At 62.7% G+C, this 57,671-nt stretch carries 49 protein-coding genes (1 of these 49 only partly in view); 18 read left to right on the forward strand and 31 right to left on the reverse strand.

What is annotated here, in order from left to right; translation table 11 throughout:
* The 3 genes from bcsA to C8J33_RS27085 all read right to left on the reverse strand — a co-directional run.
* A protein-coding gene (gene bcsA / locus C8J33_RS17990) for a UDP-forming cellulose synthase catalytic subunit (RefSeq protein ID WP_110801518.1) crosses the window boundary here: on the reverse strand, positions 1-1,679 show its 5' portion. Its footprint begins 517 nt before the window's first position; the window shows 1,679 of its 2,196 coding nt (coding positions 1-1,679); it begins with the start codon at positions 1,677-1,679; its stop codon lies beyond the left edge, outside the window.
* Between the two features lie 46 nt (positions 1,680-1,725).
* Positions 1,726-2,841, reverse strand: coding sequence for a cellulose biosynthesis protein BcsN (bcsN, locus tag C8J33_RS17995; protein WP_165910642.1), 1,116 nt, complete (start codon positions 2,839-2,841; stop codon positions 1,726-1,728).
* Positions 2,842-3,400: 559 nt separating this feature from the next.
* Positions 3,401-3,553 (reverse strand): hypothetical protein, encoded by a 153-nt coding sequence (locus tag C8J33_RS27085; RefSeq protein WP_165910640.1) that lies wholly within the window; start codon positions 3,551-3,553, stop codon positions 3,401-3,403.
* Between the two features lie 201 nt (positions 3,554-3,754).
* Between C8J33_RS27085 and C8J33_RS18000 the strand changes: the two genes are divergently transcribed.
* On the forward strand, positions 3,755-5,413 hold the full coding sequence (locus C8J33_RS18000; RefSeq protein WP_132664999.1) for a calcium-binding protein: 1,659 nt from the start codon (positions 3,755-3,757) through the stop codon (positions 5,411-5,413).
* 20 nt (positions 5,414-5,433) lie between these two features.
* Here the strand turns inward: C8J33_RS18000 and C8J33_RS18005 are convergent, their stop codons facing one another.
* Positions 5,434-6,483: an ornithine cyclodeaminase gene (locus C8J33_RS18005; RefSeq protein ID WP_110801521.1), complete on the reverse strand. Its 1,050-nt coding sequence runs from the start codon at positions 6,481-6,483 to the stop codon at positions 5,434-5,436.
* 123 nt (positions 6,484-6,606) lie between these two features.
* Entirely contained in the window at positions 6,607-7,413 is an 807-nt protein-coding gene (locus C8J33_RS18010; protein WP_110801522.1) for an AraC family transcriptional regulator, read from the reverse strand.
* 112 nt (positions 7,414-7,525) lie between these two features.
* Here C8J33_RS18010 and C8J33_RS18015 point away from each other — a divergent pair, with 112 nt between their 5' ends.
* Positions 7,526-8,731 (forward strand): MFS transporter, encoded by a 1,206-nt coding sequence (locus C8J33_RS18015; RefSeq protein WP_110801523.1) that lies wholly within the window; start codon positions 7,526-7,528, stop codon positions 8,729-8,731.
* Positions 8,732-8,747: 16 nt separating this feature from the next.
* On the opposite strand, the gene C8J33_RS18020 is transcribed toward C8J33_RS18015, so the two are convergent.
* The 9 genes from C8J33_RS18020 to C8J33_RS18060 all read right to left on the reverse strand — a co-directional run bounded on the left by C8J33_RS18020 (position 8,748) and on the right by C8J33_RS18060 (position 18,793).
* Positions 8,748-10,208 carry an aldo/keto reductase gene (locus tag C8J33_RS18020; protein ID WP_110801524.1) on the reverse strand — a complete coding sequence of 487 codons (1,461 nt, stop codon included), beginning with the start codon at positions 10,206-10,208 and terminating at the stop codon, positions 8,748-8,750.
* Complete coding sequence (locus tag C8J33_RS18025; protein WP_110801525.1) at positions 10,192-11,181, reverse strand: branched-chain amino acid ABC transporter permease; 990 nt, start codon at positions 11,179-11,181, stop codon at positions 10,192-10,194. The genes C8J33_RS18020 and C8J33_RS18025 overlap by 17 nt, the downstream gene beginning before the upstream one ends.
* Positions 11,178-12,089 carry a branched-chain amino acid ABC transporter permease gene (locus C8J33_RS18030; protein WP_110801526.1) on the reverse strand — a complete coding sequence of 304 codons (912 nt, stop codon included), beginning with the start codon at positions 12,087-12,089 and terminating at the stop codon, positions 11,178-11,180. Before C8J33_RS18030 ends, C8J33_RS18025 begins: the two co-directional genes overlap by 4 nt.
* Positions 12,086-12,850, reverse strand: a complete 765-nt coding sequence (locus C8J33_RS18035; RefSeq protein ID WP_110801527.1) for an ABC transporter ATP-binding protein — start codon at positions 12,848-12,850, stop codon at positions 12,086-12,088. The genes C8J33_RS18030 and C8J33_RS18035 overlap by 4 nt, the downstream gene beginning before the upstream one ends.
* Positions 12,847-13,647: an ABC transporter ATP-binding protein gene (locus C8J33_RS18040; RefSeq protein ID WP_245420131.1), complete on the reverse strand. Its 801-nt coding sequence runs from the start codon at positions 13,645-13,647 to the stop codon at positions 12,847-12,849. Before C8J33_RS18040 ends, C8J33_RS18035 begins: the two co-directional genes overlap by 4 nt.
* 249 nt (positions 13,648-13,896) lie before the next feature.
* A complete protein-coding gene (locus tag C8J33_RS18045) occupies positions 13,897-14,379 on the reverse strand; it encodes a chemotaxis protein CheW (RefSeq protein ID WP_110801528.1) in 483 nt (160 codons plus the stop codon).
* Complete coding sequence (locus C8J33_RS18050; RefSeq protein ID WP_110801529.1) at positions 14,364-16,313, reverse strand: methyl-accepting chemotaxis protein; 1,950 nt, start codon at positions 16,311-16,313, stop codon at positions 14,364-14,366. Before C8J33_RS18050 ends, C8J33_RS18045 begins: the two co-directional genes overlap by 16 nt.
* 405 nt (positions 16,314-16,718) lie before the next feature.
* Positions 16,719-18,116: a DUF4360 domain-containing protein gene (locus tag C8J33_RS18055; protein WP_132665000.1), complete on the reverse strand. Its 1,398-nt coding sequence runs from the start codon at positions 18,114-18,116 to the stop codon at positions 16,719-16,721.
* Positions 18,117-18,202: 86 nt separating this feature from the next.
* Positions 18,203-18,793, reverse strand: a complete 591-nt coding sequence (locus C8J33_RS18060; RefSeq protein ID WP_110729340.1) for a DUF4360 domain-containing protein — start codon at positions 18,791-18,793, stop codon at positions 18,203-18,205.
* A 253-nt stretch (positions 18,794-19,046) separates the two neighbouring features.
* Between C8J33_RS18060 and C8J33_RS18065 the strand changes: the two genes are divergently transcribed.
* Positions 19,047-19,280: a hypothetical protein gene (locus C8J33_RS18065; RefSeq protein ID WP_132665001.1), complete on the forward strand. Its 234-nt coding sequence runs from the start codon at positions 19,047-19,049 to the stop codon at positions 19,278-19,280.
* Between the two features lie 160 nt (positions 19,281-19,440).
* A complete protein-coding gene (locus C8J33_RS18070; RefSeq protein ID WP_132665002.1) occupies positions 19,441-20,340 on the forward strand; it encodes a bestrophin family protein in 900 nt (299 codons plus the stop codon).
* 9 nt (positions 20,341-20,349) lie between these two features.
* On the opposite strand, the gene C8J33_RS18075 is transcribed toward C8J33_RS18070, so the two are convergent.
* A complete protein-coding gene (locus C8J33_RS18075) occupies positions 20,350-21,390 on the reverse strand; it encodes a phosphatidylglycerol lysyltransferase domain-containing protein (protein WP_110801532.1) in 1,041 nt (346 codons plus the stop codon).
* A gap of 150 nt (positions 21,391-21,540) precedes the next feature.
* Between C8J33_RS18075 and C8J33_RS18080 the strand changes: the two genes are divergently transcribed.
* Positions 21,541-22,653, forward strand: coding sequence for a flavin-containing monooxygenase (locus C8J33_RS18080; protein ID WP_132665003.1), 1,113 nt, complete (start codon positions 21,541-21,543; stop codon positions 22,651-22,653).
* Positions 22,654-23,182: 529 nt separating this feature from the next.
* Entirely contained in the window at positions 23,183-25,483 is a 2,301-nt protein-coding gene (locus tag C8J33_RS18085) for an FdhF/YdeP family oxidoreductase (protein WP_110801534.1), read from the forward strand.
* Between the two features lie 98 nt (positions 25,484-25,581).
* On the opposite strand, the gene C8J33_RS18090 is transcribed toward C8J33_RS18085, so the two are convergent.
* Entirely contained in the window at positions 25,582-25,875 is a 294-nt protein-coding gene (locus C8J33_RS18090; protein ID WP_422038566.1) for a hypothetical protein, read from the reverse strand.
* A 545-nt stretch (positions 25,876-26,420) separates the two neighbouring features.
* Between C8J33_RS18090 and C8J33_RS18095 the strand changes: the two genes are divergently transcribed.
* On the forward strand, positions 26,421-28,496 hold the full coding sequence (locus C8J33_RS18095) for a methyl-accepting chemotaxis protein (RefSeq protein ID WP_245420146.1): 2,076 nt from the start codon (positions 26,421-26,423) through the stop codon (positions 28,494-28,496).
* A gap of 71 nt (positions 28,497-28,567) precedes the next feature.
* On the opposite strand, the gene bluB is transcribed toward C8J33_RS18095, so the two are convergent.
* The 6 genes from bluB to C8J33_RS18125 form a co-directional block, all read right to left on the reverse strand.
* On the reverse strand, positions 28,568-29,209 hold the full coding sequence (bluB, locus tag C8J33_RS18100; protein WP_207901502.1) for a 5,6-dimethylbenzimidazole synthase: 642 nt from the start codon (positions 29,207-29,209) through the stop codon (positions 28,568-28,570).
* 120 nt (positions 29,210-29,329) lie between these two features.
* Positions 29,330-30,130, reverse strand: coding sequence for an ABC transporter ATP-binding protein (locus tag C8J33_RS18105; protein ID WP_110801538.1), 801 nt, complete (start codon positions 30,128-30,130; stop codon positions 29,330-29,332).
* A complete protein-coding gene (locus C8J33_RS18110; protein ID WP_245420133.1) occupies positions 30,127-31,209 on the reverse strand; it encodes a FecCD family ABC transporter permease in 1,083 nt (360 codons plus the stop codon). The genes C8J33_RS18105 and C8J33_RS18110 overlap by 4 nt, the downstream gene beginning before the upstream one ends.
* Positions 31,210-31,317: 108 nt before the next feature.
* The gene (locus tag C8J33_RS18115) at positions 31,318-32,472 is read right to left on the reverse strand and encodes an ABC transporter substrate-binding protein (protein ID WP_165910638.1); all 1,155 of its coding nucleotides are present in this window, start codon (positions 32,470-32,472) and stop codon (positions 31,318-31,320) included.
* Between the two features lie 167 nt (positions 32,473-32,639).
* Positions 32,640-33,401, reverse strand: coding sequence for a membrane-anchored protein (locus tag C8J33_RS18120; RefSeq protein ID WP_110801540.1), 762 nt, complete (start codon positions 33,399-33,401; stop codon positions 32,640-32,642).
* A 37-nt stretch (positions 33,402-33,438) separates the two neighbouring features.
* Positions 33,439-34,284 (reverse strand): 3-deoxy-manno-octulosonate cytidylyltransferase, encoded by an 846-nt coding sequence (locus tag C8J33_RS18125; RefSeq protein WP_110801541.1) that lies wholly within the window; start codon positions 34,282-34,284, stop codon positions 33,439-33,441.
* Between the two features lie 136 nt (positions 34,285-34,420).
* On the opposite strand from C8J33_RS18125, the gene C8J33_RS18130 reads away from it, so the two are divergent.
* Both C8J33_RS18130 and C8J33_RS18135 read left to right on the forward strand, forming a co-directional pair.
* Complete coding sequence (locus C8J33_RS18130; RefSeq protein WP_110801723.1) at positions 34,421-35,374, forward strand: glycosyltransferase family 92 protein; 954 nt, start codon at positions 34,421-34,423, stop codon at positions 35,372-35,374.
* On the forward strand, positions 35,358-36,374 hold the full coding sequence (locus C8J33_RS18135) for a mitochondrial fission ELM1 family protein (protein ID WP_110801542.1): 1,017 nt from the start codon (positions 35,358-35,360) through the stop codon (positions 36,372-36,374). The genes C8J33_RS18130 and C8J33_RS18135 overlap by 17 nt, the downstream gene beginning before the upstream one ends.
* Positions 36,375-36,397: 23 nt before the next feature.
* Here C8J33_RS18135 and C8J33_RS18140 read toward each other — a convergent pair whose 3' ends face one another.
* From C8J33_RS18140 to C8J33_RS18150, 3 genes are all read right to left on the reverse strand, one after another.
* Positions 36,398-37,237, reverse strand: a complete 840-nt coding sequence (locus C8J33_RS18140; RefSeq protein ID WP_110801543.1) for a glycosyl transferase — start codon at positions 37,235-37,237, stop codon at positions 36,398-36,400.
* Positions 37,238-37,420: 183 nt separating this feature from the next.
* Positions 37,421-38,104, reverse strand: coding sequence for a glycosyltransferase (locus C8J33_RS18145; protein ID WP_092938116.1), 684 nt, complete (start codon positions 38,102-38,104; stop codon positions 37,421-37,423).
* A gap of 197 nt (positions 38,105-38,301) precedes the next feature.
* Positions 38,302-39,036, reverse strand: coding sequence for a hypothetical protein (locus tag C8J33_RS18150; RefSeq protein ID WP_110801544.1), 735 nt, complete (start codon positions 39,034-39,036; stop codon positions 38,302-38,304).
* 281 nt (positions 39,037-39,317) lie between these two features.
* Between C8J33_RS18150 and C8J33_RS18155 the strand changes: the two genes are divergently transcribed.
* The gene (locus C8J33_RS18155) at positions 39,318-41,378 is read left to right on the forward strand and encodes an acyltransferase family protein (protein ID WP_245420136.1); all 2,061 of its coding nucleotides are present in this window, start codon (positions 39,318-39,320) and stop codon (positions 41,376-41,378) included.
* 21 nt (positions 41,379-41,399) lie between these two features.
* Here C8J33_RS18155 and C8J33_RS18160 read toward each other — a convergent pair whose 3' ends face one another.
* The gene (locus C8J33_RS18160) at positions 41,400-42,782 is read right to left on the reverse strand and encodes an enoyl ACP reductase FabMG family protein (RefSeq protein ID WP_245420137.1); all 1,383 of its coding nucleotides are present in this window, start codon (positions 42,780-42,782) and stop codon (positions 41,400-41,402) included.
* A 570-nt stretch (positions 42,783-43,352) separates the two neighbouring features.
* Here C8J33_RS18160 and C8J33_RS27090 point away from each other — a divergent pair.
* Entirely contained in the window at positions 43,353-43,589 is a 237-nt protein-coding gene (locus tag C8J33_RS27090) for a hypothetical protein (RefSeq protein ID WP_165910637.1), read from the forward strand.
* Between the two features lie 70 nt (positions 43,590-43,659).
* Positions 43,660-44,988, forward strand: a complete 1,329-nt coding sequence (locus C8J33_RS18165) for a diguanylate cyclase (RefSeq protein WP_165929838.1) — start codon at positions 43,660-43,662, stop codon at positions 44,986-44,988.
* A 42-nt stretch (positions 44,989-45,030) separates the two neighbouring features.
* Here the strand turns inward: C8J33_RS18165 and treS are convergent, their stop codons facing one another.
* The 3 genes from treS to C8J33_RS18180 form a co-directional block, all read right to left on the reverse strand.
* The gene (treS, locus tag C8J33_RS18170; protein WP_110801547.1) at positions 45,031-47,097 is read right to left on the reverse strand and encodes a maltose alpha-D-glucosyltransferase; all 2,067 of its coding nucleotides are present in this window, start codon (positions 47,095-47,097) and stop codon (positions 45,031-45,033) included.
* Between the two features lie 258 nt (positions 47,098-47,355).
* Positions 47,356-47,556 carry a hypothetical protein gene (locus tag C8J33_RS18175; protein WP_092936495.1) on the reverse strand — a complete coding sequence of 67 codons (201 nt, stop codon included), beginning with the start codon at positions 47,554-47,556 and terminating at the stop codon, positions 47,356-47,358.
* A gap of 135 nt (positions 47,557-47,691) precedes the next feature.
* Positions 47,692-48,555, reverse strand: a complete 864-nt coding sequence (locus C8J33_RS18180; protein ID WP_110801548.1) for an alpha/beta fold hydrolase — start codon at positions 48,553-48,555, stop codon at positions 47,692-47,694.
* A gap of 294 nt (positions 48,556-48,849) precedes the next feature.
* Between C8J33_RS18180 and C8J33_RS18185 the strand changes: the two genes are divergently transcribed.
* Positions 48,850-49,749 carry a helix-turn-helix domain-containing protein gene (locus C8J33_RS18185; protein WP_110801724.1) on the forward strand — a complete coding sequence of 300 codons (900 nt, stop codon included), beginning with the start codon at positions 48,850-48,852 and terminating at the stop codon, positions 49,747-49,749.
* A gap of 48 nt (positions 49,750-49,797) precedes the next feature.
* On the opposite strand, the gene C8J33_RS18190 is transcribed toward C8J33_RS18185, so the two are convergent.
* The gene (locus C8J33_RS18190; protein WP_165929839.1) at positions 49,798-51,930 is read right to left on the reverse strand and encodes a TonB-dependent siderophore receptor; all 2,133 of its coding nucleotides are present in this window, start codon (positions 51,928-51,930) and stop codon (positions 49,798-49,800) included.
* 295 nt (positions 51,931-52,225) lie between these two features.
* On the opposite strand from C8J33_RS18190, the gene C8J33_RS18195 reads away from it, so the two are divergent.
* The 5 genes from C8J33_RS18195 to C8J33_RS18215 all read left to right on the forward strand — a co-directional run bounded on the left by C8J33_RS18195 (position 52,226) and on the right by C8J33_RS18215 (position 56,728).
* Positions 52,226-53,218: an iron-siderophore ABC transporter substrate-binding protein gene (locus C8J33_RS18195; protein ID WP_132665004.1), complete on the forward strand. Its 993-nt coding sequence runs from the start codon at positions 52,226-52,228 to the stop codon at positions 53,216-53,218.
* Positions 53,215-54,261 carry a FecCD family ABC transporter permease gene (locus C8J33_RS18200; RefSeq protein WP_110801550.1) on the forward strand — a complete coding sequence of 349 codons (1,047 nt, stop codon included), beginning with the start codon at positions 53,215-53,217 and terminating at the stop codon, positions 54,259-54,261. The genes C8J33_RS18195 and C8J33_RS18200 overlap by 4 nt, the downstream gene beginning before the upstream one ends.
* Positions 54,262-54,263: 2 nt before the next feature.
* Entirely contained in the window at positions 54,264-55,298 is a 1,035-nt protein-coding gene (locus C8J33_RS18205; RefSeq protein WP_281517467.1) for a FecCD family ABC transporter permease, read from the forward strand.
* On the forward strand, positions 55,295-56,110 hold the full coding sequence (locus C8J33_RS18210; protein WP_110801552.1) for an ABC transporter ATP-binding protein: 816 nt from the start codon (positions 55,295-55,297) through the stop codon (positions 56,108-56,110). Before C8J33_RS18205 ends, C8J33_RS18210 begins: the two co-directional genes overlap by 4 nt.
* Before the next feature lie 102 nt (positions 56,111-56,212).
* Positions 56,213-56,728 carry a GAF domain-containing protein gene (locus C8J33_RS18215; protein ID WP_207901501.1) on the forward strand — a complete coding sequence of 172 codons (516 nt, stop codon included), beginning with the start codon at positions 56,213-56,215 and terminating at the stop codon, positions 56,726-56,728.
* A 24-nt stretch (positions 56,729-56,752) separates the two neighbouring features.
* Here the strand turns inward: C8J33_RS18215 and C8J33_RS18220 are convergent, their stop codons facing one another.
* A complete protein-coding gene (locus tag C8J33_RS18220; protein WP_110801553.1) occupies positions 56,753-57,643 on the reverse strand; it encodes a GntR family transcriptional regulator in 891 nt (296 codons plus the stop codon).
* Positions 57,644-57,671 lie beyond the last annotated feature (28 nt).

Consider the following 57,671-nt stretch of genomic DNA (forward strand, 5'->3'; position numbering starts at 1 on the left):
ACGCCCAGCGCGCAGCCGGCGAAGAGGAGGTTCAACAGGTTCCAGCCGGCGACGACCAGCGTCACGTCGGATTTGTAGGGCTCGGCATAGATCTTGTAGAACGACATGACGGTGGCGATGAGCAGCACGCCGAAGATGACGAAGAACGGCCGGCTAATCTCCGAAAGACGGTTGTCGCTGATCGACTCGTCCTTTGCCGTCACCTTGAACGTGGGCTTCGACGGGTTGAAGATGACCGAAATGACGGCGGGCAGCAGGTGCACCGTCTGCACATATTCATAAAGTTCTGAGATCCAAGGCCAGCGGAAGCGGCCGTAGAGATAGTTCTGCATGAGCAGGTTCACGAGCATGTAGGTGGTCGTATAGGCCAGGAACTCGCCGCCGGAGCCGACGAAGATCTCCAGATCGAAGAAGATGTAGAACAGTGGCGCAAACAGGAAGACCGTGCGGGGGAACGGGAACAGCCAGAAGAGCGTCGAGGACATGTAGCAAAGACGTTGCGGCATGCTCAGACCGCGCTTGAACAGCGGCATGCGGAACATGAGGATCTGCATCATGCCCTGCGCCCAGCGGCTGCGCTGGCCGATGAAGCTTGCGAAGGTGGCGGGCTGGAGCCCGGCGATCAGCGGCTTGTCCACATAGACGCTGTTCCAGCCGCGGGCGTGGAGCGCAAGCGCCGTTTCGCAGTCCTCGGTGATGCTGATGCCGCTGAAGCCGTTGGTGTCTTCGAGCGCGCGCCGGTTGAGCACCGCTGCCGAACCGCAGAAGAACGCGGCGTTCCACTTGTCGAGACCGCGCTGGATGATGCCATAGAACATCTCGTTCTCGCTCGGCATCTTGTTGAAGGTTTTCAGGTTGCGCTCGATCGGGTCGGGATTGAGGAAGAAGTGCGGCGTTTGCACGAGGAAGAGGCGCGGATCCTCCTCGAAATACCCCACAGTCTCGCGCAGGAAGTCGCGCGCCGGCGCATGGTCGGCGTCGAAGACGGTGATGAGGTCGCCTTGGGACTGGCGCATGCCATTGTTCAGATTGCCGGCCTTGGCATGTTCGTTGCGGTCGCGCGTGAGATAATTGGCATCGAGGTTGCGGCAGAGTTCCTTCAGCTCCTCGTGGCGGCGCTGGGCGGCTTGCGCGTCCGGAATGCTGGCCGCGTTCCGCTTCTGCAGGGTGCCGCCATCGTCCAGAAGCCAGACGGTCAGCTTTTCCGGCGGGTAGTCCATGTTCTTGGCGGCGGCGAGCGTGTTGGCCAGCATATCCGCGTCTTCGTTGTAGGTCGGAATGAAGACGTCGACGGATGGCGCATAATCCGCCGAGCCCGGGCGGGGCCGGTTCGGGGGAAGCGGCATGGAGACGATGAAGAGGCTGAGCGCCAGCATCGCGACGCTGTACATTTCAGCGAGATACAGCAGGAAGCCGGGAATGAAGTTTTCGAGCTGGTTGACCGGCGGCAGCGTGCTGGTGGTGCGCCAGTAGACATAGCGCAGAACGATGGCCGTGCCGAAGCCGAGCCCGATCAGGCGCCAGTTGCCTTCCGCCTTCAGCACCTTCAGCACGGCAAGCAGCGCCATGCAGAGGAAGGCGGCAACCAGATGCGTCTGGAGGCTGACCGGCAGCGTCGTGATCGCCACGATGACGATCGACATGCAGATCCATGCAATGACGATGAGCGCCTTGACCATGATCCTAGTTTCCTTGTCCCGAATGCAGCTGGATATGGCTCATGGTTTACATGTCTCCCGCACAGGAGCTGGTGGGGGAGATCGTGCAGGGAACGGCCGGAATGATGGGTCGGGCCGGCAACGGGGAAGCGCTCGATACGCGGGTCAGGCCCTGCTGCTGCAACTGGCTCGTCGGTCTCGGTGCCTGCGGGGTTTGTGATCCGGGTGCAGGCGCCGTCGCGGGTGTCGTGGTCGGACCCGGCAGGCGCGAGGGGCCCGGCAGCGTCTGTGGTTCGATATCAGCCCCGGTGGGCTGGCCCGTCCTTGCCAGAGGCGAGCGCGTGACCATGTTCGGCGCGGGGATGGCGACGGCGGGAACGATCGGCCTGACGGTCTCGACGCGCGGGGCCGCAGGTCGCGTGTTCTGGCTCTCGAGGCTCCGAATGGCCGGGCGGACCGGAGCGACAGGTGCGGGTGTCGGGGGCTGAAGCCGGGCGCCGGCGCCTGCAGCATAGATCGGCCGGCCAAGCTGCCCGACCGTGGGGTCGAGAGGCGGAACGTTGCCATAGGGATTCCAACCGACGCTGTCGAAGGCGCCTGTCAGCGTATAATGGTACATCATCGACAGCAGTTCGTCGCGAGACGCACCGGTCTGGCAGAAGCGGACGCGGGTCTGGATTCTGCCGAGATAGTGGAACGTGCGCACGTAATTATCAGGTGCCTTGATTTGCTGCCAACCGTAGAGGCATGCATCGCCGGAACCTGGATTGGTCCCGTAAGCATAGGCGAAAGCGCCGTAATTGTTCTGAACGAAGCTCGGGGAAATGCTCATGCGGATGGTCGGGAACTCCGACCGCATCTCGCCCACAGCCTGGGCCGTTGTCATCAGCCCGGTCGACAGGCGCGACGCGCCGGCGAACGGCGTGGACGCGGGGCCGAAATAGCGCACCTGAATGTAATTCTGGCCGCGACTACGGGCATCGGTGCTCAGGATGATGTCCTGCTGGACGGCGTTGGAGAAGTTGCGCTCGATCACGCTGACGATCGCCGGGCCGCCGGGCGGCGGAAAAGCCAGCGCCTTTTCGGCCGCGACTTCGGTCGGCGCCGAGGTCAGTTTCAGGCCGCCCGTCTGCGTGCAACCGGAAAGTGCCGAGGCGCCCAAGGCCAGAAACGCGCCCTGCATGGCGGTTCTTCCTGCAATTGCGAGAGCTGTATGAAACATGGGCGGCGTGCATCCAGTGATGGAATCAGGGTTCTTCCACCTCATTTCTCGCTCGCATGGTTAACGTACAGTTAATCTTCGCTAACACTTTCCTATTTGTGCGCTGCAGTTGACCGTTTTTGGTGTTTCCGTGGCTTGGCCGATACGTTTCGTGCCGACTGAAGTTTCCAAAAGCACCGCGGAAGCATCCTCCGTCGCGAATCACTGTCGGGATATACGGCAGGATGGCGACGGTTCACCGTGTCTGCTTTATGGATTACGGACACCACCTCGTGAGCCGCTCGGCTTGAGAAATGTCGCCCATGGGCCCATGGGAATGACGATGCGCTACTGCGCGCCTGTGGTCGGCCCGGGATTGTTCGGTGTCGTCGGGCTCTGAGCGGATGGCGTGCCGGCTGTCCCTCCGGCCGGGTCATTCTGCGATGGGCTCATGATCAACCAGCCGATCGCGATCACAGTGACAACAAGGATGGCGATGCTCAGGGCTGTTCGGTTCAACGCCATGTTATCTCTGCCTCTTTTAGCTCTTGCCGGGTGCCAGCATGCTCGCCTTCGGATCGACCCGGCCCGACGCATCCTCGACACGCGTTGAAGCGGCGTAGACGAACAGGATGCAGACGACCGACACGACGACGACCACGATGACGGATTGGTTTCCAGTGCGAACTCTCATACCGCGTAAAGACGTCCGCGAGTCGTAAGTTCCCCTCGACGTCAGCGTTTGGCTAAGAGAGGGTCCTTCGTGCGTTAAGCATGTTGCGTATTTATCGCAGAACCGACGGCATCAGAGGCCAGTCGGGTGTATCGCTAGTCGATTTCCGCATGCTTATCGTGTAAGAGGCAATCAACCCACAGCAGTGATAGCGTGCCGCCCATGGCCATGACGTTCCTTACGAACAACACGAAGACCAGTGTCAGCTTCACCGAAGCCGACACCACGCTGGTGCTCGTCAAAGACGTGACCATTTCGGTTACCGAAAGCGGCATCGTTGCGTCCGGTCTCGCAAAGGAGCGCGCCGTCGTGGTTGATGGGACGATCTCGGCCGGTGTGTCCGGCGTGACGTTCGGCGCGGCCAATGCGGGAGAGCTCAAGGGGTCCGTCGTCGTCTCGGAGACCGGATCGATCGTCGCGGGGGCCTTCGGCATATCGGCGACGGCTGTCGGCATGGATATCGTCAATCGCGGTGGTATTTCCGGCAAGCAGGCCGGCGTCAACGTGATCGGCAGCAAAGCGAATGTCGCCAACGAGGGCACGATTTCGTCGGCGGCCGGCAGCGCTGTCTCTGTGGCGGGTGCCGCGGCCATGGTCGTCAACAACGGCCGGATGGCCGGACAGACGGATGCCGTGAAGCTTTCCGGCGACCGCGTGGCCATGACGAACAACAAGGACATCTCGTCTGCCACTGCCGCCGGCATTGTGATTGACGGAATGGCCTCGACCGTGACCAACAATGGATCGATCGGCGCGCGCGGCAATGGCATCGTGGCAAGCGGTGTCTCAGAGATCATCACCAATAACGGCACGGTCGGCAGCGGCGCCAGCGCTATCGTCGCAAAGGGCAAGAATGCCGTCGTCACGAACTCCGGGGCTCTGCAGGCAAGCGTCGATGGTGTCGCGCTTTCCGGCGCGAACGGCACCGTGACGAACAGCAAGACGATCGCGGTCGGTGGCACGGCTGTCAACGTCACCGCCAGTGGCGTGATCGTCAACAATCTGGGCACGATGAGCGGTGCCATCGGGATCGCCGTCGTCGGTGACGCGGCGCGCGGCGCCAATAGTGGCACGATTTCCGCCTCCAAGGGCAGCGCTGTCGATTTCACCAAGGCGGATCACGCCAGCTTCAACAATAGCGGCGTTCTTTCCGCGGTGTCCGGTCTTGCGTTCAAGGGCGGCGATGGCCAGCAGTCGCTGACGAACGGCGGCACGATCAAGGGCGATGTGCTCCTGGGCGGCGGCAACGACTATTTCGATGGTCGTGGCGGTACCGTCATGGGCAAGGTCGCGGGTGGTGCGGGCCACGACACGTATGTCATCGACAACGCGCGCACTCTGCTGGTCGAAGCCAAGAATGCCGGCAACGATCTCGTCATCTCCAGCGTCAGCTACGCGCTGGCCGACAATTTCGAGTTCCTCACGCTGGGCGGGACGGCGGCGGTGAACGCGACCGGCAATGCGCTGGCGAACCAGATCCACGGCAATGGTGCCGACAACCGGATCGACGGCAAGGCCGGCAACGATATGATCTGGGGCCATGGCGGCGCGGATACGCTGACGGGCGGTGCCGGCATCGACCAGTTCGTGTTCGCCACCGGCGACGGCCGCGACGTCATCACGGATTTTGTCGCCAGCGGCAAAGCCCACGATATTCTCGACCTGACCGGCGTGAAGGCGATCACCAGCTTCAAGGACCTGATGGCGAACCATGCCCGGCAGGTCGGCAACGATGTGATGATCGATGCCACAGGCGGCGACAGCATCCTGCTCAAGGGCGTGAAGCTCGCTCATCTCGACAAGGGCGATTTCTTCTTCTGATCTCCTGTCGCGCTGCCGGCTCAGGCCGCCGCGCGCTGGAGCATGCCGAAGAGATCGCGTGGATCGTCGGGATCTGCGATGATGTCGATCTGCTGGAAGAAATCGGTACCCGCCAGCGCCGCGCGGACATAGCGGAGCGCAGAGAAATCCTCCACCGCAAAGCCGACGCTGTCGAACAGCGTGATCTGCCGCGCATCGCGCCGGCCGGGCGCTTCGCCGCGCACGACCTTCCAAAGCTCCGTCACCGGGTAATCCGGCGCCATCTGCTGAATCTCGCCCTCGATACGAGTCTGCGGCGGATATTCGACGAAGGTATCGGCGCGCAGCAGGATATCCCGGTGCAGCTCGGTCTTTCCCGGACAATCGCCGCCGATCGCGTTGATGTGGACCCCGCTGCCGATCATGTTGTCGGTCAGGATCGTCGCATATTGCTTGTCCGCCGTGCAGGTGGTGATGATGCCAGCGCCTTCGATCGCCTGTTCGGCGCTCTCACAGGCGTGCAGCACGATGCCCGAGCCTGTCAGATTGCGGACGGTCTTCTCGGTCGCGCGGCTGTCGATATCGTAGAGCCGGATCTCCGTGATGCCGAGGACGGCCTTCATCGCCAGCGCCTGAAACTCGGCCTGCGCGCCGTTGCCGATCATGGCCATCACCCGCGTGCCCTCCGGGGCGAGATGCCGTGCGGCCATGGCGGAGGTCGCAGCGGTGCGCAGTGCCGTCAGCAGCGTCATTTCCGTCAGCAGGACGGGATAGCCCGTCGCGACATCGGCCAAGAGCCCGAAGGCGGTCACCGTCTGGAGGCCCGCGGCCATATTCTTCGGGTGTCCGTTCACATATTTGAAGCCGTAGATCTCGCCATCGGAGGTCGGCATCAGCTCGATCACGCCGTCCCGTGAATGCGAGGCGATCCGGGAGGTTTTATCGAAGACCTCCCAGCGTCGGAAGTCGTCCTCGATCGTGTCCGTCAGTTCAAAAAGGACGCGCTCGATGCCCAGATGATGCACGAGGCGCATCATGTTCTCGACGCTGACGAAGGGGATCAGGGCCTTTTCAGATGGCAGGGCGGACATGGGGCGTTTCCTCGTTGCAGAGGACGATGGTAGCAACCGCAAATGCTCACGGAAACGGCAGATGATTGTCATATCTCCCGCCGAACCGAGCAGATTGCCAGCCAGATTGCGCAAACTGCTCGCTCACCGCGAGAGGAGATATTGCCGCGGCGGGCTGCCCATCATTCGGCGGAACATGGTGGTGAAGGCGGCGATGTTCTCGTAGCCCGCATCGAGCGCGACGCTGGTGATCGAGTGCCCGGCGGCAAGCCGCGGCAGCGAGGCGAAAAGGCAGGCCTGCTGGCGCCACGTCACGAAGCTGACGCCGGTCTGGGTGCGGAAGAAGCGCGTGAAACTGCGGCGGCTCATGGCAAGCGTTGCGGCCCAGTCATCGATGCTCGCAACCGCGCGCGGCGCCTCCAGAAAGGCCCGGCAGGCAGCGGCAAGCCGCGGGTCGTTCGGAAAGGGCAGACCGAGCGGGACTTCGGGCAATTGCTGCATCTCGTCCAGCAACAGATCCATGATCAGCTCCCGCCGCCGCGGCTTTGGAAAAGGCGGCGCATCGCGCACCAGTTCGTCCATCAGGTTCGCTGCGAGTGTGGTGACGTTGACCACCTTCGGCCGCTCGACGAATGCCAGCTGCGTATCGACGTAGATCGACAGCATCTCGACCGGGCTCATCGTCTCCGATGCGTGTTCCAGGCCGGCGGGAATGATGAGGCCGTGGCCGGGCGGTATCATCCATCGCCGGTCGCTGGTGCCGACAACGACCACACCGCGGCGCGCGTGCCAGAGCTGCGTCTTTCGATGCGAGTGCATGGGGCTGCGCATGCCGGCCTTGTAGCTCCGGCCGATCGCATAGAGCGGCTCCTGCGCCGCATCGATCCGGTTCAGGCTCTGCCGGTGCTCATCGAGATCGACACCGATGGTCGGAAATTCCGTAAAACGCATTTGGCCCACTCACGAAAGAAGTGGACCAGAGCGCAAAGGCAGGCCAGCGTCAAGGCCTGTAGGAGGAGCGAGCGGGCGCATTGCGCGCCGAAACGGGCAGGAGAGGTCCATCATGGCGAGCGTAACCACACCAGGCGGGGTCCGGGCGGACACCATGGCCTTTTCGATTATCGCGGCGGCCAGCTTCTGCCACATGCTCAACGACATCATGCAGTCGCTGCTCACCTCGCTCTACCCTTTGATCAAGGCGAACTATGCGCTGGATTTCGTCCAGATCGGGCTTCTGACCTTCGCATTCCAGGTGACGGCATCGCTGCTGCAGCCGGTGGTCGGGGTGGTGACGGACCGTTGGCCCATGCCGTTCTCGCTGCCGGCGGCGATGCTCGCCACCTGTGCCGGGCTGTTCACGCTGGCGTTCGCGCATAGTTTCGAGGTGCTGGTCATCGGCGCCTGCCTCATCGGCGTCGGTTCCGCCGTCTTCCATCCGGAAGCCTCGCGCGTTGCCCGGCTCGCCTCCGGCGGGCGGCACGGGCTTGCACAGTCCTTCTTTCAGGTCGGCGGCAACGCCGGAACGGCCATCGGGCCGCTGCTGGCGGCGTTCGTCGTCATCCCGCGCGGGCAGCAGACGCTCGGCTGGTTCTCGATCATCGCGATCGTCGGCTTCATCGTGCTGTCCTTCGTCAGCACATGGTATCTGCGCCACCGCCGCGCGACGGCGGGTCGGCCCATGCTCGATCGTGCCCTGCCGCTGCCGCGCAATCAGGTGCTGTGGACGCTGGCCGTGCTGACGGTGCTCACCGCGACGAAGAACGCCTATCTTGCCAGCCTCTCCAGCTACTTCACCTTCTTCGCGATCGAGAAATTCGGTGTCGGCGTGCAGGATGCGCAGGTCATGCTGTTCCTGTTCCTCGGTGCGTCCGCAGCCGGCGTGTTCTTCGGCGGGCCGATTGGCGATCGGTTCGGCGCCCGCGTCGTCATCTGGTTCTCAATCCTCGGCGTCATCCCCTTCGCGCTGATACTGCCCTATGCCGATCTCTTCTGGACCTCGGCGCTGGTCATCATCATCGGCTTCATCTTCTCCTCCGCATTTTCCGCCATCGTGGTCTTCGCGCAGGAACTGGTGCCGGGCAGGGTAGGGCTGATCGCCGGCATGTTCTTCGGCTTTGCCTTCGGGTTCGGCGGTATCGGCGCAGCCGTCCTCGGTCTCTTTGCCGACCGCTACGGCATCGAGTTCGTCTACCGGCTCTGCTCCTATCTGCCGCTGCTCGGCCTGCTCACGGTGCTGCTGCCGAAACTGCCCGGGCGCAAGCGCGCCTGAGGCTGCTGTCCGCGGTTCAGTCGCAGATGGCCTCCGCCTCGATCTCGACCGCGTAATCGCCGATCAGATCGCCCGCCTCCACCATCGTGTTGGCGGGCAGGACAGTGCCGAACACGCGGCCGTGAGCGCGGGAGACCGGCTCCCACTGGCTGGCGTCGCGCAGATAGACCCGCGTCCGCACCACATCCTCCATTGACCCGCCGAGCGCGGTGATCGATGCGGCGATCTTGTCGAGGATGTAGGTGGCCTGCGCGCCCGCATCGCCCGGCGCGACGCAGCGGTCGGCCGCATGCGTGGCTGTCGTGCCGGAGACGTGAATGCGATCGCCCACGCGGACGGCACGGCTGTAGCCGGCAATGGGCTCCCAGATACTGCCGGAGGAAACACGGCTGCGTCCCGGCCGGCCGGGCACAGGCTCGGCGGTGTAGATCGAGGGAATGGCACTCAGATGGTGGCTGAGATCGCCAGATGCGGTCAGGAACGGCGGTTTGCGATACTCATCGCCGCAATCACCGGGGATGGGCTGCGTGGCGGCGAAAGCCGCATCGAGATCCGCATGGTCCTGCGCATCGAGCGCGAAGCCGAAGACCTTCAGATTGTCGCCGCGATGCTCGTTTTCCCCAAGCCGTGCGCCGATGATGGTGCCGGCAACGGCCGGATGTTCCAGAACCCAGCGGCTGGCGACGTTCGACAGCGACACGCCATGCCGCTTGGCGATCTGCGATGCGGCTTCGAGGATGCCCTGGAATGCGGCCCAGCCGCCGGCTGTGTCGATGAAGCGCTTGTACTTCGAGCGGCTCCAGTCGGGGATCGCATCCGGTTCCGGTTTGCCGAGCCATTTCTCGGACAAAAACCCGCCGCACAGCGTGCCGTAGGCGAGCAGCTTGACGCTGCGCTTTGCGCAGAGATCCGACAGCGCACCTGCGGCCCGGCGATCGACCAGCGAAAAGGAAACCTGATTGGTGGCAATCTCGATGCCATCGGACAGCGCCAGCGCCAGATGGCCTGCGTCGAAATTCGTCAAGCCCAGCGCGCTGATCAGGCCTTCTTCCTTGAGCCGCTGCATCTCGTGCAGGGCATCCAGCCAGGCCGGGTGCTCGAACGTCCACCAGTGGAACTGGAGAAGGTCGATGCGCTCGACGCCGAGCCGGGTCAGCCGCTCTTCGATGCCGCGCCGCACGATATCGCGTGTCATGGGGCCAGGCTCCGGGCACCACTTCGTGAAGGCGACGGGTCGTGGTTCGTTCGGATACCGCGACAGGAGACGGCCGGTGATCAGTTCGGCTGAGCCATAGTGATCGGCCATGTCGAATGTGTCGAAGCCGTTACGGGCATAGTCCTGCAAGGCGTCGGCGCCCTTGTCCGGGTCGATCGTCGTGCCGTCCTTCTCGATATCGGCGACCTGCCAGAGGCCGCAGACAAGACGGCTGATCTCCAGCTCCGGGGTGAGGCGAATACGGTCAAGGCGCTCGGTCATCTGGACGTCTCCCGGGTCTGCGCCCGTGTTTTCCGCGGGGGCCGAGCGCGCTGCGCTCGCCCAGAATGCCGCGGGGCCGAAGAAGAAGGATGGCGCACAGGCCGACGCCGATCGCGACGATCTGTAAGGCTGCGGCGCGCGCCTGCTGTTCCGGGGGTACGAAGGCCGACACGGCTGCGGCCGAGAGAGCCCACAGCCCCCAGACGAGGATGGCCCCGAGAATGGCGCCGCGATTGTTGCCCGAGCCGCCGACGATCAGCATGGCCCAGACCTGAAAGGTCAGAACCGGCAGGTAATTGTCGGGCGCGATGAAGCCGATGAAATGACCCTGCGCTGCGCCGGCAAGCCCCATGATGGCGCCGCCGATGGTGAAGGCCTGCAGTCGGAAGCGGATCGGTCGCTTGCCAAGCGCCTGCGCAGCGGTTTCATCTTCGCGGATCGCCCGGAGCACACGGCCCCAGGGGCTTTTCGCCAGATGTTCGAGGGCGAGATAGAGGACGGCCACGAGGCCCGCCATCAAGGCCAGATTGGCAAGCCCGAAGGCAAGCACATTGCCCGCAAGGTGCGAGAAGGGGCGGGGAATGAAGCCGATACCGAAAGCGCCGCCGGTGAGGCCTTGCAGATTGAGCACGCAGAGCTGCACGCAGACGGCCACGCCGAAGGTCGCGATGGCGAGGTAATCGGATCGCAGCCGTATCGTGAGGGCGCCGACGAGCCATGCGGCAAGGCCGGCCGCCGCCGCACCCCCCAGCCAGCCGACGAGGATCGGCATGTCGAAGCCGCCGAACCGGTCCGGTGTGGGTGGGGTCGTCAGGAGCGCGGAGACATAGGCGCCGATCGCGACGAATGCGGCGATGCCGACATTGAAAAGGCCCGTCTGGCCCCATTGCAGGTTCAGCCCGAGGCACATGACGGCATAGGTCAGTGCCATCGTCAGGAAGAAGGCGGCGTAGGCGAGAAGATCGAGGCTCATGCCGGTCTCCCGAAGAGACCGCGCGGCCGGAAGAGGAGCACCGCCACCAGAATAACGAAGGAGACGGCCGCCCGCCATTCGGCACCAACCAGTTGCACCGCTGCGGCTTCCGACAGGCCGACGATGAGGCCGGCGAGCATGGCGCCGGGCACGCTGCCGATGCCGCCCAGGATGGCGGCGGCAAACAGCGGCAGCAGGAGGTCGTGACCCAGATAGGGGCGAATCTGTACGAGCAGCCCGGTCATGATGCCGGCAAGGCAGGCGAGCCCCGCGCCGAGCATCCACACCACCCGAATGACGCGGCGCACATCGACACCCGCGATCCCGGCGAGCGCCGGATTTTCGCTGACCGCCCGCATGGAGCGACCGATATCCGTTCGCGTCATGAGAAGGTGCACGGCAAGCACGGCGAGAAGGGCGATGCCGAGCGAGAGAAGTTGGTCCGGCGTTGCCCGCAGTCCCGCGCCCATGGGCATGGCGATCTGCAGGGCCTTGGTGAAATAAGCAGGCTTCGACGTGAAGAGGAATTCGAGCAGACTGCGGAGCGCAAGCGATGCGCCGAAACTCGCCATGACGAGGATGATGACGGCACTTCCGCGCGCCCGAAGCCGCCCGAAGAGAACGGCATCCACGGCGAGCGCCAGAAGACCGGTCAGAAGAATGGCGATGATTGCGGCGAGCGGTAGCGACCAGCCGAAGGAGAACGGACCGATCGGCCGCATCAACGAGGTCGAAAGCAGGCCGAGCCCGCCGCTGACGGCGAGAGCGAGATAGGCCCCCCAGGAGAGCAGTTCGCCATGGCCGAAGTTGGCAAAGCGCAGAATGGAATAGGTCAGCGTCACGCCGATGGCGCCGAGGCCGATCATCGCGCCCGCGATGAGGCCGTCCATGAGAAATTGCGGGTTCATGGCGCGGCGACCTCCCCTGCGTGGGATGTGCCGAGGTAGAGGCGGGCGAGCAGAGGATCGCCGAACAGGCCGTCCGCGGGACCCTCATGCCGGATACGCCCTTCGACCAGAACGACCGCACGCCGCGCAATCGCCAATGCCGCCTTCACATTCTGTTCCACCAGCACGATGGTGACGCCATCGGCGTTGATATCCTGCAGCATGGCAAAGACCTCCCCGACGATCTTCGGCGACAGGCCGGCGGAGGGCTCGTCGAGAATGAGAACGGAGGGATCGACGATCAGGGCGCGGGCGACGGCAAGCATCTGGCGCTGTCCGCCGGAAAGCGCACCGGCAAGCCGCGAGGGTTGGCGGGCGAGGTCCGGAAAGCGGCGATAGAGGCCGTCAATTCTGCCGGCACGATCCGGCTTCGGCAGGATGGCTGCGGCGAGTTGCAGGTTCTCGTGGATGGAGAGCGTTGCGAAGATGTTCTCGGTCTGCGGAACGAAGGCGAGGCCGCGCGCGATCTTGCGATGGGAGGGAACGCTGGTGATATCCTGTCCGCCCAGCAGCACCGCCCCGGCATGGATCGGTACGACGCCGGCGATCGCCTTCACCAAGGTGGATTTCCCGGCACCGTTCGGACCGAGTAGCACGAGAAAATCGCCCTTGGGAACGATAAGGTCCACGCCACGGACGATCGGCAGGTCCGGCTCGTAGCCGGCGACGAGCGCATGAATATCGAGCGCCGGACCGACCGGCGAAGCGGGGACGAGGCTCATGCCATTGCTCCGAGATAGGCCTCGATCACGGCGGGATCGCGCGCGACCTCGGCCGGCGTGCCCTCGGCAAGCGGCTTGCCCAGCGCCATGGCGACGACCCGTGAGCAGAGACGCGAAACCATGTCCATGTTGTGCTCGATCAGAAGAATGGAGGTGCCCTCGGCGTTCAGCTGCGTCACGCGCTCGATGATGGTCTCCAGCAGCGCCGGATTGACGCCGGCTGCGGGTTCGTCGAGCAAAATGGCGGTCGGATCCGCCATCAGTATGCGTGCCAGCTCCAGCAGCTTGCGTTGCCCGCCGGAGAGAACCCGCGCCGGCTGATGCTCGAGATCCGATAGGGTGACGAAAGCGAGCAGCGCGCGCGCCTTTTCGATTGCTGCCTTTTCCTGTCGACGGACATGGGCAAAGCGCAGGAAATTGGCGAGCAGCTTCTCGCCATCCTGGCGCTGCGCGCCCGCGAGCACATTCTCAAGCACGGTCATTTCGAGGAAAGGCTTGGGGATCTGGAATGTCCGCCCGATGCCGAGCCCGATCCGCTGCTCCGGCCGGTCCTGCGATGCGTCGCGCCCGCCGATCCGGATTTCGCCCGATGTCGGCTTCAGCGTGCCCGCAATGAGGTTGAAGAGCGTCGTCTTGCCCGCTCCGTTCGGTCCGATCAGCCCCACCATCTCGCCGCGCGCCAGCCGCAGCGACATCCCGTCGACCGCTGTCATCCCGTCGAACCGCTTGACGAGATTGCGCGCATCGATAACGGGACTTTCGGTCGTCGGCGTCGTGGAGGCGATCTGGAATGGCAATCGAAGGGTTCCGAGGCTGCAATGAATTCAGTGGCTTACACGAGGCAAACGGTTTCCGAACAGCCAAGAGTGCTTTCAGAATGCCCAGTTATCCCAACATGCTGATAACACTTAAAAAAATTTGCAGCTAGGTCGCCCGGCACAGGTGTGCCGGGACGTGGGCTTTACCCTGTAGGTGTTGCAGACTTTCGACAGTCGGAGCGGCGTTCCAGCAAAGGGCGCCCTCCTTACAAAAACCGTCTAGCCCGCTTACGCGGCGAGCAGCAATTCCGCTTCGCTTCTGTTGAACATACGATCGAGGTTCAGGAAGCAGATCATGCCGCTTGGCTGGACGATGATGCCATCGGAAAAGGCCGATGCGCCGGACGACGTGATGTCTGGAACCGGCTGGAGCAGGTCCGCGGAAACCATAAGGATATCCGAGACCTGGTCCACGAGAAGCCCCATGACCATGCCGTGCACTTCCGTGACGACGATGGCGCTGCGCTCGGTCGGTTCGGCACCGGACATGCCGAGCTTGAGCGCGAGGTTGATCACGGGAATGACCGTGCCGCGAAGGTTCATGACACCGAGGACTTCCGAGGGAGCCTGGGGAATGGGCGTCACGGGCGCCCATCCGCGAATCTCGCGGATGGTGACGGTCCGGACGCAGAACTCCTGGTCGTGGAGCCGGAAGGCTATAATTTCCAGCATTGCCGAGTTCGCCGCATGGTGCATCAGAATTCCCTCCATCCATCGTTGACTGCTGTGTTTCCGGCCGATGCCCCAGCAGCCTTGCGGGGACGCGCAGCCGGCTGTGCGCTGGCGTATCGTGGCGTGTTTGCGACCTTCATGGTTGCCGCCGCGTGACGCAGCGCCGACGATTGTGTGCCGGTGTCACCGAGAGCGAATTGCCCGATGAGGTGGCGAAGATTGTTGCTTTCACTCGCTAGGGTCACGCCAGCGGCACTGGTTTCCTCGACCATGGCGGCGTTCTGCTGCGTCACCTGATCCATCTGGTTGACGGCGATGTTGACTTCGCTGAGTCCGACGGACTGCTCCCGGGCGGACGTGGCGATGGAGTCCATGTGCTGGTTGATCGTGATGATGTAGCCCTCGATCGTCTGCAGAGCCAAGCCGGTTTCGCTGACCAGCTGAACGCCGTTCTGGACTTCGACGGACGAATTGCGAATAAGCTCCTTGATTTCCTTTGCCGCCTTGGCGGAGCGCTGCGCCAGTTCCCGCACTTCCTGGGCGACAACGGCAAAGCCCTTGCCCGCATCGCCGGCGCGCGCCGCCTCGACACCGGCGTTGAGCGCCAGCAGGTTGGTCTGGAAGGCGATCTCGTCGATGACGCCGATGATGTTGGAGACCTCGTTCGAGGACGCTTCGATCTTCCCCATGGCGTCGACAGCCTGGGCGACCACCTTGCCCGATTGGCTGGCGCTGGAATTGGCCTGCACGGCAACGGCGCGTGCTTCGTCGGCCCGCTTGGAGGAATTCGAGACGTTGGCCGTGATCTGGTCGAGGGCGGCTGCTGTTTCTTCGAGCGAAGCGGCCTGTTGTTCCGTGCGCTTGGACAGGTCGTCGGCACCGCGGCTGATCTCCTGCGAGCCGCCATCGATCGAACCGGCAGCCTGCGCCACGGAGCGAAGCGTCTCGCCCAGCTGGCTCACGGCATTGTTGAGGTCGTGGCGCAGGGCCTCGAAATCGGGTGAAAACGGCTCGTTCAGTTGGAAGGTGAGGTCGCCGGCAGCCAAGCGCTTCAGGCCGCTGGCAAGGCCCGAGGTGGCCTCGTTCAGACGCTGCTGTGCGGCTGCTTCGGCTTCGGCCGTCAGGCGAACGCGGTCGGCTTCGGCCTGCCGACGGACGGCTTCGGCGTCCTGCTCCAGCTGGCGGTTGACGATGGCCGCCTGACGGAAAACCTCGACGGCGCCGGACATCTCGCCGACTTCGTCGGCGCGTCCGCTGCCCGGGATCGCGATGTCGGTTCGTCCCGCTGCAAGATGGCGCATGGCATCGTTCATGCCGCGCACGGGGCGAACGAGACCGATATTCAGAACGATCAGGGCAAGAACGGAGATCAGCAGCATGCCGGCACCGCCGGCGATATTGTTGAAGCGGCCGGACGCCGCCGCCGCTTCGGCGGCCTCGGCGCGAACCTCCAGCAGACCGGCTTCGATCTCGACCATTTCTGCGACGGTCGCACGGATGCCATCCATCGCGGCCTTGCCGCTACCGTTGGTCTCGATGGCGCGCGCCTGGTCGCGTGTCGCCGGGTTTGCCATGAAAGCGAGTTCCGGCTTGGAGACTTTCTCGTGCCAGTCTGCGACGAAAGCTTCCAGCGTATCCAGGCGCTTCTGCTGCGCAGGGTTGTCCGACGTCAAGCTTCGAACGTTCTTGAGATCGGCGGCATAGGCAGCAACACCGGCCTTCTGCGGCGCCAGGAATGCCTCGTTGGCCGATACGAGATATCCGCGCATGCCGGTCTCCTGATCGACCATGCTGGCGGTGATGCCGTTCAGCGCGTCGATGACCTTATACGTATGGTCCGTCATCGCCGCTGTCTGCTCAAGCTTGGAGAGGGACGCATAGCTGGAGTAGCTGACCCCCATACCGATGAGGATCAACATGCCGAGAGTGGCGGCGATCTTTGTGAGAATCTGGAGGTTGTTGAAGAAGGACATCATGGGCTCGCTGATTTTATGTCTTGCCGAGGGCGGGTGTGAGACAGACGACTGAGCAACGCACGGGAGAACAACATCAGGCAGGGGGAGGACTGGCTATGGTGCTCGCGCAGAATATCTTAAATGACGAAAATAAGATAAAAATGGGTAAATAATACGATAGAGGAAATGGGGTTCGACTGTTTGCTTTCTTCGAACGGAAGCGCTTGACCCGAAAGAGCGTCCCTTCTGCTGCCTGATGGGCAGGGATTGACCGCCCGGCTTGCGCTGAAGAGACGGTAGTCTGGTCGGTCACAAAGCCTGGGAAAACGTGACGAACGGCCTTCGCACAGGGTTGAGGGCCGCATACAGAGCGGCGAGCACGCGGGCGCGTGCTGCGATCATGAATCGCCGGGCCGACTTTGACTAGAACGCGGCCTTCAGTTGCGCGCCGACGTTCCACTCGGGATCGTCGTACTGGCGGAAGGTGGCGGCGACTGAGGTGTCCAGGCGCCAGACGTCGTCAAGCCGAACGCCGATGCGGCTGCCGGCTGAGGCGAAGGTCTGGTCGCGAGCGCGGCCGGAGACATCGCCGACCCAATCGACGGAAGCACGAACGGCCTTGTCGTCGGCGACGATGCGGCCGACGGCGCCGGAAAGCGTGTAGTCCAGCCGGCCTTCGGTCTGGTGGCTCCAGGCAAGTTCGGCGCTGACGATGTTCTCGCTCGACGTGCCCCCGTGGACGGTGGCCGCGAAGAGGTTTCTGTCCGTCGCCGTCTCGCTGTAGCCGTCGAGGTCGAGCCATGCCTTGGTGAAGCGAGCCGAAAGCACGAACTCGTTGGCCTGGTCGGGCGCGAAAACCGCGCCGATCCGTCCGTAGGAGCTGAGAAGCGAGCCATCGGCCGTACCGCCGGCGGAAACGATATTGTCGACGTTGAGATAGCGGCGCGACAGATCCGCCGTGACGTTCGGCGAGCCCCAGAGGCCGACTTCGCCGAAGGCGCGCCACGTCGCCTGCGGCGTCGTGTAACGGACGGCGCCTGCAAGCAGCGCCAGCGTATCGACCGAGACGTTGTCGTCGTCGGGATTGACGATCGCCGCGCCGCCGAGGACGGTGATGCCGCTTCCGGCTTCCCACCGGCCCTTGAAGCCGGCCGCCGCGCTGGACGATCCGAAGAGGCTGATCGCGCTGCCCGCATCGAAGCGTTCGCCCTCACCGAGAAGGCCTTGCGCCGTGCCGATGAGCTCTGCGGCAATCGCCTGTCGCTGGCGCGCCAGCTGGTCCGTCGAGGCCGTGACCGATGAGAGCGTTGTGAAGCCGAGGCGCGTGATATCGACCGTGTCGAGAAGCAGGCTGGCATCGGGATTGTCGGGATCGATCGGTGCCGTCGTTTCCACGACGACCGTCAGGCCGAGCGTGTCGGAGCCCGACGTGCCGACCTTGCCGCCGGTTGCGACATCGTCCTGCAGTGGTCCTGCAACCTGGTACTTCAGAACCTGGCGGCCGTCCTGCAAGGTGACGATCTGCGCGGCCTGTCCGTCTTCCGTCGTTACGAATCCGCGATAATCGACGCCGTAGACGCTGAAGCCATCAGCTCGGGTCACCGGGATGTTCAGCTGGCAGGTGCTGGTCGCGCGCGATGTGCCGGCACCACCGCCGGCGGTGGCCGAAAAGTCGTCGAAGAGCACGCTGGTCGCATTGCCGTCAGGCGAGGTGACGCTGGAGAACGTCCCGTCCGCGCATCCGTCTGCGGCATCGGCCCGGCCGGGCGTTGTGGCCGCGATGCTCAGGAGACAGAGGGCGAACGATGTGCTGTGGCGCATGGGCGGTTCTCACGGGCAGGGAGGCAGGCGGGCAAGAAGAGCAATCAGCGCGGGCGGCAGTCTCCTGCCACCCGCGCCGGATCATGTTAGCGGCAGGTCTTCCACTGCAGCTGATAGACGATGGCGGCCTTTACGTCCTGCGTATCGACGGTCGCCATGGCTTCCTGGCCGCGCGTCGTGTTCACGCGGATGCTGGAGTTGGTCCGCAGGTTGACGTCTTCACCGCAGGCCGACCAGATCATGGAATCTGCAACGATCTTGTTGGAGATCAGGTAGTCCTGTTCGCTGGGGCCGGAGAACGTCTTGACGAAGGTCGGTCCGCGCGTTCCCGCGAAGAAGTATTCGACGTTGAACTGCGAGCGGGCGCCACGCGGCAGCTGGTTGAAGCCGCGATAATCGACAGCGAGAACCGAAACGCTGCGGCCCTGGGGCACGTGAACCGGAATGGCCACGTTGCAGGTCTTGCGGTCCATGTTCTTGCCCGTATCACCGCCGGCCTGGACGATGTAGTTGTCGAACAGCAGGCTCAGCGCCTTGCCGTCCGGGCTGATCGTGGCGGAGACGCTGTCCGACGGGCAACCGCTACCGCCATAGCCGGGTACGCCGAGGGAAATGTCGTCGGCGTAGGCAGCGGACGAGATGAACAGCGACGCCAGCAGGAGACCAAATCTCTTCATTGAACTTCCTCGTTTATATGTGAGCATCAAGCCCTGGCAGGAAAATAGATGTGCCAATATGAACCGTCGCTGAGCAATCCGTTCGGCTGCGATTCACATCGGAAGGCGTTAGAAGTAGAGCGGCGTGATTAAGAGAGTTTTAATCAAACGCGGTCGAAATCGCGCCATTTAATGGCAGCATCATGGCCATCGTCGCGCACCGTGTCGGAAGCGCCAGCTTACGGGGGTAGACGACGATAAGGAAGGAAATGCAATGAGCCGACGGTCTCTCGCACCAAAGGCGGTGATCCTCCTGGGGATGGCTACCCTGCTTTGGGGTTGCTCGACACCGCAACCCGCAACGGATGTTTCGCCACGACCGGCAAGCTCGTCGCAGGCTCTGCTGGATCACCAGCGCAAGCAGGCGACCCGCGCCCGGGAAGGCGGCTACGAACGGCTTTATCGCCCTCGGGTCTGCCGCTCGAACATCGGTGTCTGCCCCCGCTGACGTCGAGGTCACTTCGGTAGATCGTTGATCGGGACCGACGCGATGTTGAATGCGCCGATTTGCCAACCCCCGAAAAAGGGTGTGCGCTGCACTCGAACTTGCTGCATTGCACCTTATATGCAGAGAAGCTGACGTTCAGCAGTCTCGAAGGAGCACCCGAATGGTTCTGCCGGAGTCGGCTCGTTTCCACCAGATGCTCGGCTATATCGGCTGGCCGCTGGCCTTGCTGTTCGTCTGGGACATCATCGTCACGCTGGCCTACGTCTATCTGCCGCATCCCTGGCTCGATCTTCCGACCTTGCCGATGGCGCTGCTCGGCTCGGCACTCGCTTTGTTCCTCGGCTTCCGCAACAACAATGCCTATCACCGCTGGTGGGAGGCGCTTACGCTCTGGGGCTCTATGGTCAATGCGTCGCGGTCCTTCGGGCGCGAGGTCTGGCATCTGATCGAAAGTCGCGACGGCAGCGAGGCGTTCCGCCGCGAACTCGTGCGCCGCCAGATCGCCTATGTGCACGCGCTGCGATGCCATCTTCGCCGACAGCCGAACGCGGATGAGATCCGGCCGTTTCTAGGCGAGGCCGAGATCCAGTCTTTGCAAGGTGTGGGCAATGCGCCGAATGCCATTCTCAACCGGACAGCGGGCATGGTGGCGGAGGCGCGCCGCAACGGCTGGACGGACTCCATCCGCAATGTGCAGATCGAGACGCTTCTGGTCGACATGAGCAATGCGCAGGGCGGCATGGAGCGGATCAAGAACACGCCGTTGCCGCGCGAATATGATTACTATCCGACGCTGTTCGTCCACATCTTCTGCATCCTGCTGCCCGTCGGCCTGGTGGACAGCCTGACCATATATACCCCGCTTGCCTCCACCATCGTCGGCTTCATGCTGCTCGCCATGGACCGTATCGGGGCCGATCTTCAGGACCCGTTTGAAAACCGCGAACACGACGTGCCGCTTACCTCGATCTGCCGAACCATCCAGATCGATCTCGAACATCTCTCCGGTGCCGGTGGGCGATCGAAGCCGGTGCAACCGGTCGAGCATGTTCTCTGGTAGGAAGAGACGCTACAACGTTTTCAACAGGCGCAGGAGTGCAAGGATTTCGAGCGGCGTGCGGCGCTTGAAGCCGATATAGGTGGGGATCTCCTCGCCATGGAAGCGCCGCTTGAAGGCGGCTTGGCCTTGCAGGTTAAAGATCCGGGCGTTGATCCTCTTCGAGCGGTAGGCGCGTTCGAACAGGTTCCGCCAGATCCGGCTTTCGAGAAAGCCGCTCTCGGTGATCGCCGCCAGCGGCGACAGGCCAAAGGTGACAACCTCTCGGCCCTCCGCGATAAAGCGGTCGGTCGCGAACTTGGTCAGGCCGATCTCGGCATGGGGCGTCGTTCCCGTCAGTTTGCGCTTGAACGCGACGGTGTAGCCGACGACGTCGCCCGCCCGGAAGATCGGATCGAAATCGAGCACGGCAACCGGATGGCCGGCGGGATCGATGATGAGGAACCGGCGCATATGCGGGGCGAGTTCGACGCTGAAGGGGCGGTTGAGAAAACGCATCTCCCGGCGGCTGACAATGCGGCCGCTGCGCCAGTTCGACGAGATCTCCCGCACCTTCTTCGCGTCCGCTATGCTGCCGTCGCACTCGATCAGCCGGTAATTCTTCTTCAGGAGCCACCGCTCGGAATAGCGGATCGTCTCGTTCCGCTTGCCCGCGAAGGAATGTGTGTCGAGTGACAGGCGGGTATCGATGCCCATGTGGTTGATACGATAGCCGAGCGTTTCGAGGACGGCCGCGGTTTCGCGCGAGGTCTGCACGAAGCAGGGTGCGTTTGCGGCGGCAACGAAACGCCTGATATAGTCGGCCCGACGCGCCGGATCGGCAACCGGATCGCCGAGCACGAAAGTGTGCCCCATCTTGGTTGCGTAAGCGATGTAACCGTCCGCATCACCGAAATACCGGAGATCGGGCTGGGCATAGGTCGAATAGGCGAGCGAGAAATCGCCGTGCTTTCTTAGAAGGTCGAGTCGTGCCTGTGCATCGAGGTCGGCAGCGGGCAGCTTGGAAAGGCGCGCATCCAGAATCGCGTCCATCCACTTGCGTAGGCTTGGCATTCAGCTTGGCTCCGGAAAGGCAATCAGGCGGTTAAGAAGGTGGTCATGCCATTCGCAAATATGCGCTTACCCAACCGCTTCGGACATTGCCAGCTTGTCGCCGCCGCGCACAATCCCTAGACTTCGAAAAGCGTAGGAAAGAAGCTGATTTTGTCAACAAATGTCCATGATGTGATGATCATCGGCGCGGGGCTGGCGGGCCTGACGGCGGCCTACGTTATGCGGCAGCATGGGATCTCCGCCATCATCCTGGAGCAGGAGCCTGAGATCGGGGTTTCCTGGCAGCGGCGTCACCCGCAATTGACGCTCAACACCCACCGCGATCTCTCAACGCTTCCAGGCGCCCGTTACCCCAAGGGAGCCGGGGCCTTTCCGAAGCGCGATGCCGTCGTGCGACACCTGCAGGCGTTCGCGCGGGAGCACGCCTTCGACATTCGGCACGGTGTCACGGTGTCCTCCGTCACGCGTGAAGACGGCGGTTCTTTCAGGATCGTTTCCGAGGCCGGCGAATTTCACGCGGCGCATGTCATCATGGCCGTGGGACGTGACACGGAGAAGCAGCTTCCCGCATGGGATGGGCTGGAGCACTACGATGGCGACGTTCGGCATGCCGCCGATTTCGGGAACGCTCAGGACTATGCCGGGCGATCCGTCCTTGTCGTTGGTGGCGGAAATTCAGGCTTCGACGTCCTCAATCATCTCAGCCGGGTAAAGACCGGCCCCGTCTGGTTCTCCGTGCGCCGCGGCCCCTCCATTCTTCCAAAGCGGCTGTTTCGGTTTGCGGTCCATCGGCTGTCTCCCCTCATGCAGGCGCTACCGACGCCGCTCGTCGATCGCATGATCGCAGCGACGCAGCATCTTGCTTTCGGCAATCTGTCGCGGCTTGGCTTTCCCAAGGGTTCACACGATGCCGCCACACGGCTCGTCAACGACAAGATCGCCATTCCCGTAGATGACGGCGCGATGGCCGCGATCCGAAGCGGGCAGATCACCGTCGTTCGTGGCGTACGCTCCTTTGAACGCGACGCTGTTATCCTTGAGGATGAGACCCGCTTGACGCCGGACATGGTGATCGTTGCGACCGGCTACGGCACGTCCGCTCTGACGGGCGAGCCTGTCGGTAGCACTCCCGGGCTGTGGCACATGGGTTTGACCCCCAGTCTCACGTCATTCTTTCGCGAAACCGAGCGCGAAGCGACGAAAATTGCCAGATCGATCGCGGAAACGCCGGGCAGATCATTGTGTGCTGCAAGCGATCTATAAGCCTGTTCCACAGGATCCGCAGCCGTGTCGTTCTGAGCCGGAGCATTCTGTAAAGGCACTTTTTTACGGAAATAGATCTTAAAGCTATATAATAAATATAAGATATTCTAATTTTAGAACTGAATGGGTCTCATCACGGTTGTCATCGTCGATGAGCGGCCAATCATTGTCATGCTCCATTTCCAACGTGGCTGGATCATGCAGCAGGCGGCTTAACCGACTCTCAGGGAATAGTAAAAAACAGTAAACGTCCGCCGAGGTACCAACAGGCAGAAGCGACTTCCCGGTCACCGGCGACGGTAACGCATATCTGAATAGCAAGATCTCGGAGGCTTGGTATGCGTATGACAGATGTGACAGACGGTATCTCTTGTCCTTCGAATATTGGCGGTTGCCGATCGAGCGAGGGAATGCAAAATGCGGCACCAGACTTCAGGTTGCATATGCGCAAGTGGCTATGCACCTGTGAACATCATGAGACGATGAGAGTTCGGCGGGATTTCTCCGTGCGGACAATGAGGAGAGACAGATGGCTGACGGACGCAAGGCAGCGCCACAACAACCACCGGCAGGCGGGTGGGGAGCACTGAATGCGGTCGAGCAGCATCTGAGCAAGCAGCAGATTCTCCTGAAGGGCAATCGTGCGCTTTTGTCGATGAACAAGCCCGGCGGCTTCGATTGCCCGAGCTGCGCCTGGCCGGATCCGGAAAAGCCGCATTTCGCCGAATATTGCGAAAACGGTGCCAAGGCCGTTGCCTGGGAGGCGACGAAGAAGCGGACAGGACCGGATTTCTCCGCGGCAAACCGGGTCGAGGACCTGAAGGCCTGGAGCGATCATGAGCTGGAGGCGCATGGCCGCCTCACGCATCCGATGCGCTATGACGCTGCAACGGACACCTATCAACCGGTGGACTGGTCGGTCGCACTGGCCGAAATCGGGGGCACGCTGCGCAACCTCGATCCGAAGCGCGTCGAGTTCTACACATCCGGGCGAGCCTCGAACGAGGCGGCTTTCCTCTGGCAGCTTCACGGCCGGCTTCTCGGCACGAACAATTTCCCCGATTGCTCGGATATGTGCCACGCGACGACGACGGTCGCGCTGCCGGAAAGCATCGGCATCGGCAAGGGCACGGTGACGCTGGAGGACTGGGAACACTGCGACGCGCTCTTCATCATCGGCCAGAACCCCGGCACGAACAGCCCGCGGATGATGACCTATCTGCACGACATGGCCAAGCGCGGCGTGCCGATCGTCACCTTCAACCCGCTGAAGGAGCGGGCGCTGCTGCGGTTCACCGACCCGCAGAGTCCGGTCGAGATGTTGACGGGCAGGGGCCAGGCGATCAGCTCCAACTATTTCCAGCTGCGCACCGGCGGCGACATCATGGCCATGCAGGGCATCTGCAAGGCGGTGATCGCGGCCGACGATGCGGCGCTCGCGTCCGGGGGCAAGCGGATCCTCGATACCGCGTTTCTGGAAGAGCACACGGCGGGCTTTGGCGCCTTTGCCGACTTCATCCGCAAGCTTGGCTGGGACGAGATCGAGCATTACACGGCGCTACGCCGCGAGCAGCTCGAGCAGGCCGCAGACATCTATATGAAGGCCGAGCGGGTCATCGCCTGCTGGGGCATGGGCATCACCCAGCACAAGCACGGCGGCGATGCCCTGCAGCAGATCCTCAACCTGTTGTTCCTGCGCGGAAATATCGGCCGTCTCGGCGCGGGTGCGTGCCCCATTCGCGGACATTCGAATGTTCAGGGCGACCGCACGGTTGGGATCAACAAGACACCGACGGAGGATTTTCTCTCGCAACTGGACGCAGCCTTCGGCTTCGTCAGCCCGCGCGAGCATGGTCACGATACGGCTGAGTGCTGCGAGGCGATCCTTCGCGGCGACGTCGATGCGTTTCTGGCGCTCGGCGGCAATTTCTTCCGTGCGATCCCGGATATCGAGCGGATCGCGGAGAAGGTGCCTGAGATCGGGCTCACGGTGCATATCGCGACGAAGCTTAACCGCAGCCACCTGATCCATGGCAAGCAGGCCTATATCCTCCCGGCGCTCGGCCGGACCGAACTCGATCTGCAGCAAGGCGTGGCCCAGACGGTGACGGTCGAGGACAGCTTCTCGATGGTGCATGGTTCTACGGGACGCCTAGTGCCGGCGAGCGAGCATTGCCGCTCCGAGCCCTGGATCGTCGCGAACCTTGCCAAGGCCACCGTCGCGGATCGGGCATCGATCGACTGGGACGGCCTCGTTGGCGATTACGACCGCATCCGCGACAAGATCGAGGCGGTGCTTCCCGAGCAGTTCCGCGACTACAATATCCGCATCGGCAAGCCCGGTGGCTTCCGCCTGCCGAACGGCGCGAGCGAGCGGCGCTGGGCGACGCCGACGGGCAAGGCAAACTTCCTGTTTAATCCCGACCTGAAGGACCAGAACGAAGATGCGCCACAGCGGCCGCACCTTCAGCTGATGACGCTGCGCAGCCACGACCAGTTCAACACGACGATCTATTCCAACAACGACCGGTATCGCGGCATATCCGGAGACCGGATGGTGGTCTTCATGAACGAGAAGGACATGGCGGCGCTCGAGGTGTCGGAGGGGACGGTCGTCGATTTCGCCGCCGTCGCCGCCGATGGCATCGAGCGGCGGGCAGGCGGCTTCAAGGTCGTCGCCTACGACGTCCCGCAAGGCTGCTGTGCAGCCTATTACCCCGAGACGAATGGACTGTTGTCCCTGTCGCATAGGGACACGCGGAGCAACACGCCGGCTGCCAAATCTGTGCCCGTGGTCATCACCCGGGCGCAGCCGGCCATGTCTGCTTGAAGTTGGCCGGAGGTGTCCGAAGTCATGCCGACCGCCGATGCCCCAGCCTGAGGGTCGGATGCCGCCGCTCGGACGACGACTTTGGAACCTTCTAAGCCTCAGTAATCCCGGTCGTTGCCCAAACCAACGAAGATATTGAGCTTGCGCCGGGCGATGAGCTTGACGCTGCGGTCTTCCTGAATCTGGTAGGTTTCCAGATAGCGGTCGCCTCGCGGATCGAGGAAGCGGTGCGTGAAGGTGGAGCCGATGGGCGATTTCGTCAGCTTCGTCCGCGGCTGGCCGTTGTAGATCAGGCTGCCGGGGATCGGCTCCAGCGCGGTCGAGGCCGTTGTGCAGGCTGCGAGCGACAGGCCAACGGCAAGGATGCCGATAAGGCGGAAGGTCATATGCATGTCTCCTCGGGGATGATGATGTTGGCCAAACCCTGCGCACAGGCCTTGGTTCCGCGCGTTCACAGCACCAGCGTTGCGTCGCCGCTGTCGGTTACACTGAGACGAAGGCTTAGAAGAAGACGATACATGAAGCTTGTCGCAATTGTCACCGTAGCCGGATCCCGGATCGGCAAAGCTGTGGTCTTTGCGTTCGCGCGGGACGGATATCGGATCCTCTGCCGCAAAACCCCGTGGGCGCCAAGGTTGCCTTAGACATCAGGTCTAATGGCGTTTGAGATACCCTTGAACATGGAGGGGAACTTTAACGGCCACTTAATCTAGCGCCGGTAGTTTCCATCGATGAAGAGCAACCGCGTCTCTTGTCTGGCCGCATGACGCGTGCCTGCGTTCGCCGAAAACGGCATGTTCCACATTCACCGCGATACGCTCCCGTTACCTGTCGGCACGCCGACAGGTAACGGTGGCCGCCCAGCTGGCCGACAACCCTACCTCGCGATTGCGCCCGACGATCTAGGAAAAACCCTGTGCCCAAGACATCCAATTTGATGACGCGCATTCTGGTGGCCGCGTCGGTCGTCGTTGCCGCCGCCTTTGCCGGCTTCTCCTTCTACATCGACACGCTGCAGCGGAGCACGACGACGCATGCCGTCGAAGAGAATATCGCCTTCTCTGGAAAGCAGGCCGCACAGAGCGTGGCGAACTGGCTGAACGGCCGCGTCACCCTGACGGCGATGGTGGCCGATGCCGCCGCCAATGCCCCTGATAAGACCGCTCTTCTCGCCGTCCTGAAAAACGATGTTCTCGTCAAGGAGTTCATGAGCACCTATATCGGCGACGAGGCAGGCACCTTTACCACATGGCCGGTGACGAACCTGCCGGCCGGTTACGATCCGCGCCAGCGTCCCTGGTATCAGGATGCGGTGAAGGCGAAGGGCGATGTTCTCACGGACCCCTATTTCGACGCTTCCACCGGCGATCTGATCATCAGTGCGGCTGTGCCCGTGATGAAGAACGGTGCGCTGACCGGCGTTGCCGGCAGCGACTTCTCGCTGAAGACGCTGGTCTCGATGATCCAGTCGATCGATGCCGGAGCTGGCGGTTTCGCCTTCCTCGTCAACAAGTCGGGCCAGATCCTCGTGCATCCCGATGCCAAGCTGGTGACGAAGACGCTTGCCGATGCCTTTCCGGCTGCGACACCCACGATCGGCAGCGGTATCATGGAGACGGAAGCGAACGGCAAGCCGATGCTCGTGAGCTTCGTGCCCGTCGCCGGCCTTCCCACGGTCGAATGGTATGTCGGCTTTGCCGTCGATGCCGACCAGGTTTATTCCGCCATCGACCATTTCCGCATTGCCGCGACCATCGCGACGCTTCTTGCGGTCGGCGCCATGATCGTCTTCCTGGCGAGCCTTCTCAGCCGCCTCGTCATCCGTCCGGTCACCGACATGACCCGCGCCATGGAAGAGCTGGCATCGGGCGATCTGAAGACCGACATTCCGGGACAGGAGCGCCGCGACCAGATCGGTTCCATGGCTGCTGCCGTCGCCGTGTTCCGCACCAATGCCATCGACCGGGCGCGCCTGGAAACCGAAGCCGAAAGCGGGCGTTCGCTATCGGCGCGCGAGCAGCGCGAGCGGGAGGCCACGAAGGCCCAGGAGACCGCGGACATCCAGCACGCCGTCGAGGCGCTTGCCACAGGGCTCGGCCGGCTTGCGGACGGTGACCTCGGTTATCGCATCTCCACGCCCTTCGTCCTCCATCTCGACCGGCTCCGCGCCGACTTCAACCATGCCGTCTCAAAGCTGCATGATGCGATGCGAGCCGTGGGCAGCAATGCCCGCGCCATCGATGCCGGTGCGAGCGAGATTCGCCATGCCGCGGACGATCTCGCCCGTCGCACGGAGCAGCAGGCCGCCTCCGTCGAGGAAACCGCGGCCGCGCTGGAAGAAATCACCACCACGGTGCGCGACAGTGCGCGTCGTGCCGAGGAAGTCGGCCAGCTCGTCGCTCGCGCCCGTGCCGGTGCGGAAACCTCCGGCGAGATCGTCGGCAAGGCCGTCAGCGCCATGCAGGGGATCGAGACATCCTCCAACGAGATCGGCAACATCATCGGCGTGATCGACGACATCGCCTTCCAGACGAACCTGCTTGCCCTCAACGCAGGCGTCGAGGCGGCGCGTGCCGGCGAGGCGGGCAAGGGCTTTGCGGTGGTGGCGCAGGAAGTGCGCGAACTGGCACAGCGCTCTGCAAAGGCCGCCAAGGAAATCAAGGCGCTGATCAACACCTCGAGCGGACAGGTGCGCGCAGGCGTGTCGCTGGTTGGCGAAACCGGGCAGTCGCTTCAGGCGATCGCCGGTCAGGTGCAGGAGATCAACGCGCATATCGCAGCGATCGTTACGGCAAGCCGCGAGCAATCGACCGGACTTCAGGAGATCAATACTGCCGTCAACACCATGGACCAGGGCACCCAGCAGAATGCCGCTATGGTCGAGGAGCAGACCGCGGCAAGCCACGGCCTTGCCGGCGAAGCGGCCGCGCTGAACACGCTTCTCGCACAGTTCGATTTGGGCGAAGAGAGCGCCGCGGCGCGGTACCAGCCAGCCTCGCGCCGGGCTGCCTGATCACACGGAGACCATCGCAACGCGCAGCCAGAGGGAATGCGCGTTGCGAACGTCTGTCCCGCATTTTCAGCCTAACGCCTGACGATCACACTTTCCGGGTCGCAGCGTTGCTCCCAGCCCGCCCGCTCCAGCGCCGGTGTGTCGTCCTCGGCGGTGGGGTAGCCGAGACAGAAGTAGCCGATGAAATGCCAACTCTCGGGCACGTCGAGCACGGCTACGACGCCGGCCGGATCGAGGATCGACAGCCAGCCGAGCCCGAGCCCTTCGGCGCGGGCGGCAAGCCACAGCGTGTGAACCGCAAGCACCACCGAATAATCGAGCGTTTCCGGCATGGTAAGGCGCCCCAGCCCATGGCCCTGCAATACCGAGCGATCGCAAAAGACAGCGAACTGGCAGGGCGCGTCGTCGAGGCCCGCCAGCTTCAATCTTGCATATTGCTCGGCCTTTTCACCGGAATAGCCCGCAAGTGCGGTTGCGTTGCAGGTCTCGAACACGTGACGCACCGTTGCCCGTCGCCCGACATCCTCCACGAAGACGAAACGCCAGGGCTGGCTGAGGCCGACGGAGGGTGCGAGACCGGCCGCTTGGACAAGGCGCTCGACCGTTCCTGCGGGAAGTGGATCGGTACGGAACTGGCGCACATCGCGGCGCCAGGTCAGGAGCTGCGTCAGCTCCGCGCGGAAACCGGCATCGAATGTTTTTCCCTGCGGCATCGGCCACATCCCTTCGGCATCGAGCGCGCATGGGTACGCGACGGATCGCCGGCTGCATAGCAGGTGACGATCGGCGAGCGCCAGATGACACACGTATCTATGAGGAAAAGCTTATTGGCGCTATTTTGCTGTCGGCTGCATCCGCGGCGTTCGCGAAACCGGATACAGCGCGGTGAACCGCGTTCCCGGCACGGGCAGGGGATAACAATCGACGCCATAGACGTCCGAGATCGTCGCCGGGTCCATGACCGCTTCCGTCGTACCCGATGTGTGCACACGGCCGTTCTTCAGCAGGAGAACCTCATCGGCATAGCGGGTGGCGAGATTGAGATCGTGGAGGACAGCGAGCGTCACCACATCGTGGCTGCGCGTATGCTCGGCGACGGCATCGAGGATCTGCAACTGATTGGAGAGATCGAGTGCGGAGGTCGGCTCGTCGAGCAGAAGCAGGCGCGGGCGGCGCACGAGCGCAAGCGCGAGACCGATCATCTGCCGCTCTCCGCCGGAAAGCTGGCTGGGGCGGCAGCGGGCAAAGCGCGACAGGCCGAGCGTCTCCAGCGTCTCTTCCGCACGGCGAAACGCCTCGGGCGGGGCTCGCCACGAGCGTCGTCCCCCGCTCTGGGCGAGAAGCAACAACTCAAACACATCCAGGGCGACATCGAGTTGGGCCAGATCCTGCGCGACATAGCCGACCAGTCGCGCCCGATCGATCGGGCGCATGGCGAGGAGGTCGGCATGATCGAGGCGAACACTGCCGTCGCCGCGCCGCATGCTGCAAAAGCCTTTCAGCAATGTCGATTTGCCGGCGCCGTTCGGTCCGAGAACGGCCAGTATACGGCCGGGCTTGGCGTCGAAGGACACGTCTTGCACCACGCGGCGGGCGCCGATGGTGACGCTGTAGTTTTCGACAGAGAAGCTCATGCGCTCGGGCTCCGCGACTGACGCAGAACGAGGAAGATGAAGAAGGGCAGACCGGTCAGCGACGTCACCATGCTGAGCGGCAGCACCGCGCCCGGCACGATCACCTTGGTCGCGAGCGAGGCGAGAACGGCAAAGACGCCGCCCACCGCCACCGTTGCGGCGATCGTGAAGCGATGATCCTCACCCACCAGCAGTCTGGCGACATGCGGGCCGATAAGCCCGATGAACCCGATAATGCCGACGACGGCTGTGACGGCGCCGGCGAGCAGCGCCGAGATGGTCAGCATGACGATCCTCAGTGCCCTGACCCGCACCCCGAAGACGATGGCCTCTTCGCCGAAGGAGCGGATGGTCGTCAGCGCCCAGGCATTGAGAAGAACGATGGGCAGCGCGATGGCACAGAGCCCGCCCGCGATCGACACCTTTAGCCAGGTCGCGCGCTGCAGGGAGCCCATCAGCCAGAAGACGATGCTCTGCAGCTGATCGACGCTCGCCATGTACTGGACAAGCGACAGGAGCGAGGAAAAGACGAAGTGGAGGGCAATGCCGAGAAGCGTGATCGCCTGGACGCTCGTGCCGCCGCGCGTGAGCGCAAGGACGAGGCCTGTTGCCAGAAGCCCGAACAGGAAGGCATTTGCCGCCGTCAGCAGTTCAGGCGGCATCCACGGCATGGCGGATGTGAGCGAAACGGAGAAGCCGAGCGACAGTGCCGCACCGAAACCCGCGGCTGAAGAGACGCCGAGCGTGAAGGGTTCGGCCAGCGGGTTGTCGAGGATCGTCTGCATGAGGAGGCCGGAGAGCGACAGGGAGATCCCCGTTACCAGCGCCATCAAGGTCATCGGCATGCGCAGTTCCCAGACGACGAACCGACTGCTCGCATCCGCCGTCGAGGGCGACAGCAGTACGTTCGCAACGTCGGCGAGCGAGAGCGTTCCCGAGCCGATGGCGATATCTGCGATGAAGGCGCAGGCGAGCACGAGGAGGAGCGCGGCGATGATCAGCACACGTCGCGTCACCGAAGCGCCGTAATGGGCCTCGGCGCTCTCCGGCGCTGCGGTTTCCGTCAGGGGTAATGCCAAATCGTTCTCTGCCGCGTTTCGATCCGTGCGTCTATCGACACAGGGATCGTCTATCGTGATGACGGGCCGCTTGGCGGCCCGTCGGCAATGTTGGTCTTCCGCAGCCGCTTACTTGGCCGGCGCGGCTTTCGCCCCATAGACCGTCGTCAGGCCCTTGGGAAGACCCGTGAAGCTTCCGATGATCGTTGCAAGGTCCGCATCCGGGTCGAGATCGGCGAAGCGTTCGGGATAGAAGGCCTTGGCGAGATATTCGACGGCGTAGATGTTCCAGGCGCTGGCATAAAGCTGGTGGTAGAGGCCGACGACGCGGTTTTCTTCGACGGCCTTGATGTAGGAGAAGCCCTTGCGCTCGGACAGTGTGCGAAGCGATGTCTCGATGGCCGCCTTGTCGGCGTTGAGGCCGAAGGCGGGCGATACCGAACCCTCGTTCGAGAACGGCGAGCCCGTCATCAGGAAGACATCCGGCTTCTCGGCGATCAGTGTTTCGGTCGTCACGTCTCCGGTGCGGCCCTTGACCAGTTGTGTGCCGATGTTGATGCCGCCGGCATCCGCGACGATCTTGCCCCAGTAGACGTCGCCATGCGTGAAGCAGCAGGAGTCGAGACCCTTCTGTCCGGCCTTGGCTTCCACGAAGACCTTCGGCTTTTCGGCACCCGCAAAACCGGCCTGCACCTTCGCAAGGCGCTCGGCGTAGAAATCGGTGAATTCCTTGGCTTCCGTCTCGCGGTTCAGCACCTTGCCGAGAAGGTCGACGGTCTTCGGAGCGTTGACGGTCGGTTCAAGTTCGGTATCGATGAGGATGATCGGAATACCGAGCTTTGCCAGCCGGTTGAAGAGATCCGCATCGTCGAGCGCCTGCCGCACGCGGGTCTGGAACACAAGCAGGTCGGGCTTGGTGGCAGCGACCTGTTCGAGGTTGACCTGGCCCTCGTCGCCGAATTTCATATCGATCAGCTTTGCCGAGCTTTCCGGCCATTGCTTCTGGAAGACCGCCCATGATGCCGGGTCGGAACGGGAGAGAATGTTGTTCCAAGCAACGACGCGCGCGAAGGGATCGGCACGATCGAGCAGCGCCAGCGCGAAGAGATCACGGCCGTCCTGCACGACGATGCGCTTCGGCTCGGACGGGATCGTGATTTCGCGGCCGGAAAGGTCTTTGACGACAAGGGGATAATCGGTGGCGCCGGCCGTGCCGACGGAAAGGGCCGTCCAGGCGGATGCGACAAAGGCCGCAGTCAATACGGCTGATCTGAGGAGGCGCATGGGTATGAATTCCTTCGAAAAACGGTTGCTCGAGCCGTCTTCCTCCCGCATGCACTCCCCCGCCACGCCCCGACCAATTGGCTGTCTATGGTCGATGCGCTGTTGCTAAAGGATAAAGATGAGCCGGTCAATCAAGTATGGGGGCGTTTTTGTCGCACCCCCTCCGGTCAGGTTTTCGAAACAGCGGGCGCCTTGGTTTCCCCCGTCCACAACGGGATGTTCAGGTCGCGCGACACCTGCGGATCGGCAGTAAAGAGGGGCCGTCCTTCCGCGAGCAGCTGCTCGATGATGGTCTTGTCCATCTGCACATGCGCGCGGGCGAGACCGGTCTGGTTGTAGGAGTGCCCGGTGGAATTCGGGTTGATGCCCGTGATGATGACCTGCGGCGCGCCGTGGTGGAGGGCGAAGAGAACGGCGTTGAGCCCGTTCGAGCATTTGTCCTCGGTCCGCACTTCCGTGTTATTGCGCCCGGTCATGCGCTTGAGCAGTGCCATGCGCTCGTAGCGATCGACGATGACGAGGTCGTCATAGCCGTAGTTGAAAGCCTTCAGGCCCTGCACCAGCCGCTGCCGCGCGTTCTTGCGCCAGAGGAGAACGTAGAGGCTGCGGGTCCGCTGCCCCGACAGCACACGGCGGACCTCCTGGGCGTTCGTGGTCGTGCCCTCGACCTGATTGAACATCATGAATGTGATATCGGGCACATCCACCCCCCAGGCGCGAATGGCGGATTGTGACCCGTTGATCGTGATGACGCTGAAATCACCGTTCCAACCATCCGGCTTGTGGATGACCGGCGCGGACCCGACGACGACGACGGGACCCGTGAAGACATGGGTGCAGGCCGGCGGCAGGGGGCGGCTCAGCCGGAACTTTAGCGACCTGTGGAGGCGCTGGCGCGTCTGGGTGAGCCACCTTTTTACGTTCGTCATCGAAGCGCCTTCATGCTGCTTGCCACGGACAGGTGCGTCACCGCTTCTTCAGGAACTTGGGGCGGAGATTGCGCAGGAAAAGGTCGGCCGACTTCAACACACCGGTCAGGGAGATGAGTTTGTCCACCTGCGCATCGGTATTCCCAAGGCGTTGCGAGAGAACATCGGCAACGGTGAAGGAAATATCGCTTGGCGGGATTTCCGGAAAACGCGCAGCGAGCTTTGCATAGGGATTGGTGAGGTCGGCCTCATGGAGCGAGAGTTTACCGGCCTGCGCAAAGACCTTCAGGCACACCTGCTCGAACGTCCAGTCGTGCACCGCCACGACGCGCCATGTCTCGCTTCTCTTGGCGGAGAAGCCCGCGAGCACGACCTTGACCGGAACGCGTTGTTCCAGAAGCCAGTATGCGAGTGCGAAGCCGGAGGTCGGGAGCTTGTCGGGGGGATAGATCTCCCGGCAAAGTTCCGTCAGATCCAGATGACCGGTGGCAGCCCCACCGTAATCGGCCTGCGTGTTCGGCGTCTCGGTATCGGCAAGGCGAATATTGGTGATGCCGCAGAACGTCGAAGGCGCAAAGAGCCCGAGAACCCGCTCGACCTCTCCGCGGTAGACGATGTTCGCGCCACGCGGCTGTGCGCGTGACACGAGCATGCAATGGCCGGCGAACGGTTGCCGGAGAACTTTGTAAGCCTTGTTGAAGAAAACGAAGAGGGAGTCTGCCGGATAGGCTTTCTGGAGCGCGGCGACATCGACCTGTTCGCTGTTGGCGACAAGGATGATGTACGGAAACCGGGAGAAGAACGCTTTCCACGCCTGTTCGGATGTCAGGCCCGATGTCGTTGCGGCCACCGGCTGTACGTCATGATCCCCGGGAAAATCCATAAGATATGCCACTTTCAGACGATATCCGGTGAAACCGTGTTCATCGGAACGGACGCTGTTGAATCACGGCCAGGGATGATAGTAAGGCCATGTGAACGGGCCCGGCCCGGTCCTGTTGTTATCGGGTTCTTACAATATGTTCGGATGGAAGAGCAAACGGAGTTTCACGCGGGAACTCGTCATCGTGCCGCCGGTGTCGCAGGCCGATCGGCACGGTATCGCCATCATGGCCTGCGTCAAGAACGAGGCACCTTATATCGAGGAGTGGGTCCGCTTTCACAGGGCGATCGGCGTTCGGCACTTTCATATCTACGATGATGGCTCGACGGACGGTACGATGGACATTCTGCGCTCGCTGTTGTCCGCGAAGGCCCTGACGATCGTTCCCTGGATCATGCGCATGCGCGACGAGGGTACGTCGGTGGTGCTGAACGGTCAGGCCATCGCCTTCGCACATGCGCTGCTTAACTTCGGCGGGCGCTACGACTGGATGGCCTTCATCGATGTCGACGAATTCCTCCTTCCGCGGCGGGATGGCACGCTGGAAGACGCATTGCGGCACGCCAAGGGGTTTCCGAACATTTCCCTGCCCTGGCACATGTTTGGGCATGGTGGGCACCGGGCCCGGCCGAAAGGGCCGGTCTGCCTCAGCTATACAGCGCGGGTCGCCCACCCGGAGCGGGAGGATGCGAATGCCAGCAATTTCAAGTGTATCGTCGATCCCACGCGCGTAACCGGCGTCAGCGTGCACCGCTTCCGCACGAAAGAGTTCGGCGATCGGACATCCAACGATGCCGGTGTCGTCTCTTCCGTGCGGGACCGAAAGGCGGAGGCGTTCTACTCGGCCGAGTACCTCCAGCTCAATCACTATTACCTGAAGTCGGCAGAGGAGCTTTCCGAGAAGGTGGCGCGCGGCTGGTCGTTCGACGACACCACGGAGAAGTACATCCGCAAGGTCGCGGAGACCGCGCGCTATATCGAGCATGACGTGGTCGAGGACCGCAGCATGGTCGCCTTCATCGAACAGAACAAGATCGATCTCGGGTCGTCCGCGATCCGGTCGGAGCGGACGCATGACCGAGCATCCTGAGAGCCCCCAAAGCTCGCACCCCGCGCCGAAGGCTTGGGCCGTCACGGAGGAGAAGGCGGGCACGCTGACGCAGTGCCTCGGCATCGCCAAAGAGATCGATCCCGATCCCGCCGTCAAGATCGTGACGCGGCCACGAGGCTGGCGCAAATGGTTTCGTCCGCGCCTCTTCTCGGTGCGCGAGAGCGAGCCTGCCTTCATGGTATCCTGCGGCTTTCGGGCGGAAGAGCCCGTGCTCGCCATCAAGAGCGCCTTTGGCGGTCGGCCGCTCGCCGTGCACCTGCAGCGCCCGCGTGTCGATGGCTACGATCTCGTCTTCGTGTCGCGGCACGACTGGGTGCCGGAGCTTGATGGCATCGACCATGTGCACAAGATGGTCGGTGTTCCGCATCAGATCACACCCGAAAGACTGGCGGCACATGCCGGTAGCAGGACGAAGTATGCGGCGCCCCAAGACCGGGTGGCCGCCGTCTTTCTTGGCGGCTCCAACGGCGCTTATGTCTATGATGACCGGTGCCATCTGGCGATACAGGATGCCGTGCGCGGTCTGGAAGCTGCGGGATGGAAGATCGTGATTTCCGTCTCCCGAAGATCGAGCGATGAAACGCTGCAGGCGGCTTTGAGGCTGCGGTCTGCCAACGTCGCCGTCTGGGACCGGACGGGCGATAATCCTTACCTTGAGTTCATGGCCGCTGCGGATGCGTTTCTGATCGGGAAAGATTCGATTACCATGCCCTGCGAGGCGCTGGTGACGGGAAAGCCCGTCTACACACTCGACCTCACGCCCGTTCCCGGCGAGCGGCTCTCGAAATTCGAGACCTATCATCGCGACCTTCGCGAGACCTTGAAGCTGACCAAGGCCTTCGCGGGAGAGCTGGCACCCTATACCTACGAGCCGCTGAATGAGACCAAGCGCATCGGGGCGATCGTCGCCCAGGCTCTGTCAGATCGGCAGAACCCAGGTTCGCGCGGCCCGGTCGTGAGCGTGAAGCGGCAGATCTGAGCAATCAAGCGGTCGCGAGATGCCTATTCCCGCCAATGGTCGCCGACCCAGAGGGCGGGCTTGATGTAGTGCCGCAGGTCGCTGAAGAGCGTGTGACGGCGTATCTTGCCTGTCACAACCGCCTTGAAATAGGCCGCCGGCTTCATCACCGGTTGCTTCTCGCCATACTTGCCTTCGAAGGCGTGCTGGGGAAGCAGGCCGCGCGGAAAGATCACGACACGGGCCGACTTCGGCAGTTTCGGCGGTAGGGCGTAATTCAGCGGGAACGGTCGCCGGCAGTCCTGGCGAAAATGCAGGACCCACCGTCTCGGGAAGAATTTAACGCCGCCGGGCGCGTTCTTGGTGACGAAACGCTGTTCGTAGCGATATTCATCGGCCACCTTCTGCGGATTGGCGCGGAACTTCTCCTGGATAGGCAACAGCTTGCCGACGGGATAGCGAAACAGGGAGGTCTGTCCCAGTCGCTCGAACGGCGTGGTCTGGTTCTTCGCCATGACGATATCGTCCGGTCCCCCAACCGTGAAAAAATCGTCGAGGGACGACACGATCACCAGATCGAGATCGAGGAACAGCACGGCGCCCTTGAGATTTCCGAGCGTCTTGCTCCACAGCCGCGCCTTCGGCCAGATTCCACGCGAGTTGACCGGCATCACGACGTCGAGTTCGGGAAGATCCTCGCAGTCGACCTCCGGGCGGATGCCTTCACGGTTGTCGGTAAAACAGGTGAAGGTGAAGGGCGGGGTAATGTTGCGCTCCACCATGGCATAAAGCCGGTTGATGAAGGGTGGGCCGTACTTCGTGCCCCAGTTGATGCAGATGATCTGCTTCACGCCACCGCTGGCTTCCAAAACTTTCGACGTCATATCTCGACCCCTTGCGGACCCTGCAGCGCTGCGACCTTACGTCCATCGAGCGGCTCATGCGCCACTCCCTACAGCAATCGCGGTCCATCTTTAAGGGGGGTGCTGAAATGACATGCATCGCGGCCGGCGGCCGGTGCATTGATACGGCAGGCCGCGAAGGGCAGCCTGCCGTATCGAGTAAGATCAACGCTGCTGAACGTGAAGCATGCGCTCGCGCGTGGCGAACCACTCTTCCGAATAGTCGTCGTTCTTGTATTCCTCGAAGTAGGGGCCGCCATCGGTGAAGTGGACCAGCGAGGCGTCTTCGCTGTGCTCGTACTCGTTGACCAGCCAGTTCCAGGCCGGCGGCAGTTCGCCGATCAGCTCCTCGGATTCCAGCCACTTGAACTGGTGAAGCTCGAGGCCCGTGGCCGTGTTGACGTAGTCGAGATCCAGTTTGCGGCACTTGGCGTTGTTGAACAGGATGACGCTCGACCAGTTCTTCTTCTCATATTTCGTCTGCACCTGACCGAGAAACTTCGTTTCGACCTTCGGCACATAGTTGTGCTTGACGCACATGGCTGCGTAACGGTCGTCCTTCAGTTCCCAAAGTTTGGCAATGTCGGTGCGCATCAGCATGTCGCAATCGGCAAAGAGCGACCAGCCCTCGAAGTTGCTGAGGTAAGGCACGAGAAAGCGCGAGAACGAGAACTCGGTGGATTGCAGCGCATTGCGCTCGCGGGTGAAGATGTTGCTGACATTGCTCAGCACGATCGGCGTGAACGCGACGGGGATGGAGCTCTTCTCCAAAATGCTCTGGCAAAGAACGTGATATGCGGCAACTTCCTTGGTATCGAAACCGATGAAGACATTGGCAATTTCGGTCATATCTCTCTCATTCCTCAGGTGCGTTTCCATCACGCTGCAGGACGTGTCGTCCGGTCGATGCCGGCGATCCTGCGGCGTATTCCCATGCATGCCGTCGGTCCCCTTTTGGGGTTCTACCGGGCGGCATGGTTCGTTTTGGCCGTCTGGATTGGATATCAGCGGCTTGCATAAGCTGCAACCCTACGTCAGTTTCGACATCAGTGCCTTCCAGTCAGCGAGCGCGAACAGTCAGCTCTTGGTATTTCGAGAATATCCTGAAGGCCGTAGACGTGCCGAATGCCGATGGAGTCGGACAGCCCCTGTTCCGTCGTGAAGACATCGGGGCGTTCCCGGAGTTTCGACAGCACATAGGTGTCTTCGGCGATCTGTCGCCGGGTGCTGCCCTTCTCGTTATAGGAATGGCCCATGACCGTGAGCGAGAATCCGGCCAGCGTTACCGAGGGAACGCCCACGAAGAGCGCGTAACAGAGCGCGGCGACGCCGTTCGTGACATGGCCGGTCTCGCCGATATCTCCCGGCAGGCCGCCGCACATGTGCTCGACGATCGCCTCGCGCTCCTCCTTCGTCGCCCGCATGAGGCTGTGATAGCGAACGCTGGGTTTCATCAGCAATTTCAGTCGCATGACCCAGAGTGGGCGCGTGTGCAGCCACAAAAGTCCCCGCGTGCGCACGTCGGGATGTTCCTCCCAGGACTTCTTGCGCTTGCGGAAGGTGACGTCTGCTGCAGGGAGCCCAAGCATGTTGGCGGTCTTGCCCGCATTGTTCACGTCCATGCGGGCGCAGTGTGCGACGATGTCAGGGGGTAGCGTCGGATGGGGCGCGGATCCCAGAACCAGCCAAGGCTTGTCGAGGATCTTGAGCTTGGTGAGCCAGCGGCGATGGGTTTCTCTCAGTGCCTGCAGCTCTTCCGTATCCATCTTGGCCTCACCCATGAAGTCGCGGGCCGTTCCAGGGGCACCACGATAAAGTCTCATTTTGCCGCTCTTCCCTCTGCGGGAATGTCCATCGGCATCCGTCATGCTCGCACAACATAGGACACGGATGCGCCTCGGACAGATCAGGATGTCATGCTGTTTTTTGTAAGCAGGGATCGACAGCAAAGCGCCCGGGCGGCTATGGGGCGGCTCGAAATGACGATGGGCTCGTTCAGGGCCGGTTTCTTTTCGTCGTTCTGTGCAGGAAGCGCACAGACGCCGAGACGGGGGATAAGACCATGACCACGTCGGTCGGATCGGAACGTGTAATGAGTGCCAGGCATCTCGACTATCGCCCCGACCTCGACGGGCTGCGGGCGCTCGCCATCCTGCCCGTGCTTCTCTTCCACGCCGATGTGTCTGTCTTTGGCGGCGGCTTCGTCGGGGTGGATGTGTTCTTCGTCCTCTCCGGCTACTTCATGGCAAGGATCATCCTGTCCGATCTCGTCGCGGGCACGTTCTCCTTCTCCGCCTTCTACATCCGTCGGATCCGGCGGATCATTCCCGCCCTGTTCACGATGATGGCCGTCACGGCCGTCATTGCCTGGTTCCGGCTGATGCCGGAGGAGTTCCGCTACTTCGGCGACAGCGTGCGCGCGGCCGCGCTTTTCACGGCCAATGTTCTCTTCCGGCAGGAGAGCGGCTATTTCGATATTTCCGCCGAGATGAAGCCGCTGCTGCACACATGGTCTCTGTCCATGGAGGAGCAGTTCTACATTCTGTTCCCAATCTCGCTGTTTCTCGCCTTCACCTTCGCCCGCAAGTTCATCCTGCACATCACGGGCGGTCTTATCCTGGTCTCGTTCGTCGCCTGCCTGTGGGCGACCACACATTCGCCAGAGAAAGCCTTCTTCCTCCTGCATTTCCGCGTCTGGGAACTGCTGATCGGCGCGCTGTTCGCCTTTGCTCCCCGCCCTGACTACAGCGCGCGAATGGCGGCGGGGCTCGGCATGGCCGGACTTGCCGCCATTCTGGCTGCGATCTTTCTCTATTCCGACTCCACGCCGTTTCCCGGGCCCTTCGCGGCCATTCCCGTCCTTGGTGCGGCTCTCGTCATCCATGCAGGGTCGCAAAGCTGGTTCCCCGCTCGTCTTCTGACCAATGGCGTCGCCGTCTTCATCGGCCGCATCTCCTACTCGCTGTATCTCTGGCACTGGCCGGTCATCGTCTTCTACCGGTACGAGACCGGGCATGGTCTGACGCTGGCCGACACCCTCATCGTCGTCGCTCTGTCCTTCGTCTGCGCCATCCTGTCATGGCGCTTCATCGAGCAGCCTGCCCGCTACGCCGCCGTCTTCACGTCGCGCGGGCTGGTCCTGTCGTTGATGGGGGGCAGCATGGCTGCAGCGGCCGCGTTTGGCTTTGTCGTCACACGATATGATGGACTGCCTCAGCGCCTGCCCGCGGATGTCTATGCCGTTTATTCGGCAACCTATGACCAGAGCCCGTTCTTCGCGCCGAAGTGCTTTGCGAACAGCAATGGGGATGGCCTGCATCCGCAGTCCATTCGGGATGGAGATCTCTGCCCCTTGGGCTCGCCGTCTGCCGGCCCGCCAAAGTTTCTCGTCTGGGGCGATTCGCACGCTGCTGCCATCGCGCCGGCCATCGGTGAGGCCGCACGAAAGGCTGATATCTCGGGTCTCTTTGTCGGGCGGGCCTCGTGCCCGCCCATTCCGGGGGCTGTTTTCGGACCGGATCATATCGTCGCGCGATGCGTGGAAACCAACGCTGCAATCATGAGCCTGATCGAAAAACAGCGGTTTCCTTACGTCTTCATGGTCGGCTACTGGCCGAAATATGTCCACCGCACCGAACTGCCGGAGGAGGGCGTGTTCTTCAACGCCTCTGAAGCGCTCGTTCTTCCCGACTGGTCGGCACCAGTCCGCGACAGCCTCAAGGCGACGATCGCGACGTTTACGAAACAGGGAACGCGCGTCATCCTCGTGCAGGACGTTCCGGAAATGGGCGTGAAGGTGCCAGAGGCGCTGGCGCGGGCGAAAATGACGGGGGAAAACGGGGATCTGAGCTTGCCGCTCACCTACACGCTGCAGCGCCAAAAGCTCGCTCGCGACATGCTTTCCGAGGTTGCTCGGGAAACGGGATCCTCAACCGTCGATCCGTTCGTGTCGCTCTGCGACAAGACACGATGCCATCCCGTCGCCGAAAGCGGCATCCTCTACCGCGACGGCGATCATCTCTCCCTGACAGGGGCGAAATATCTGATGCCACTTTTTAGCGAGACCATGGCCATGATCGCCAGATCTGCACACGAAACGTCGCAGCCTTCAACCGAGCGATAGACGTCGGCATTGCCGGTTCGATCAAGCAACCTTGTTCAGCTTTTCCGTCTCCGGCTGGCTCTGCGTTGTCTGCTGCACGGTCCCGGTATCGCCATGCGCGGCATTCAGGCAGCGGGCGACGAGATCGTGGTGGATCCAGCGCACTGGACCGGAAGGAGCCGATGTCGCGCCGAAGATGAGCCGGCCGGTTGCTTCGACCACCAGCGTGCTCAGAAGGTCGCTGATCAGGGCCTTGCCGTCGCGGTGCATCGCGGTGATGTCGTTGGACGTGCCGATGGTGAGATCCGCCTGAGCCTGGCTGTTGGGCATCGGCCAGGCGTTGAAGTCGTAGAACGGCACCATGACGGCGCTTGCCTGAAGCTCAGTGATCCGGCGCAGGACATCCGTGACCGTCCGACCATCGGCAAGCAATGCCTCGCATGCTTCCCACTGTTCGTCGGCCCAACGTCCGCCGTTCTCTTTCTTGAGAGCGAGCAGAAGGGGGATCAGGGGAAGCTCGATGCCGGTGAAGACGTCGGAGGAATTCGTGCGAATTTCCGGGCAGTTGTAGACGGTCGCCTTCACCCCTGCATCCCAGGCTTCGGACGCGATGGCCTCCAGGCGCATCTTGGCGAAGCCCTGCGTGTAATTCGTATAGGTCTGCCAGCGATATTCGTCACCGATCAGAATTCCGGTGCCGTGATAGCCATAGGCCGTGTAGCGCACTGCGCTGCCGGATGCCTCGACCCGCGTGCGGATGGCTGCGCTGGCGTCGATGAGATGGCGGAAGGTGTTGGCCGAGACTTCGTCGAAATTCTGCAGAATCAGCTTGCCCATGTCGCTGTCGAGCAGGGTCTGCGACGACATGTGACGGGCGCCGGTGCCCTTGTAGATCCTGTTGGCGACGACGAGCAGAACCTTCGCCTTCGGAATGCCGCCGGCCATCGTATGCGCGAAGAACACGTTGCGACCATCGGGGATCATGCCGTCGAGCGTTGCCATGACCTGCGCCAGCGCCGTTTTGAACCGGTCCGTCGCAATGGTCTTGCAGGTTTCGATGTGGTCCCAGTCGATCTTGGCATCCTGCCAGGTCTGGAGCGTCATCTCGGCCAGAAGATCCGTCGGCGTCGGGCCGCCGTCCGGGCCGTCGAGATCGAAGCCCGCCATCAGCGGCACATTGATGATCTTGCCGCCCAGACGTTCCTCGGCTGCCGAAAGCTCTTCCTGCGTCAGAGGTCGCAACGCGTTGTTCTCGTCACGCCGACCGACCGTGATGCCGACGATCTGCATGCCGGCCTTGCGCACCTGATCGAGAAGCCCCGTCGCGTAGCCGCGCCCAAACAGCTCTCCGAAGAGAACGAAGATATCGCCCTTCCGAAACAGCGTGTTCTCGGCGATGCTTTCCAGTGCGATCGGCTTTTTCATGGTCATGTCTTCAGGTCGTGGGTCGTTGCGCGCAGTTCGCAACAGTCGTTGATGATCCCATGAACGGAGTTGGCCGCAATGGAAAGTCATTTAACGTGACGGATTATATCGAAACGTGAACCGGACGTGCCATTGACGACGGGCGCTGCCGGCCAGTCAGGTCTTGCGAATGGACAGCAGCCAGGCTTCCGACCCGTTGCCGGCTTGGGATGGTCTTCGGTTGACGTCTGATCTTCTCCGCCGAGCCGTTGTGCCGACAAGGCATATCACACCTTAAAAGGGTGTCTGCGAGCCTTGACGCAGAAGACCGCGTCTCGCGGGTGCTACGTTGGATTGTACAGGCAAAGAACGCAGTGAAGTATTCACCCCTAGAAATTGGGTTTTGAATTCCAGTAAAAATTGGAATATCTGAATATTCATTTTTTCGAATAGAGATAATATCTCATAAAATGTCGATTCTTCGAATATTGATTTTCAAATCTGCGCAATATTCGTCTGTCTAGACTTCTTATAACTTGAATTCCTGTGGCGGCGGCCAATCTCCATCTTCTCATGACGACGGAGGTCGATATGGACGACATGATGAAGAAGCGGCGTACGCGCGGAGCTGGTGCTTTGGGTGATATTACGGCGACGAAGCAAGCCGTTAAGGAAATGCAGCGCCGGCAAGATGAGGAGCGGCGACAGAAGACGGAGCGGCTGCGCGCGCAGCGGCTGGGAACCGTTTTGGGCGGAGCTGATGGGCCAGTGCCTTTTCCCGTGCAACTCGATGCCGTCATCGAACGTTTCGACATTGATGGATCATGATCAGCACTCTGTTCTCCGCCCGGTATCGTTTCTGCGCAGGTTTTCCATACGAGCCGCGAAGCGAAGAGCCATGATGGAAGCGTTGGAGGAAAATGCGGAATCCCGCCTTGCCTTGTTCGACTTCGCCTTTCGCCATGCGCCCATCGGCATGGCGCTTGTGGATACGCAGGGTCGTATCGTGCGGGGGAACAAGGCGTTCTCCCGGATGATCGGCATCTCGCCCGAGAATCTCAACGGCGTCGCGTTCGCAGATTTCACCCATCCCGACGATCTTGAAGCCGATGTGCGCCTTTTCAACGAAGTCCTGGCGCGGCGGCGAGACGGCTACACGATCGAAAAGCGTTACATTCGCCCGGATAAGGCGCCGCTTCATGTTCGAATTCACGTCGCCGCCATGCGGGATGGCGAAGGAGAGGTTGTTCGGTTCATCACGCAGGTGGAAGACATTACCCAGGCGAAGGATGCGGAGCGGCAGCTTGCCGAACGTGCGGCACAGCTGGAACTGGCACTGGAAGCCGTCAGAGGCGGGTTCTGGCAGCTCGATATTCCCGCCCGAACCTTTGAAACATCCGATCGTCTTGCGCACTACATCGACGGCCCGGATGCCGCGCGGCTCGACCTCGAGGCGTATCTCGGCAAGATCAGTCGTCTGGATATGGCCGCCGCTGACCTCACGCCCTTGATCGAGGGTACGATCGACCAGAACGTTGCCGAATACAGGTTGAACACCATTGCCGGAGAGCGGTGGATGCGTTGTGATCGTCGCCTGTTGCGGGACGCGGATGGCCGGCCGCTGAAGATCGTGGGTATGGCGATCGATTTTACCGAGGAGCATCGCCAGATCGAGCGCCTGCAGCGCAATTCGCAGACGGATAGCCTGACCGGGCTGTTGAACCGGCGTGGCCTTGAGGCGCGCTTCCCGCAGATGGGCTCTTCATCCGGCTATGCCGTTCTGGTGATCGACCTTGATGGGTTCAAGCAGGTGAACGACCGCTACGGCCATGCAGCCGGCGACACCGTCCTTCAAGAAGCCGCCAACCGGTTGATGTCGTGCGTCCGGGGCGATGATCTCGTAAGTCGGGTGGGCGGGGACGAGTTCGTCGTCGTCATCGCCGGCGACAGGGAAACGGGCGTCACCGTCGCCAACCGCATGGTCGGCACGATGCGCGCACCGTTCTCGTTGCGCGACCCTGGCACAGACGCGGATGTCCTGGTCGATGTGCGCGCAAGCATCGGTGGCGTATGGGCTGTGGTCAACAGTGAACTCGACGGCATGATCGCGCATGCGGATACGTTCCTGTACCGCGTGAAAGCCTCGGGGAAAGACGGGGTCGGCTTCGACCGTCAAGCCTTCCCGTTACGGACCATCCGCGACGAGAGCGCCGTGCGTCACGATTGACGCGGCGCTCTCTAAGACCGGTCGGATCAATCACAACCCCGGTCAAGCCAGAACGGGCAGTGTTCCCACGATGCGAAGCGCCAGACCCTCATAGGGTTCGAGGTTGATCGTCAGCGCTCCGTCTTCCTGAAGGTCGCCTTCGATCGTTTCGCCGATCATGTCGACCACCGGGCCGGGCGTGACGTTTGGCAGCACGATCACCTCTTCCAGCGCCGTGTCGCCAAAGTTCAGCGCGGTCACCTGCGTGCCGCGCCCGTCGGGCAGCTCGTGCACCATCACGAGAAGTCCCAGTGCCGTCGTATCGGGGATCAACACTTGCCGGCTGGCGGCAAAGCCATAGGCTTCCCGGACGGCAAGGAGCCGCTTCAGCTGGCTGGCAAAGGAGTCCGGTTGCGTCAGCTGCTCCGTCACCGGGCCGTAGAGTGCGCGGGCGCGTGGAATGCCCTCGGCGGATTGCGCGGCATCCGACTGACCCGTGAGGTCGTAGGCGCCGCGCTCGATCCACCGGGTATCGCCGTCTCCCATCAGATGCTGCACGTCATCGGGGCTGACCGGCAGGGCGCCGACCAGATCCCAGCCGGACAAAGCGAAGATGCCGGGCTGGAACGCGTTGTACATGACGAGCAGCAGATGGATCTTGCGGATGAGCTTCACCGTATCGTCGTCGATCGTGTCGAGATCGGCGATGTTGAGGGCAGCCGTGATCACGCTGGCAGTGGTGCAGGCGATACCGTTCGTGACGAAGGGCAGGTTGTAGGGGGCGTTCGCGCCGGATAGCCGCTCGCGGATCACGTCGCGCAGGTGCATGCGCAACGTCCGGCCCTGCCAGGTCTGGCCGCTGAAACTGTAGATGTCATCCGCATGCAGCGTCCAGAAATGCACAAGCTCCGTCGTCAGCTCGTCATGGTTCTGGAGGGCGTGGATAAGGGATGCGGGATCGATGCCGAACTCGTGCACGGTGCGCAGCATCATGCGCAGCCACTCGGTATTCCCGGTCAGGAGCGCATGGTGATAGGCCGGGCGGGTGATAAAGTCATAGGATAGATCGGCACCGCCCTTCGACATCGCGGCGATATCGTCCACCGTCAGGTTGAGCTCCTGGAACGAGAAGCCACCCGCCTTGCGCACCATCCCGGCCAGCAGGGCGTTGCCCGTCAGCGATAGCGGATGGCTCTCTGACCAGGCGGGGCCGTCCAGCCGGCGCTCGACGCCGAGGAAGCCGTTGGCATCCAGACGGAGACCGCGGGCGCCGAGCTGGTCGATGGAGTGCAGGGCGTCGCCGATGATCATCTGCTGGGCCGCAAAGGTCGGGTCGAGCCAGTTGAGGCTCGGCTGCCCCTCCTTGAAATAATGGAGGTAGACCCAGCGGCGCAGCTTGCCGTCCACGCCTTCCACCGGCGCCGTCGCGCTCCAGTCGGTTTCCTTCACGCCCGGCTCGAAGAAGATGACGCGCTGGAGTTGGCCGACGATGAAGCCCTTTTCCTTGAGGTAATCGACCGCTTCCGTGCCCAGGTTCACGGCGTCGCGCCCCTCTGCCACCTCGGGCAGATGCGACCATTCCTCCTCGGGGATCTCCACCATGTGGTAGAGGCCGGGATAGGAGCCAACCTTCATCTCGGCGAGCCGGAAGTCCGCGCCCTTGCCGGTGTGGGAGGGGATGACGTCATCGATGACGATCGCGTTGAAGGCGGCAGCCATGCGGCTGATGGCCACGAACTCTTCCGTCGTGCCGAAGGCCGGGTCGATGTCGAAGCCGATGCGGTCGAAGTTGCCGTCGATGGTCGGCGTGTAGGCGCCATCCTTCAGGCCACCCGATCTTTTCGTGGGGCCGACATGGATACCGCGCACGCCGATGGAAGAGAGGGCCGACCAGAGCTGGGGGTCGCCCAGCGTCTTCAGCACCGAGTCTCCTTCCCGCGTGATGACGGAAGGCGGGTAGGCGGTGAACCAGACCGAGGCGAAGGCGGAGGCCGAGCGTGGGCGCGGCTCGGCATAAGGCCTTTGCCAGAACCTCCCTTGTCCACCGTAATTCTCGGCAAACTGTCGCGCCTGATGCAGCATGGAGGAGGATACGAGGTTCTCGATATCGTCTTTGATAGGTAATGTCATCTCAGCTTCTGATCCCGCGCCTGTGCATGGCCGTGCCTTTGGTCCATGCTGATCGATGTAGGCGTCGCGCGGCGAAAGGAAACGGCAAGGTCGAACTTCAGTCGACGGTCTGGCGCCGGAATAGGATGACGATGATGCCACGAGCTGACAGGCTCGGAATCGCCAGACGCCGGCGCAGCAAGGTTCTGATGCCTCGATCGCGACCGGCGTGGCAAGTTTGTCGGCGGCCGCTTGCAGGTGAAGCGGCCGCCTTGAAGATTAGTTTGCCGGCGGTGTTGCAGGTGCCGGAGCCGGCGTGGTGGTGGCCGGCGGTGTCGTTGTCGGTGCGGGAGCAGGGGTCGAAGCTGCCGGCGGCGTGACGGGCGGTGCCGGAGCCGGCTCAGGCGTGCGCAGGACGCTCCAGAGAACGATGACGACGATGACAGCGACGACGGCTGCGATAATGGTGTTGCGGTTCAATTTTGCCTCCTTGGTTAGCTATACTAACCTATCCGCGAAAGCAGAATTGTCCAAGCTTTTCATGAAAGAAGCAGAATACGGCAGCATTTCCGCCGAAGCGCTGCCCGACAATCGAGCGGTGCGGGCGCTGCTTGCCTATTTTGCGAGGAACGCCAGCGCCCGTGCGACGAAGGCTTCGTGATACTGGAAGATGCCGCCATGCCCGGCATCGTCATAGATCACGAGGTCCGCATTGGGGATGCGTCTGGCGAGATCTTTCGAGTTGACCGTGGGCACCATCTTATCCTGATCGCCATTGGCGACGAGCACGGGCTGGCGGATTGCAGAGAGATCCTGTGGCCTCTGCAGGCCCCATGCCTTGATCGCCTTCAGCTGGCGAAGGAACGCGCCTAAGGCAATCGGCTTGTCCCGATCCGCCTTGCGCTCCTTCAGCCGGTCGAGAAAAGCGCTCGCCGCTCTGCGGCCGTTCGCGGTCGAGGTGAAGAAGAGATAGTACTTCGGATCGCGAAAGGTCAGCATCCCCTTCAGTATCGGGATCCGCGAGACGGCGCCCACCTTGCTGATACCCTCTCCGCCCGCGGGGCCGGTGCCGGTGAGGATGAGCTTGCGGACGAGATGCGGCGCCTTCAGGGCGACGTCCTGTGCGACGAACCCGCCGAGCGAAAAGCCGAGAATATCGACGGTACCGAGACCCAGCGCGCGGATGAAGGCAATGGCATCCTCCGCCATTTCGCCAATCGTCAGCGGCGCCTTGCCACCGGAGGCCCCGACACCGCGATAGTTATAGGCAATCACGGTGCGCGTTGCGGCGAGGCCATCGACGATGCGAGGGTCGAAATTGTCCAACGTTGCGCCCCAGTGATTGAGCATGACCAAGGGAACATCCGCGCCACCGCCAAGCTGCCGGTAGACGAAGGTGGTGCCTGCGATATCGACGCTTTTCGTCGGCGCGTCTTTCCACGAGATTTTGCTGATGTGCAACGTGCGGGCTTCGGTCATGTGCGTCTTCTCGGTTCCTGATCGGTGGCAGCTGCGCGGCAGCGGGGATAGTCCTGATGCTTGCGACGCCTTAAATATGATGATCGTCATCATTGATATCTTTGTATTACGACCATAATCTTTTTGTCAATCGGCACGCGTCAATATTCGAGACGATGGCTGCCGACGACGACGCCCTTGTCTTGATCCGGTAAATCTGACAAAAACCGTCAGCTTAGCGTGGCATTCGATGGCATCGCGGGTTTGTCGATCTGCAAGCCGATGAACGGGTTTCAAGCAAGCGGGCATTTCATCATGAGCTTCTGGCATACGATGTCGTGGAAGACGGACGGGATTACCGTTTCGGCTCCGGTGCAGTGGCGGCAGCTGGATGGCATGGTGACGGTGCTCTGGGAGGCGGAAAGCCAGGCCGGGGCGAGCGGCTATTATCTGGCGGACGATCCGCGCATCATGTTCTTCTTCAACGACGTTTCGCCGAACGTGCGCATTTCCAACCGCAGCGATGATTTTACCCGCAACGCGCGCGCTATGCCGCGTGCCGTCTATGTGCCGGCAGGCATGCCGATGTGGACGACGAGCCGGAGCGCGCACCGCTTCAGCCATCTCAATCTTCATCTGCACAAGGACCGGATTCTTCGCTACCTCGCGCCGTCGGTCGGCAGTTCCTGCGCGCAGGCGGCGCTTCGTCGTCCGGCCGAACTTCACGATATCGCCGGTATCGACGCGCTCGCGCGGCTGCTTGCAACCGAGATCCGGTCTCCGACCAAACATGCCGTCTACGCCGAGAGCCTCGTCGGCAGCATCGTGGCGGGGCTGCTCGATATTCCGGCTGAAGCCGACCAGAGGGCTGGAGGCCGCCTGACGCAGGCGCAGATGAACAAACTGCTCGTGCATGTGGACAAGGTCGGCGGCTATCGCATGTCGGTTGCCGACATGGCCGCAACCGTCGGCCTCTCGGAAAGCTGGTTCTCAAGCGTCTTCAAGAAAACGACCGGCCAGACGCCGCTGCAATGGCAGCTCTGCAAGCGCATCGAACAGGCCAAGCAGATGCTCGGCAAGGGCGACCTGCCGGTGGCCAGCATTGCGGCGCAACTTGGCTTCTCCGACCAGGCGCACCTGACCAAAGTGTTCCGGCAGGTGGAGGGCGAGACGCCGGCTGCGTGGCGGCGTCTGCAACAGTTTCGGGCCTTGTAACGCCCGCCTCACGCTGGGCGGGCAGGCGGCGGCGTCCGAGCTGTTAGGTCACCACGTCTGGCGAAGCGTCGCCATCAGCTTTCGGCCCGGATTGTAGTAGACGGCGCCCGAATCCGTGCTCGCGATGTGCTTCTCGTCGAACACATTGTTGACGTTCAGCTGGAACGTCGTGTTCTCCTGGACTTTGTAGGTGTAGGCCACGTCGAACACGACGGCACTTTCCGACGACGCCGTATTGCCGATGTCGGTATAGTAAGAGTCGAGGTAGCGTGCACCGACGCCGAAGGTCATGTCGCCGCGCGCGCCTTGTCCCGCCAGCGTGTAAGTGCCCCAGATCGAGGCGAGGTGCTTGGGAACCCGCATCAGCCGGTTGCCGTCATTGTCGCCGCCGGGTTCGTCGATCTTGGAGTCGATGTAGCTATAGGCCGCGATGATATCGATCTGATCCGTGACTTCCGCCTTAGCCTCCAGTTCGAAGCCGCGATGCCGCACCTTTTCCACCGTCTGCGGCAGGTAGGTCACCTGATCGTAGACGGTGATGTTGCCCTTGGTCAGGTCGTAGACGGATGCGGTGATGAGCGCGGGGAAGGCTTCGGGCCGGTACTTGATGCCGAGCTCGTACTGCTTGCCGGTCGTCGGGTCCGCGCCGGAGGCGGGCGGTGCCGCGGATTCCGCATAGCTGATGTAGGGCGCCAGTTCCTCGGTGATCTTGTAGCTCGCACCGATGCGCTTGGTGAATTCGCTATGGTTGCCCGAAGCCGTGGAGCCGGCGAGGAGATCCGTTTCGCTGAGATCCAGCCAGTCGTTGCGCAGGCCGACGCTGACAGTCAGCTTGTCGAAGAAGGTCAGGTCCTGCTGCAGATAGACGGCGGCCGTCTTCTGGTCGTTGTTGACGCTGGAATAAGGAGAGAGGCTGCCTGGGCCGCCGGAATAGATCGGGTTCTCCCAGTCGATCGATGGCGCCGATGTGTAGAAATTGTCTGTGTCGGACTCGAATTTGTTATACTCGGTGCCGAACAGCGTCCGGCTCTCGACGGTGTCGGTGCGGGTCTCGTAGACGAGGTTCGCATCGATGATGAACTGCTCGGACGACTTGTCACTGCCGAAGAAGTAGCGGCTCGCTGTGGTCGAGCCGTCCGTCGGCGTTCCCCCGATATAGGCGCTGCCGAACCCGTCGTTCAGGTTGCTGTAGCGTGCGTTGGAACCGAAGCTCAGGCCGTTGCCGAAGTCATGGTCGAACATGACGCTATAGCTGTTGCGGTTCGTTTCGCTGAAATAATAGTCCGGCTCGCCGAAGAACGTGTCCCGGTCGAAATCCGTCCCCAGCGGATGGCCGCCGCTGCCGGGAACGCCGTCCTTGTCGAGATGATCGAAGACGACGGTCAGGTTCGTGGCCGCATCCGGGCGCCAGGTCAGGCCGCCCATGATGAAGTTCTCGTCGTCCTGGGAATAGTCGTATTCGGCATCGGCGCGCTGGAACTTGCCCGTGAGGCGGTAGGACAGCGTGTCGTCGCCGGTCAGGTTGTCGCCGAAGTCGAAGCCGAGTTCCTTGTGCGCGAACGAGCCGCCGGTGCCGTAGACCTCGCCGAAACGCTCCCGCTTTGGTGTCTTGGTCACGTAGTTGACCGATCCGCCCGGCTCGGCCGCGCCGAAGCCGGAGGAGCTGGCACCTTTGAGCACCTCGATCCGCTCATAGGCGTAAGGCTCCTCGCGCGTGCCGGCAAAGGTCCGGCCGATCGCCAGCCCGTCGCGATAGGTGTAGGGCGTGAAGCCGCGAATGTCGAAATAGTCGTAGCGATCGTCCGAGCCGTAGAAATCGGTAACCACGCCGGCCGTGTACTGCACCACCTGCTCGACGGTATCGGCGCCGCGCTGCTCGATCTCCTTCGAGGTAATGACGGAGACCGAGGCCGGTGCCTTCAGGATGTTTGTCGGCAGCTTGCCGGTGGCGGTCGTTTCGGTCGCGACGATGGATTGCGAATCATTGTCCGTGTTGAGCACGGTTCCGCTCGACCCGCCCTGGACGACAATGGTTTCGAGCGCCGTCGCGCCGCTCGCCGCATCCTGGGCAGACGCAATCGCCGGCGACAGGGCGACCAGTGCGGTGCAGCCGAGAAGGATGGCGCTCCGGCGGGAAAGCGGCGCGAGCCTCCGGTGGGTGCGTGTTCTATCGATGTCCATGTGCAGTATCCAGATTGACGTGACGCGAGGGCGGCCGGCAGGGCCGGTCGGTATTTCCGAGTGGGTTCGCACCGCGCGTCAGCGTGATATCTCGGCGTCCAGGTCGCTCGACTGCGTGTTCGTCCCCGCCTTCCTATAACTGGAGGCATTTTATCGAGTATTGTCGAATCCACCGGTTTTGTAGAATCCGATGGCTAACTATCCCCACTTTCCGGGGTGGTGTTGCTTTACCGTTGACGCCACGGGGTGAAGCTGAGAGTTGAGGTCAACTTATGTCCGTTGAAGGGATCGGGAGATGAGATTTTTCCGCTTCGCCACGCAGATCGTCATGGCTGTCTGGCTGCTCGCGCAGGGTCATGCGCTGGCTGCCGAGGGCGACGCCTATCCAATCACCATCCAGCATGCGTTCGGCACGACGATCATCGAGAAGAAGCCGGAGCGCGTGGCGGCCGTCGCCTGGGCGAACCATGAAGTGCCGCTTGCGCTTGGCATCGTCCCCGTCGGCATGGCGGGCGCCAATTTCGGAGACGACGACAATGACGGGATCCTTCCCTGGGTAAAGGCGCGCCTGGACGAACTGGGTGGCGAGACGCCGGTGCTCTTCGACGAAGGCGACGGGATCGACTTCGAAGCGGTCGCGGCGACCCGTCCGGATGTGATCCTTGCGGCTTACTCCGGCATCAGCCAGGCGGACTACGACACGTTGAGCCAGATCGCGCCCGTCGTCGCTTATCCCCAGGCGCCTTGGTCCACCGACTGGCGCGAGACGATCCGGCTGGACAGCGCCGGGCTCGGCATGGCGAAGGAGGGCGAGGCGCTGATCGCCGGAATCGAGGCCGACATCGCCGGCACGCTCGCCGGGCATCCGGAATTGAAGGGTAAATCGGCGATGTTCATAACGCATCTCAGCGCGTCGGACCTCAGCATCATCAATTTCTACACGACCAATGACACGCGGGTGAAGTTCTTCGGCGATCTCGGGCTGGCCTCGCCGAAAAGCGTTCTTCAGGCCTCGCAGCCGGGGAAATATTCCGGGTCCGTCAGCGCCGAGCAGATCGATGCGTTCGACGATGTCGATATTCTCGTGACCTATGGCGATCAGGCGCTGTTCGATTCGCTGAAGGCCAATCCACTGACACGGCACATGCCGGCGGTTGCGAACGGAGCGCTCGTTATGCTCGGCAACGATCCTGTGGGCAACGCCGCGAACCCGACGCCGCTCTCGATCCGCTGGGTGCTGAAGGACTACGTCGCCCGGCTCAGCGAGGCGGCTAAGGCAGGGAAATGACGGCGGCCTCCATCAAAATTCCCGTGCGCGTCCACGGCATCGTCGCCCGCTCCAGCCGGACCCGCGGCCTCTGGCTTCTCGTGCTCGTCGCCGTGCTCGCGCTGCTCTCGGCCCTGTCGGTCACCATCGGCACGCGCGATGTCGCCTGGGCCGAAATCATGGCGGCGCTGGGCGGCGGGCAGGAGACGATCGGGCAGGCGGCGGTCGCGCTTCGCATGCCCCGCACGCTGCTCGCCGTGCTTTCGGGTGCCGCACTCGGGCTTGCCGGCGCGATCATGCAGGGCGTTACGCGCAATCCGCTTGCCGATCCCGGCATTCTCGGCGTCAATATGGGGGCGTCGCTTGCCGTGGTCATCGGCGTCGCCTGGTTCGGGATAACGTCGGCGCATGCCTATATCTGGACGGCGATCCTCGGTGCGGGCGGGGCTGCGGTCTTCGTCTATACGATCGGATCGCTCGGCCGGGGCGGGGCGACGCCGCTGAAGCTGGCGCTGGCGGGTGCCGCCACCTCCGTCGCCTTCGCCTCTCTGGTCATCGCGATTGTTCTGCCCCGTGGCGATATCGCAGGCGGCATCCATGCCTGGCAGATCGGCGGCGTCGGTGGCGCGACCTATGATCGCGTCGTTCCCGTGCTGCCGTTTCTGGGCGTCGGCTTTGCCATCAGCCTGTTGTCGGCCCGCAAGCTGAATTCGCTGGCTCTTGGCGACGATGTGGCTGCAGGCCTCGGCGAGCATGTGGCGACGGCCCGCGCCGTGGCCTCGCTCGGCGCGATCCTGCTGTGCGGCGCGACCACGGCCGTCTGCGGGCCCATCGGTTTTCTCGGTCTTGTGGTGCCGCACCTCTGCCGAACGCTGATCGGCGTCGATCACCGTTGGCTGCTGCCGTTTTCGGCCCTCGGCGGCGCGGCCTTGCTGCTTGGCGCCGATATTCTCGGGCGCATCGTCGCCCGGCCGGGCGAGATCGATGTCGGCATCATCACCGCGCTGATCGGTGCGCCGTTCTTCATCTGGATCGTGCGGCGGCAGCGGGTGCGCGAATTGTGAATATGTCGTCTCCGACCATCGATCTCCTTGCCGTCAACCGCCGGCGCAAGGCGCGCCGCCATTCGATCGCGCTTGCGCTTTTGCTCGCGCTGGTCGTCGTCCTCTTCGGCTTCACCCTCTCGGTCGGGCAGAGCGTCATCGCGCCCCTGGATGTCCTGCGGGTGCTCTCGGGCGAGCCCATTCCCGGTACGTCCTTCACCGTCGGGCAATTGCGCCTGCCGCGCGCCGTGCTCTCGATTCTTTCCGGCCTCTGCTTCGGCCTTGGGGGTGTCGCCTTTCAGGTCATGCTGCGCAATCCGCTGGCGAGCCCCGACATTATCGGCATCACGTCGGGCGCGGGTGCGGCGGCCGTGTTCGCCATCGTCGTTCTCCAGATGTCGGGGCCGATGGTGTCGCTTCTGGCGGTCGGCGCCGGGCTTGGGGTTGCCGTGCTGGTCTACGGCTTGTCGTTCCGCAACGGCGTCGGCGGCACGCGCCTGATCTTGGTCGGCATCGGCGTCTCCGCCATGTTGCAAAGCGTCATCGCCTACATCCTCTCCACCGCACCGTCCTGGAGCCTGCAGGAGGCGATGCGCTGGCTGACGGGCAGCGTCAACGGCGCCCAACTGCAACAGGCGCTGCCGCTTCTTCTCGCACTCGCCGTCTTCGGCGGAGTCCTTCTCAGCCGCACCCGTGATCTCGAAGCGCTCAGGCTCGGCGACGACACTGCGTCGGCCCTCGGCGTCCGCGTCTCGCAAACCCGCATGCTGGTCATCGTCTCCGCTGTCGGCATGATCGCGGCGGCGACCGCCGTCACCGGGCCGATCGCCTTCGTCGCTTTCCTCGCAGGGCCGATCGCGGCGCGCATCGTGCGGTCGAACGGATCGCTCCTCCTGCCGGCAGCCCTTGTCGGGGCGATCCTCGTGCTCCTTGGGGACTATGTCGGGCAGGTGCTGCTTCCCAGCCGCTACCCCGTCGGCGTCATCACCGGAGCGCTTGGCGCGCCCTACCTCATTTTCCTGATCGTCCGCGTCAACCGGACCGGAGGTTCGCTGTGACCGATCATTCCCTCGTCGCGACCGAGCTTTCCGCAGGCTATGACGGCAAGGAGATCCTGAAGGGGCTGGACCTGACGATCCCCTCAGGCCGGATCACCGTGATCGTCGGTGCCAATGCCTGTGGAAAGTCCACCTTCCTGCGCACCCTGTCGAGGCTGCTCACCCCGACGAAGGGGCATGTCTTGCTCGACGGCACGTCGATCCACCGTACCCCGGCGCGTCAGCTTGCCCGGACGCTCGGCCTCCTGCCGCAGGCGCCGATCGCGCCGGAGGGCATCACCGTTGCCGATCTCGTCAGCCGCGGCCGCCATCCCCACAAGAGCCTGTTCTCCCGCTGGACGCGCAAGGATGACGAGGCCGTGGACGGCGCGCTTGCCGCAACGAAAACGTTCGATCTTGCCGAGAGGCCCGTCGACGAGCTTTCCGGCGGCCAGCGCCAGCGCGTCTGGATCGCCATGGCGCTTGCCCAGGAAACCGAAATCCTGCTGCTGGACGAACCCACGACTTTCCTCGACATCAACCACCAGATCGAGGTGCTTGATCTGCTCACCGACCTCAACCGCGAGCGCGGCACGACGGTGGTGATGGTGCTGCACGATCTCAACCTCGCGGCACGCTATGCCGATGATCTGGTGGCGATGGCCGGGGGAAAGATCCACGCCTTCGGCACCCCGGAAGAGGTGCTGACCGAAGACATGGTCCGTGAGGTCTTCGGCCTGGAAAGCCGCATCATCGAAGATCCCCTGTCCGGGCGCCCGATGATGCTGCCGATCGGACGTCACAGGATGGCTGGCATCGGCGCGAGCCTTTAGGGCATCGCGGCGATGCGTGATATCCTTCACGCTCAGTCGTTGATCTCCGGCCATAACGGATGCTAGGCCGCATAAGACCCAGCATCTTGATGGAGAGAGCCCATGACCACCACGGATTACACGGCATTCGTCGCTGCGCTGGCCGGAGAGGGTCAACCGATGGCGGCGTATGCGGCGCTGGAGGCGCTGACGCAGGCGCTGGTCGGGGTGAAGCTCTTCACCATCATGACGAGCGACACGACGACCCGCGTGGCCGAGCGGGTCTATTCCAACATGCCGGAGCAATACCCCGTCTCCGGCACGAAGCCCTATAACGAGACGCACTGGTCCGACATCACCCTCACGCAGCAGAAGACCTTCGTGGCAAATACGATCGAGGAGATCGCAGAGGTGTTCGGCGATTACGAACTCATCGATTCCCTCGGCTGCCAGTCGGTGATCAATGTGCCGATCGTCGTCGGGGGAACCGTGATCGGCACCATCAACTGCTTGCACGAGGCGGGTTTCTACACGCCCGAACGCGTTGCGGCAGCCGAGGCGCTGAAGCTGCCCGGTGCCGTTTGCATGCTGCTGGCCGCAGGCGGCAGCGACGATAGCGAGAACGTCGCCGTCGTCTGAGGCGGGTGCGGCCCTGATCTTCGCTCAGGTTTCCGGCTGCTGGATCGATTGCAGCAGCGTTTCGCGCGCCGAGCGCAGGTGCTGCCGGCAGGCGTGCTCGACCGCCGCGGGGTCGCGGGTTTTCAGCGCCGCGATGTAATCCAGATGCTCTTCCACCGCCCGCGCATTGCGCTGGCGGTCGTTCGCCTTGTTCCACTGGTAGTGATAGTGGAAGACGATGGTGATGATGTCGTAGAAGTCGATGATGAAGCGATTGCTCGACGACCGATGCACCAGAAGGTGGAAGCGCTCGTCCAATTCCGAAAAATCGCGATACCGCGAGTCGATATTCGCCAGCATCTCGCGATGCAGCGCCTCCATCTCATCGAGATCCCGCCAGGCCGGGTGATCCCCAGGCAAAGCCGCAAAACCGGCGGCGGAGCGAAGCTCGAACATCTCGCGGATTTCAGTGAGCTCCAACGCGAAGTCGCGGGTAAAGCCTTTCAGCACCCAATGGCTGTTCGGCCGCTTTTCGATCAGCCCGAAACGGCTGAAGCGGATGAGGAATTCGCGCACGCTGGTCGTGCCCGTGCCGATGTCCCGGGCAAGCTCCAGCTCGTTGATCTGCATGCCGGGCTCGGCACCGCCGGCCAGGATCCGCCGCATGAAGTTCCGCTCGATGATCTCCGCGAGCGAGCTGGTCTCTTCCGCCGGAAAAAAATCGGTCGGCTGCGGCGCGCGCAGCATGGCCTTGGTGCGCTTGTCCCAGGAGATGATCTCCAGCTCTTTCAGGCGCGCGAGGATGGCCCGCACGGTCGTGCGGCTGACGCCCAGCGACGTGCCGAGTTCAAGCTCCGAAGGAAGCGCCTCTGCCGCCGCGATGAGGGTCAGACACCGGTTGAAAGCGTCCTTGAAGACCGTGTTCTGTTTTGCCATTTTTATTCCCGGTGCGGTGGGCAGGCGT

The sequence above is a fragment of the Rhizobium sp. PP-CC-3G-465 genome (assembly GCF_004343445.1).
Classification (GTDB): Bacteria; Pseudomonadota; Alphaproteobacteria; order Rhizobiales; family Rhizobiaceae; genus Ferranicluibacter; species Ferranicluibacter rubi.

Bases quoted from the DNA above. Each gene is read 5' to 3' on its own strand.
- C8J33_RS18000 (WP_132664999.1), top strand. From the start codon at position 3,755: ATGGCCATGACGTTCCTTACGAACAACACGAAGACCAGTGTCAGCTTC.
- C8J33_RS18130 (WP_110801723.1), top strand. From the start codon at position 34,421: ATGTTCGGATGGAAGAGCAAACGGAGTTTCACGCGGGAACTCGTCATC.
- C8J33_RS18160 (WP_245420137.1), bottom strand. From the start codon at position 42,782: ATGAAAAAGCCGATCGCACTGGAAAGCATCGCCGAGAACACGCTGTTT.
- C8J33_RS18185 (WP_110801724.1), top strand. From the start codon at position 48,850: ATGAGCTTCTGGCATACGATGTCGTGGAAGACGGACGGGATTACCGTT.
- C8J33_RS18145 (WP_092938116.1), bottom strand. From the start codon at position 38,104: ATGACCGAAATTGCCAATGTCTTCATCGGTTTCGATACCAAGGAAGTT.
- C8J33_RS18045 (WP_110801528.1), bottom strand. From the start codon at position 14,379: ATGGAGGGAATTCTGATGCACCATGCGGCGAACTCGGCAATGCTGGAA.
- bcsN (WP_165910642.1), bottom strand. From the start codon at position 2,841: ATGCAGGGCGCGTTTCTGGCCTTGGGCGCCTCGGCACTTTCCGGTTGC.
- C8J33_RS18140 (WP_110801543.1), bottom strand. From the start codon at position 37,237: ATGACGTCGAAAGTTTTGGAAGCCAGCGGTGGCGTGAAGCAGATCATC.
- C8J33_RS18010 (WP_110801522.1), bottom strand. From the start codon at position 7,413: ATGCGTTTTACGGAATTTCCGACCATCGGTGTCGATCTCGATGAGCAC.
- C8J33_RS18025 (WP_110801525.1), bottom strand. From the start codon at position 11,181: ATGAGCCTCGATCTTCTCGCCTACGCCGCCTTCTTCCTGACGATGGCA.
- C8J33_RS18055 (WP_132665000.1), bottom strand. From the start codon at position 18,116: ATGCGCCACAGCACATCGTTCGCCCTCTGTCTCCTGAGCATCGCGGCC.
- C8J33_RS18095 (WP_245420146.1), top strand. From the start codon at position 26,421: ATGACGCGCATTCTGGTGGCCGCGTCGGTCGTCGTTGCCGCCGCCTTT.
- bluB (WP_207901502.1), bottom strand. From the start codon at position 29,209: ATGCCGCAGGGAAAAACATTCGATGCCGGTTTCCGCGCGGAGCTGACG.
- C8J33_RS18015 (WP_110801523.1), top strand. From the start codon at position 7,526: ATGGCGAGCGTAACCACACCAGGCGGGGTCCGGGCGGACACCATGGCC.
- C8J33_RS18115 (WP_165910638.1), bottom strand. From the start codon at position 32,472: ATGCGCCTCCTCAGATCAGCCGTATTGACTGCGGCCTTTGTCGCATCC.
- C8J33_RS18200 (WP_110801550.1), top strand. From the start codon at position 53,215: ATGACGGCGGCCTCCATCAAAATTCCCGTGCGCGTCCACGGCATCGTC.
- C8J33_RS18090 (WP_422038566.1), bottom strand. From the start codon at position 25,875: ATGCATATGACCTTCCGCCTTATCGGCATCCTTGCCGTTGGCCTGTCG.
- C8J33_RS18180 (WP_110801548.1), bottom strand. From the start codon at position 48,555: ATGACCGAAGCCCGCACGTTGCACATCAGCAAAATCTCGTGGAAAGAC.
- C8J33_RS18060 (WP_110729340.1), bottom strand. From the start codon at position 18,793: ATGAAGAGATTTGGTCTCCTGCTGGCGTCGCTGTTCATCTCGTCCGCT.
- C8J33_RS18030 (WP_110801526.1), bottom strand. From the start codon at position 12,089: ATGAACCCGCAATTTCTCATGGACGGCCTCATCGCGGGCGCGATGATC.
- C8J33_RS18005 (WP_110801521.1), bottom strand. From the start codon at position 6,483: ATGTCCGCCCTGCCATCTGAAAAGGCCCTGATCCCCTTCGTCAGCGTC.
- C8J33_RS18075 (WP_110801532.1), bottom strand. From the start codon at position 21,390: ATGCCAAGCCTACGCAAGTGGATGGACGCGATTCTGGATGCGCGCCTT.
- C8J33_RS18120 (WP_110801540.1), bottom strand. From the start codon at position 33,401: ATGACGAACGTAAAAAGGTGGCTCACCCAGACGCGCCAGCGCCTCCAC.
- C8J33_RS18085 (WP_110801534.1), top strand. From the start codon at position 23,183: ATGGCTGACGGACGCAAGGCAGCGCCACAACAACCACCGGCAGGCGGG.
- C8J33_RS27085 (WP_165910640.1), bottom strand. From the start codon at position 3,553: ATGAGAGTTCGCACTGGAAACCAATCCGTCATCGTGGTCGTCGTCGTG.
- C8J33_RS18135 (WP_110801542.1), top strand. From the start codon at position 35,358: ATGACCGAGCATCCTGAGAGCCCCCAAAGCTCGCACCCCGCGCCGAAG.
- C8J33_RS18165 (WP_165929838.1), top strand. From the start codon at position 43,660: ATGATGGAAGCGTTGGAGGAAAATGCGGAATCCCGCCTTGCCTTGTTC.
- C8J33_RS18035 (WP_110801527.1), bottom strand. From the start codon at position 12,850: ATGAGCCTCGTCCCCGCTTCGCCGGTCGGTCCGGCGCTCGATATTCAT.
- C8J33_RS18205 (WP_281517467.1), top strand. From the start codon at position 54,264: ATGTCGTCTCCGACCATCGATCTCCTTGCCGTCAACCGCCGGCGCAAG.
- C8J33_RS18125 (WP_110801541.1), bottom strand. From the start codon at position 34,284: ATGGATTTTCCCGGGGATCATGACGTACAGCCGGTGGCCGCAACGACA.
- C8J33_RS27090 (WP_165910637.1), top strand. From the start codon at position 43,353: ATGGACGACATGATGAAGAAGCGGCGTACGCGCGGAGCTGGTGCTTTG.
- C8J33_RS18150 (WP_110801544.1), bottom strand. From the start codon at position 39,036: ATGGGTGAGGCCAAGATGGATACGGAAGAGCTGCAGGCACTGAGAGAA.
- C8J33_RS18105 (WP_110801538.1), bottom strand. From the start codon at position 30,130: ATGAGCTTCTCTGTCGAAAACTACAGCGTCACCATCGGCGCCCGCCGC.
- C8J33_RS18155 (WP_245420136.1), top strand. From the start codon at position 39,318: ATGACCACGTCGGTCGGATCGGAACGTGTAATGAGTGCCAGGCATCTC.
- C8J33_RS18050 (WP_110801529.1), bottom strand. From the start codon at position 16,313: ATGTCCTTCTTCAACAACCTCCAGATTCTCACAAAGATCGCCGCCACT.
- C8J33_RS18070 (WP_132665002.1), top strand. From the start codon at position 19,441: ATGGTTCTGCCGGAGTCGGCTCGTTTCCACCAGATGCTCGGCTATATC.
- C8J33_RS18020 (WP_110801524.1), bottom strand. From the start codon at position 10,208: ATGACCGAGCGCCTTGACCGTATTCGCCTCACCCCGGAGCTGGAGATC.
- C8J33_RS18215 (WP_207901501.1), top strand. From the start codon at position 56,213: ATGACCACCACGGATTACACGGCATTCGTCGCTGCGCTGGCCGGAGAG.
- treS (WP_110801547.1), bottom strand. From the start codon at position 47,097: ATGACATTACCTATCAAAGACGATATCGAGAACCTCGTATCCTCCTCC.
- C8J33_RS18195 (WP_132665004.1), top strand. From the start codon at position 52,226: ATGAGATTTTTCCGCTTCGCCACGCAGATCGTCATGGCTGTCTGGCTG.
- C8J33_RS18065 (WP_132665001.1), top strand. From the start codon at position 19,047: ATGAGCCGACGGTCTCTCGCACCAAAGGCGGTGATCCTCCTGGGGATG.
- C8J33_RS18190 (WP_165929839.1), bottom strand. From the start codon at position 51,930: ATGGACATCGATAGAACACGCACCCACCGGAGGCTCGCGCCGCTTTCC.
- C8J33_RS18220 (WP_110801553.1), bottom strand. From the start codon at position 57,643: ATGGCAAAACAGAACACGGTCTTCAAGGACGCTTTCAACCGGTGTCTG.